At 57.7% G+C, this 53,038-nt stretch carries 64 protein-coding genes (2 of these 64 only partly in view); 36 read left to right on the top strand and 28 right to left on the bottom strand.

Annotated features, from left to right (window positions below; translation table 11 throughout):
- The 3 genes from betB to AC2FI9_RS03355 all read left to right on the top strand — a co-directional run.
- A protein-coding gene (gene betB, locus AC2FI9_RS03365) for a betaine-aldehyde dehydrogenase (protein ID WP_496765607.1) crosses the window boundary here: on the top strand, positions 1 to 183 show its 3' portion. It extends 1,272 nt beyond the left edge of the window; the window shows 183 of its 1,455 coding nt (coding positions 1,273-1,455); its start codon lies beyond the left edge, outside the window; the stop codon is at positions 181 to 183.
- Between the two features lie 129 nt (positions 184 to 312).
- Complete coding sequence (locus tag AC2FI9_RS03360; protein WP_496765602.1) at positions 313 to 2,757, top strand: GcvT family protein; 2,445 nt, start codon at positions 313 to 315, stop codon at positions 2,755 to 2,757.
- Positions 2,754 to 4,097 (top strand): MmgE/PrpD family protein, encoded by a 1,344-nt coding sequence (locus AC2FI9_RS03355; RefSeq protein WP_496765600.1) that lies wholly within the window; start codon positions 2,754 to 2,756, stop codon positions 4,095 to 4,097. Before AC2FI9_RS03360 ends, AC2FI9_RS03355 begins: the two co-directional genes overlap by 4 nt.
- Positions 4,098 to 4,184: 87 nt before the next feature.
- Here the strand turns inward: AC2FI9_RS03355 and AC2FI9_RS03350 are convergent, their stop codons facing one another.
- The 5 genes from AC2FI9_RS03350 to AC2FI9_RS03330 are packed head-to-tail and all read right to left on the bottom strand — an operon-like array spanning position 4,185 to position 8,776.
- The gene (locus tag AC2FI9_RS03350) at positions 4,185 to 6,323 is read right to left on the bottom strand and encodes a hypothetical protein (RefSeq protein ID WP_496765598.1); all 2,139 of its coding nucleotides are present in this window, start codon (positions 6,321 to 6,323) and stop codon (positions 4,185 to 4,187) included.
- The gene (gene motA, locus AC2FI9_RS03345) at positions 6,320 to 7,189 is read right to left on the bottom strand and encodes a flagellar motor stator protein MotA (protein WP_496765596.1); all 870 of its coding nucleotides are present in this window, start codon (positions 7,187 to 7,189) and stop codon (positions 6,320 to 6,322) included. Before motA ends, AC2FI9_RS03350 begins: the two co-directional genes overlap by 4 nt.
- A 46-nt stretch (positions 7,190 to 7,235) precedes the next feature.
- The gene (locus AC2FI9_RS03340; RefSeq protein WP_496765591.1) at positions 7,236 to 7,811 is read right to left on the bottom strand and encodes a MotE family protein; all 576 of its coding nucleotides are present in this window, start codon (positions 7,809 to 7,811) and stop codon (positions 7,236 to 7,238) included.
- Positions 7,808 to 8,269, bottom strand: coding sequence for a hypothetical protein (locus tag AC2FI9_RS03335; RefSeq protein ID WP_496765586.1), 462 nt, complete (start codon positions 8,267 to 8,269; stop codon positions 7,808 to 7,810). Before AC2FI9_RS03335 ends, AC2FI9_RS03340 begins: the two co-directional genes overlap by 4 nt.
- A 9-nt stretch (positions 8,270 to 8,278) precedes the next feature.
- On the bottom strand, positions 8,279 to 8,776 hold the full coding sequence (locus tag AC2FI9_RS03330; RefSeq protein WP_496765584.1) for a flagellar basal body-associated FliL family protein: 498 nt from the start codon (positions 8,774 to 8,776) through the stop codon (positions 8,279 to 8,281).
- 119 nt (positions 8,777 to 8,895) lie between these two features.
- On the opposite strand from AC2FI9_RS03330, the gene fliF reads away from it, so the two are divergent.
- Genes fliF through fliP form a run of 4 tightly spaced genes read left to right on the top strand, consistent with a single transcriptional unit; the run spans position 8,896 to position 12,092 of the window.
- On the top strand, positions 8,896 to 10,485 hold the full coding sequence (gene fliF, locus AC2FI9_RS03325) for a flagellar basal-body MS-ring/collar protein FliF (protein ID WP_496765582.1): 1,590 nt from the start codon (positions 8,896 to 8,898) through the stop codon (positions 10,483 to 10,485).
- Entirely contained in the window at positions 10,485 to 11,081 is a 597-nt protein-coding gene (locus AC2FI9_RS03320) for a FliH/SctL family protein (protein WP_496765579.1), read from the top strand. Before fliF ends, AC2FI9_RS03320 begins: the two co-directional genes overlap by 1 nt.
- The gene (locus tag AC2FI9_RS03315) at positions 11,074 to 11,361 is read left to right on the top strand and encodes a FliM/FliN family flagellar motor switch protein (protein ID WP_496765577.1); all 288 of its coding nucleotides are present in this window, start codon (positions 11,074 to 11,076) and stop codon (positions 11,359 to 11,361) included. The genes AC2FI9_RS03320 and AC2FI9_RS03315 overlap by 8 nt, the downstream gene beginning before the upstream one ends.
- Positions 11,361 to 12,092, top strand: a complete 732-nt coding sequence (gene fliP / locus AC2FI9_RS03310; RefSeq protein WP_496765573.1) for a flagellar type III secretion system pore protein FliP — start codon at positions 11,361 to 11,363, stop codon at positions 12,090 to 12,092. Before AC2FI9_RS03315 ends, fliP begins: the two co-directional genes overlap by 1 nt.
- Before the next feature lie 5 nt (positions 12,093 to 12,097).
- Here the strand turns inward: fliP and AC2FI9_RS03305 are convergent, their stop codons facing one another.
- Positions 12,098 to 13,540: a sensor histidine kinase gene (locus tag AC2FI9_RS03305; protein WP_496765570.1), complete on the bottom strand. Its 1,443-nt coding sequence runs from the start codon at positions 13,538 to 13,540 to the stop codon at positions 12,098 to 12,100.
- Positions 13,537 to 14,268 carry a response regulator transcription factor gene (locus tag AC2FI9_RS03300; protein WP_496739520.1) on the bottom strand — a complete coding sequence of 244 codons (732 nt, stop codon included), beginning with the start codon at positions 14,266 to 14,268 and terminating at the stop codon, positions 13,537 to 13,539. Before AC2FI9_RS03300 ends, AC2FI9_RS03305 begins: the two co-directional genes overlap by 4 nt.
- A 217-nt stretch (positions 14,269 to 14,485) precedes the next feature.
- On the opposite strand from AC2FI9_RS03300, the gene AC2FI9_RS03295 reads away from it, so the two are divergent.
- Genes AC2FI9_RS03295 through AC2FI9_RS03280 form a run of 4 tightly spaced genes read left to right on the top strand, consistent with a single transcriptional unit; the run spans position 14,486 to position 18,653 of the window.
- Positions 14,486 to 15,730, top strand: coding sequence for an ABC transporter substrate-binding protein (locus AC2FI9_RS03295; RefSeq protein ID WP_496765567.1), 1,245 nt, complete (start codon positions 14,486 to 14,488; stop codon positions 15,728 to 15,730).
- A 57-nt stretch (positions 15,731 to 15,787) separates the two neighbouring features.
- Positions 15,788 to 16,660 carry a carbohydrate ABC transporter permease gene (locus AC2FI9_RS03290; protein WP_496765563.1) on the top strand — a complete coding sequence of 291 codons (873 nt, stop codon included), beginning with the start codon at positions 15,788 to 15,790 and terminating at the stop codon, positions 16,658 to 16,660.
- On the top strand, positions 16,653 to 17,552 hold the full coding sequence (locus AC2FI9_RS03285) for a carbohydrate ABC transporter permease (protein ID WP_058279072.1): 900 nt from the start codon (positions 16,653 to 16,655) through the stop codon (positions 17,550 to 17,552). The genes AC2FI9_RS03290 and AC2FI9_RS03285 overlap by 8 nt, the downstream gene beginning before the upstream one ends.
- A gap of 3 nt (positions 17,553 to 17,555) precedes the next feature.
- On the top strand, positions 17,556 to 18,653 hold the full coding sequence (locus AC2FI9_RS03280; RefSeq protein WP_282119608.1) for an ABC transporter ATP-binding protein: 1,098 nt from the start codon (positions 17,556 to 17,558) through the stop codon (positions 18,651 to 18,653).
- Positions 18,654 to 18,724: 71 nt separating this feature from the next.
- Here AC2FI9_RS03280 and AC2FI9_RS03275 read toward each other — a convergent pair whose 3' ends face one another.
- Positions 18,725 to 19,324 (bottom strand): MlaC/ttg2D family ABC transporter substrate-binding protein, encoded by a 600-nt coding sequence (locus tag AC2FI9_RS03275; RefSeq protein ID WP_496726405.1) that lies wholly within the window; start codon positions 19,322 to 19,324, stop codon positions 18,725 to 18,727.
- Positions 19,314 to 20,141 carry an MlaA family lipoprotein gene (locus AC2FI9_RS03270; RefSeq protein ID WP_082649379.1) on the bottom strand — a complete coding sequence of 276 codons (828 nt, stop codon included), beginning with the start codon at positions 20,139 to 20,141 and terminating at the stop codon, positions 19,314 to 19,316. Before AC2FI9_RS03270 ends, AC2FI9_RS03275 begins: the two co-directional genes overlap by 11 nt.
- Before the next feature lie 291 nt (positions 20,142 to 20,432).
- On the opposite strand from AC2FI9_RS03270, the gene AC2FI9_RS03265 reads away from it, so the two are divergent.
- The 4 genes from AC2FI9_RS03265 to AC2FI9_RS03250 are packed head-to-tail and all read left to right on the top strand — an operon-like array spanning position 20,433 to position 23,175.
- Positions 20,433 to 20,888 (top strand): RidA family protein, encoded by a 456-nt coding sequence (locus AC2FI9_RS03265; protein WP_058275010.1) that lies wholly within the window; start codon positions 20,433 to 20,435, stop codon positions 20,886 to 20,888.
- Positions 20,885 to 21,652 carry a glycerophosphodiester phosphodiesterase family protein gene (locus AC2FI9_RS03260; RefSeq protein ID WP_496735031.1) on the top strand — a complete coding sequence of 256 codons (768 nt, stop codon included), beginning with the start codon at positions 20,885 to 20,887 and terminating at the stop codon, positions 21,650 to 21,652. Before AC2FI9_RS03265 ends, AC2FI9_RS03260 begins: the two co-directional genes overlap by 4 nt.
- Before the next feature lie 45 nt (positions 21,653 to 21,697).
- Positions 21,698 to 22,885, top strand: a complete 1,188-nt coding sequence (locus AC2FI9_RS03255; protein ID WP_496765560.1) for a GNAT family N-acetyltransferase — start codon at positions 21,698 to 21,700, stop codon at positions 22,883 to 22,885.
- Positions 22,882 to 23,175: a 4a-hydroxytetrahydrobiopterin dehydratase gene (locus AC2FI9_RS03250; protein ID WP_170411625.1), complete on the top strand. Its 294-nt coding sequence runs from the start codon at positions 22,882 to 22,884 to the stop codon at positions 23,173 to 23,175. The genes AC2FI9_RS03255 and AC2FI9_RS03250 overlap by 4 nt, the downstream gene beginning before the upstream one ends.
- Here the strand turns inward: AC2FI9_RS03250 and AC2FI9_RS03245 are convergent.
- From AC2FI9_RS03245 to AC2FI9_RS03230, 4 genes are all read right to left on the bottom strand, one after another.
- Positions 23,172 to 23,480 carry a hypothetical protein gene (locus AC2FI9_RS03245; RefSeq protein WP_496765558.1) on the bottom strand — a complete coding sequence of 103 codons (309 nt, stop codon included), beginning with the start codon at positions 23,478 to 23,480 and terminating at the stop codon, positions 23,172 to 23,174. The genes AC2FI9_RS03250 and AC2FI9_RS03245 overlap by 4 nt on opposite strands.
- A gap of 33 nt (positions 23,481 to 23,513) precedes the next feature.
- Positions 23,514 to 23,861 carry an EF-hand domain-containing protein gene (locus AC2FI9_RS03240; protein WP_496765556.1) on the bottom strand — a complete coding sequence of 116 codons (348 nt, stop codon included), beginning with the start codon at positions 23,859 to 23,861 and terminating at the stop codon, positions 23,514 to 23,516.
- A gap of 13 nt (positions 23,862 to 23,874) precedes the next feature.
- Positions 23,875 to 24,120 carry a glycine zipper 2TM domain-containing protein gene (locus tag AC2FI9_RS03235; protein ID WP_496721120.1) on the bottom strand — a complete coding sequence of 82 codons (246 nt, stop codon included), beginning with the start codon at positions 24,118 to 24,120 and terminating at the stop codon, positions 23,875 to 23,877.
- A gap of 104 nt (positions 24,121 to 24,224) precedes the next feature.
- Positions 24,225 to 24,710: a peroxiredoxin gene (locus tag AC2FI9_RS03230; RefSeq protein WP_058279067.1), complete on the bottom strand. Its 486-nt coding sequence runs from the start codon at positions 24,708 to 24,710 to the stop codon at positions 24,225 to 24,227.
- 99 nt (positions 24,711 to 24,809) lie between these two features.
- Between AC2FI9_RS03230 and AC2FI9_RS03225 the strand changes: the two genes are divergently transcribed.
- The 4 genes from AC2FI9_RS03225 to AC2FI9_RS03210 are packed head-to-tail and all read left to right on the top strand — an operon-like array spanning position 24,810 to position 27,415.
- On the top strand, positions 24,810 to 26,021 hold the full coding sequence (locus tag AC2FI9_RS03225; protein WP_496765553.1) for an NAD(P)/FAD-dependent oxidoreductase: 1,212 nt from the start codon (positions 24,810 to 24,812) through the stop codon (positions 26,019 to 26,021).
- Positions 26,018 to 26,575, top strand: coding sequence for a 16S rRNA (guanine(966)-N(2))-methyltransferase RsmD (rsmD, locus tag AC2FI9_RS03220; protein ID WP_496765551.1), 558 nt, complete (start codon positions 26,018 to 26,020; stop codon positions 26,573 to 26,575). The genes AC2FI9_RS03225 and rsmD overlap by 4 nt, the downstream gene beginning before the upstream one ends.
- Position 26,576: 1 nt before the next feature.
- Positions 26,577 to 27,212: an HAD family hydrolase gene (locus AC2FI9_RS03215; RefSeq protein WP_496765549.1), complete on the top strand. Its 636-nt coding sequence runs from the start codon at positions 26,577 to 26,579 to the stop codon at positions 27,210 to 27,212.
- Positions 27,213 to 27,235: 23 nt separating this feature from the next.
- Entirely contained in the window at positions 27,236 to 27,415 is a 180-nt protein-coding gene (locus AC2FI9_RS03210; RefSeq protein WP_109313628.1) for a hypothetical protein, read from the top strand.
- On the opposite strand, the gene map is transcribed toward AC2FI9_RS03210, so the two are convergent.
- Positions 27,403 to 28,215 carry a type I methionyl aminopeptidase gene (map, locus tag AC2FI9_RS03205; protein WP_058274999.1) on the bottom strand — a complete coding sequence of 271 codons (813 nt, stop codon included), beginning with the start codon at positions 28,213 to 28,215 and terminating at the stop codon, positions 27,403 to 27,405. The two genes, AC2FI9_RS03210 and map, sit on opposite strands and share 13 nt — an antisense overlap.
- 200 nt (positions 28,216 to 28,415) lie before the next feature.
- Between map and AC2FI9_RS03200 the strand changes: the two genes are divergently transcribed.
- The gene (locus tag AC2FI9_RS03200) at positions 28,416 to 29,231 is read left to right on the top strand and encodes a class I SAM-dependent methyltransferase (protein ID WP_496765540.1); all 816 of its coding nucleotides are present in this window, start codon (positions 28,416 to 28,418) and stop codon (positions 29,229 to 29,231) included.
- A gap of 26 nt (positions 29,232 to 29,257) precedes the next feature.
- Here the strand turns inward: AC2FI9_RS03200 and sfsA are convergent, their stop codons facing one another.
- Entirely contained in the window at positions 29,258 to 29,974 is a 717-nt protein-coding gene (sfsA, locus tag AC2FI9_RS03195; RefSeq protein ID WP_496765537.1) for a DNA/RNA nuclease SfsA, read from the bottom strand.
- 39 nt (positions 29,975 to 30,013) lie between these two features.
- Complete coding sequence (locus AC2FI9_RS03190; protein WP_496765535.1) at positions 30,014 to 30,769, bottom strand: SDR family NAD(P)-dependent oxidoreductase; 756 nt, start codon at positions 30,767 to 30,769, stop codon at positions 30,014 to 30,016.
- Between the two features lie 120 nt (positions 30,770 to 30,889).
- On the opposite strand from AC2FI9_RS03190, the gene AC2FI9_RS03185 reads away from it, so the two are divergent.
- The 5 genes from AC2FI9_RS03185 (at position 30,890) to AC2FI9_RS03165 (ending at position 34,418) form a co-directional block, all read left to right on the top strand.
- On the top strand, positions 30,890 to 31,432 hold the full coding sequence (locus AC2FI9_RS03185) for a TetR/AcrR family transcriptional regulator (RefSeq protein WP_496765521.1): 543 nt from the start codon (positions 30,890 to 30,892) through the stop codon (positions 31,430 to 31,432).
- Between the two features lie 70 nt (positions 31,433 to 31,502).
- Positions 31,503 to 32,225, top strand: coding sequence for a competence/damage-inducible protein A (locus tag AC2FI9_RS03180; protein WP_496765519.1), 723 nt, complete (start codon positions 31,503 to 31,505; stop codon positions 32,223 to 32,225).
- Positions 32,222 to 32,941 carry a GNAT family N-acetyltransferase gene (locus AC2FI9_RS03175; RefSeq protein WP_496765517.1) on the top strand — a complete coding sequence of 240 codons (720 nt, stop codon included), beginning with the start codon at positions 32,222 to 32,224 and terminating at the stop codon, positions 32,939 to 32,941. The genes AC2FI9_RS03180 and AC2FI9_RS03175 overlap by 4 nt, the downstream gene beginning before the upstream one ends.
- Before the next feature lie 5 nt (positions 32,942 to 32,946).
- Entirely contained in the window at positions 32,947 to 33,519 is a 573-nt protein-coding gene (locus AC2FI9_RS03170; RefSeq protein WP_496765515.1) for a peroxidase-related enzyme, read from the top strand.
- On the top strand, positions 33,516 to 34,418 hold the full coding sequence (locus AC2FI9_RS03165; protein ID WP_496765513.1) for an OmpA family protein: 903 nt from the start codon (positions 33,516 to 33,518) through the stop codon (positions 34,416 to 34,418). Before AC2FI9_RS03170 ends, AC2FI9_RS03165 begins: the two co-directional genes overlap by 4 nt.
- 82 nt (positions 34,419 to 34,500) lie before the next feature.
- On the opposite strand, the gene AC2FI9_RS03160 is transcribed toward AC2FI9_RS03165, so the two are convergent.
- Positions 34,501 to 35,406: a LysR family transcriptional regulator gene (locus tag AC2FI9_RS03160; RefSeq protein WP_496726385.1), complete on the bottom strand. Its 906-nt coding sequence runs from the start codon at positions 35,404 to 35,406 to the stop codon at positions 34,501 to 34,503.
- Between the two features lie 228 nt (positions 35,407 to 35,634).
- Here AC2FI9_RS03160 and AC2FI9_RS03155 point away from each other — a divergent pair, with 228 nt between their 5' ends.
- The gene (locus tag AC2FI9_RS03155; protein ID WP_496765511.1) at positions 35,635 to 36,075 is read left to right on the top strand and encodes a DUF4399 domain-containing protein; all 441 of its coding nucleotides are present in this window, start codon (positions 35,635 to 35,637) and stop codon (positions 36,073 to 36,075) included.
- A 26-nt stretch (positions 36,076 to 36,101) separates the two neighbouring features.
- On the opposite strand, the gene AC2FI9_RS03150 is transcribed toward AC2FI9_RS03155, so the two are convergent.
- Genes AC2FI9_RS03150 through AC2FI9_RS03140 form a run of 3 tightly spaced genes read right to left on the bottom strand, consistent with a single transcriptional unit; the run spans position 36,102 to position 38,850 of the window.
- The gene (locus AC2FI9_RS03150; protein WP_496739545.1) at positions 36,102 to 36,479 is read right to left on the bottom strand and encodes a hypothetical protein; all 378 of its coding nucleotides are present in this window, start codon (positions 36,477 to 36,479) and stop codon (positions 36,102 to 36,104) included.
- Positions 36,476 to 36,769, bottom strand: a complete 294-nt coding sequence (locus tag AC2FI9_RS03145; RefSeq protein WP_496765508.1) for a hypothetical protein — start codon at positions 36,767 to 36,769, stop codon at positions 36,476 to 36,478. The genes AC2FI9_RS03150 and AC2FI9_RS03145 overlap by 4 nt, the downstream gene beginning before the upstream one ends.
- Positions 36,770 to 36,822: 53 nt before the next feature.
- A complete protein-coding gene (locus tag AC2FI9_RS03140; RefSeq protein WP_496765507.1) occupies positions 36,823 to 38,850 on the bottom strand; it encodes a 2,4-dienoyl-CoA reductase FMN-binding domain-containing protein in 2,028 nt (675 codons plus the stop codon).
- A 138-nt stretch (positions 38,851 to 38,988) separates the two neighbouring features.
- Between AC2FI9_RS03140 and AC2FI9_RS03135 the strand changes: the two genes are divergently transcribed.
- The 5 genes from AC2FI9_RS03135 to AC2FI9_RS03115 all read left to right on the top strand — a co-directional run bounded on the left by AC2FI9_RS03135 (position 38,989) and on the right by AC2FI9_RS03115 (position 43,077).
- Positions 38,989 to 39,474 (top strand): RNA pyrophosphohydrolase, encoded by a 486-nt coding sequence (locus tag AC2FI9_RS03135; protein ID WP_496765505.1) that lies wholly within the window; start codon positions 38,989 to 38,991, stop codon positions 39,472 to 39,474.
- Between the two features lie 6 nt (positions 39,475 to 39,480).
- Positions 39,481 to 40,020, top strand: a complete 540-nt coding sequence (gene sigZ, locus AC2FI9_RS03130) for an RNA polymerase sigma factor SigZ (RefSeq protein WP_496765503.1) — start codon at positions 39,481 to 39,483, stop codon at positions 40,018 to 40,020.
- Between the two features lie 64 nt (positions 40,021 to 40,084).
- Positions 40,085 to 40,795: a glutathione S-transferase family protein gene (locus AC2FI9_RS03125; RefSeq protein ID WP_496765501.1), complete on the top strand. Its 711-nt coding sequence runs from the start codon at positions 40,085 to 40,087 to the stop codon at positions 40,793 to 40,795.
- Between the two features lie 72 nt (positions 40,796 to 40,867).
- Positions 40,868 to 42,241: a radical SAM protein gene (locus AC2FI9_RS03120; RefSeq protein WP_496765500.1), complete on the top strand. Its 1,374-nt coding sequence runs from the start codon at positions 40,868 to 40,870 to the stop codon at positions 42,239 to 42,241.
- A complete protein-coding gene (locus tag AC2FI9_RS03115) occupies positions 42,238 to 43,077 on the top strand; it encodes a DUF547 domain-containing protein (protein WP_496765498.1) in 840 nt (279 codons plus the stop codon). The genes AC2FI9_RS03120 and AC2FI9_RS03115 overlap by 4 nt, the downstream gene beginning before the upstream one ends.
- An 8-nt stretch (positions 43,078 to 43,085) precedes the next feature.
- On the opposite strand, the gene AC2FI9_RS03110 is transcribed toward AC2FI9_RS03115, so the two are convergent.
- Positions 43,086 to 44,075, bottom strand: a complete 990-nt coding sequence (locus AC2FI9_RS03110) for an adenosine kinase (protein ID WP_496765496.1) — start codon at positions 44,073 to 44,075, stop codon at positions 43,086 to 43,088.
- Complete coding sequence (nth, locus tag AC2FI9_RS03105) at positions 44,072 to 44,716, bottom strand: endonuclease III (protein WP_496765493.1); 645 nt, start codon at positions 44,714 to 44,716, stop codon at positions 44,072 to 44,074. The genes AC2FI9_RS03110 and nth overlap by 4 nt, the downstream gene beginning before the upstream one ends.
- A gap of 118 nt (positions 44,717 to 44,834) precedes the next feature.
- Here nth and AC2FI9_RS03100 point away from each other — a divergent pair, with 118 nt between their 5' ends.
- The 3 genes from AC2FI9_RS03100 (at position 44,835) to AC2FI9_RS03090 (ending at position 47,244) form a co-directional block, all read left to right on the top strand.
- On the top strand, positions 44,835 to 45,686 hold the full coding sequence (locus AC2FI9_RS03100) for a methylated-DNA--[protein]-cysteine S-methyltransferase (RefSeq protein WP_496765491.1): 852 nt from the start codon (positions 44,835 to 44,837) through the stop codon (positions 45,684 to 45,686).
- A 51-nt stretch (positions 45,687 to 45,737) separates the two neighbouring features.
- On the top strand, positions 45,738 to 46,631 hold the full coding sequence (locus AC2FI9_RS03095) for a cation diffusion facilitator family transporter (RefSeq protein WP_496739556.1): 894 nt from the start codon (positions 45,738 to 45,740) through the stop codon (positions 46,629 to 46,631).
- Between the two features lie 178 nt (positions 46,632 to 46,809).
- The gene (locus AC2FI9_RS03090; RefSeq protein ID WP_496765489.1) at positions 46,810 to 47,244 is read left to right on the top strand and encodes a glyoxalase superfamily protein; all 435 of its coding nucleotides are present in this window, start codon (positions 46,810 to 46,812) and stop codon (positions 47,242 to 47,244) included.
- 58 nt (positions 47,245 to 47,302) lie between these two features.
- On the opposite strand, the gene AC2FI9_RS03085 is transcribed toward AC2FI9_RS03090, so the two are convergent.
- On the bottom strand, positions 47,303 to 48,742 hold the full coding sequence (locus AC2FI9_RS03085; RefSeq protein WP_496765483.1) for an aldehyde dehydrogenase family protein: 1,440 nt from the start codon (positions 48,740 to 48,742) through the stop codon (positions 47,303 to 47,305).
- 206 nt (positions 48,743 to 48,948) lie between these two features.
- Here AC2FI9_RS03085 and AC2FI9_RS03080 point away from each other — a divergent pair, with 206 nt between their 5' ends.
- Complete coding sequence (locus AC2FI9_RS03080; RefSeq protein ID WP_058274981.1) at positions 48,949 to 49,599, top strand: peroxiredoxin; 651 nt, start codon at positions 48,949 to 48,951, stop codon at positions 49,597 to 49,599.
- A 56-nt stretch (positions 49,600 to 49,655) separates the two neighbouring features.
- On the opposite strand, the gene AC2FI9_RS03075 is transcribed toward AC2FI9_RS03080, so the two are convergent.
- The 4 genes from AC2FI9_RS03075 to AC2FI9_RS03060 all read right to left on the bottom strand — a co-directional run bounded on the left by AC2FI9_RS03075 (position 49,656) and on the right by AC2FI9_RS03060 (position 52,106).
- Positions 49,656 to 50,378, bottom strand: coding sequence for a glycosyltransferase family 25 protein (locus tag AC2FI9_RS03075; protein ID WP_496726370.1), 723 nt, complete (start codon positions 50,376 to 50,378; stop codon positions 49,656 to 49,658).
- A gap of 70 nt (positions 50,379 to 50,448) precedes the next feature.
- Positions 50,449 to 51,138, bottom strand: a complete 690-nt coding sequence (locus tag AC2FI9_RS03070; RefSeq protein WP_496765480.1) for an outer membrane protein — start codon at positions 51,136 to 51,138, stop codon at positions 50,449 to 50,451.
- A gap of 150 nt (positions 51,139 to 51,288) precedes the next feature.
- The gene (locus tag AC2FI9_RS03065) at positions 51,289 to 51,810 is read right to left on the bottom strand and encodes a helix-turn-helix transcriptional regulator (RefSeq protein WP_109313601.1); all 522 of its coding nucleotides are present in this window, start codon (positions 51,808 to 51,810) and stop codon (positions 51,289 to 51,291) included.
- Positions 51,811 to 51,833: 23 nt separating this feature from the next.
- A complete protein-coding gene (locus AC2FI9_RS03060) occupies positions 51,834 to 52,106 on the bottom strand; it encodes a PepSY domain-containing protein (protein ID WP_496765475.1) in 273 nt (90 codons plus the stop codon).
- A gap of 237 nt (positions 52,107 to 52,343) precedes the next feature.
- Between AC2FI9_RS03060 and AC2FI9_RS03055 the strand changes: the two genes are divergently transcribed.
- On the top strand, positions 52,344 to 52,979 hold the full coding sequence (locus tag AC2FI9_RS03055) for a DUF1326 domain-containing protein (protein ID WP_108860071.1): 636 nt from the start codon (positions 52,344 to 52,346) through the stop codon (positions 52,977 to 52,979).
- 30 nt (positions 52,980 to 53,009) lie between these two features.
- Here the strand turns inward: AC2FI9_RS03055 and AC2FI9_RS03050 are convergent, their stop codons facing one another.
- Positions 53,010 to 53,038, bottom strand: partial view of a PACE efflux transporter gene (locus AC2FI9_RS03050; protein ID WP_496765472.1) — the final stretch only. It continues 457 nt past the right edge of the window; the window shows 29 of its 486 coding nt (coding positions 458-486); its start codon lies off the right edge, out of view; it ends in the stop codon at positions 53,010 to 53,012.

Genomic DNA, 53,038 nt, shown 5'->3' with positions numbered 1-53,038 from the left:
GTGGCCGGGTTCGAGGCGGGCACCTGCTATATCAATACCTATAATCTGGCTCCGGTCGAGGCCCCGTTTGGTGGATCCAAAATGTCGGGTGTCGGGCGCGAAAACTCGAAACTGGCGATCAATCACTTCAGCGAGATGAAGACGGTCTATGTTTCGATGAACGACGTAGAAGCGCCTTACTAATCAAAACCGGCCATTCAAGCTCTGTTCCCGACATTTCGCGTCGGGAACAGAGCATAAGCCACATAAGACATGTGGCTGACTTCCTCCAAAGGGTGCCGTTTTTGGTTCCGTCGGTGGGAGATCAAGTTCATGAAAACGCATGCACAGGCCGTGGTCATCGGCGGAGGATTGGCTGGCTGTTCGATCCTGTACCATTTGGCAAAGCTTGGTTGGCGGGACGTTGTCCTGCTTGAACGGGATGAACTGACCAGCGGATCAACCTGGCACGCAGCGGCCAATATCCACGGGTTGCATGACAACAACAACATCACCCGCATCCAGCATTACACAATGAACCTGTATAAAGAGCTGGAGCAGGAAACCGGCCAGAGTTGCGGAGTGTTCCAGCCCGGTTCCCTCTATCTGGCGCAGACAGAAGAACGCGAGCACCAGTTGCGTTTGCAAGAGGCCAAGGCTCGATTCTATGGGCTGAATTTCCACGAGGTAAGCCGGGAGCAGGCGAAGGAACTGCACCCTCTGGCACAATTCGACGATATCCGCTGCATCATGTACGAACCTGACGGCGGAAACGTCGATCCCTCAGGCGTACCGCATGCTTATGCTGCGGGCGCGCGCGCGATGGGCGCGACGATTGAGCGGTTTTGCCCAGTATTAGGCACCGAACAACAGCCCGATGGGTCTTGGATCGTGCGCACGGAAAAGGGTGACATCCATACTCAGTGGGTGGTGAATGCCGCAGGGCTTTGGGGACGTGAAGTGGCGGCGCTGGCTGGACTGACGCTGCCGTTGCAGCCAACCGAACACCAGTATTTCGTAACCGAATCCATCGACGAAGTCGCCAATCTGGGCCGCCGCCTGCCCTCGATTGCGGATCGGGATGGCGAGTACTATTTCCGGCAGGAAGGCAACGGGCTGCTGATAGGTGCCTATGAGAAGGACATGAAGTTCTGGGCCGAAGACGGTACGCCGCTGGACTTCGCCCATGATCTGTTCCCCGACGATCTGGACCGGATTATGGAGAACGTGATCCGCGCCACCGAACGTGTGCCAGTTGCCGCCACCGCTGGGGTCAAACGGGTGATCAACGGACCGATGATCTGGTCTCCGGACTCCAGCGCCTTGTGGGGTCCGGTGCCTGAGTTGAAGAACTATTTCCTTTGCGGCGGTCTGATACCGGGCTTTTCTCAATCAGGCGGTCTGGGTCTGCTGGCGGCGCAATGGATGATCGAGGGAGAGCCTCAATACGACATGTTTGCCTGGGATCTGGCGCGGTTTGGCGACTGGGCGGACAAGAAATTTACCAAGGCCCGGGTTGAGGACCAGTATACCCACCGGTTCGCCATCCACTTCCCCAACGAGGAACGCAGCGCAGGCCGTCCGGCCCGCGTGCGCCCGGCCTATGAAATGCAAAAGGACATAGGCTGCGTCTTTGGTCTGAACTGCGGCTGGGAGCATCCGCTGTGGTTTGCCGATCAGCCCGACACGGAAGAAACGATCGGCTTTACCCGCCAGAACTGGTGGGACCCGGTGGGCCGCGAGGTAAAAATGCTGCGCGAGAGCGTCGGCGTGATCGACATCTCGAACTTCGCCAATTACGTCATCAAGGGGCCGGGCGCTTATGAGTGGCTGGACAAGCTGGTGGCCAACCGGGTGCCGACCGTGATCGGGCGGTCCTGCCTGACGCCGCTGATCTCGGTGCGCGGGGGTGTGGCCGGCGACTTTACCATCACCAAGGTGGCCGAGGACGAATACATGATGATCGGCTCGGGTATGGCCGAGCGCTATCATCAGCGTTTTTTCAACATGATCGACCTGCCCGAAGGCACCACGTTCGAGGCGGCGACGGACCGGATTGCGGGCTTCAACGTCGCAGGGCCCAAATCGCGTGACCTGCTGCAGCGGCTGACCAATGCGGATTTGACGAACGAGGCGTTCCGCTTCATGCGCTCGGCTACGATCGAGGTTGCCGGCGTCACCTGCCTTGCGATCCGTGTCAGCTTTACCGGTGATTTGGGGTGGGAGTTACACTGCGCAGAAGAGGACCAGATCAGGCTCTACTCAGCACTGCTTGTGGCTGCGAAGGAGTGCGACGGTGGTCCGGTGGGCGGCCGCGCGTTGGGGTCACTGCGGATCGAGAAGGGTTATGGCTCCTGGGGCCGCGAGTATTCTCAGGAATACTGGCCGCAGGAGGTCGGGCTGGCAGGTCTGATCAAGCTGGATAAGGACTTCCTGCACAAGGACGCCTACCTGGCCGTCAAGGATAACGCCCCGCGCGAGGTTCTGTCGATTTTTGAGGTCGAGGTGACGAATGCTGACGCGTCCGGTGGCGAACCTATTTTTACACCAGATGGCGCACCGGTCGGACGTGTGACCTCAGGGGCCTATGGCTATTCAGTCGGCAAATCCCTGGCCATCGGTTATGCAAATCCGGCAGTCGTACAGCCGGGGGATATGGTGGAAATCTTCATCCTCGGCAAACCGCATAAAGCCAGAGTTTTCGCCGAACCGCCCTTTGATCCATCGGGTCTCCGGCTGCGCGATGTCCAACCCAAGGTGATGGAGGCAGCCAAATGACCGGCACGCTTGATCGGGTCACGGATTTTGCCCTGAACCTTTCAGCGCACGAGATGCCTGACAGCGCGAAAGAGGCCGCTGCCCTGATGATGCTCGACACAATGGGCATCCTGATCGCCTCCGGCCCGATGGAGGCCGGCGTGATCGCGCGCGATACTGCCGCGCTACTCTACGCAAGCACTGATGCGGCATTCAGCGTTCCGATGATGTTTGATGGCCGCCCCGTCAGCATGGCGGGCGCTGCCTACGCAGCAGCCACACAAACCGACAATTTGGACGGGCATGACGGCTACAACCCGACTAAGGGGCATATCGGTGTCGTCGTCCTGCCTGCGTTGGTTTCACTTGGTGCGCCTTGCCCTGACTTGTCCGGCCCCGAAGCCCTGGCTGCCGTCGTCACAGGATATGAAATTGCGGGACGTGCGGGGCTGTCGCTGCACGCATCGGTCAGCGATTATCACACGTCCGGCGCGTGGAACGCACTGGGTGTGGTGGCCATGGCCGCGCGCATGCGCGGGTACACGCCAGAGCAATTTCGACAAGCGTTGGGAATAGCAGAATACCACGGACCTCGAAGTCAGATGATGCGCGAGATTGCAAATCCGACGATGCTGCATGACGGATCGGGTTGGGGCGCGATGGTTGGCATATCATCTGCGATCCTGGCTGAACGTGGTTTCAAGGGCGCCCCGGCCATCACAATCGAAGATGCTGATGTTGCGTCGTTTTGGGATGATTTGGGTCAGTTCTGGCAGGTCGAACACCAATACGTAAAACCTTATCCGATTTGTCGCTGGGCTCATGCGGCAATTGATGGCGTTCGGGCTGTGATGATGGAGAATGACCTAGCCCACGACCAGATCCGATCCATCCATATCAACAGTTTTCAAGAAGCGGCCTGCCTGTATGGCGGGATGCCTGATACCACGTCTCAGGCCCAATATTCTCTGCCTTTTGCTGTGGCGGTTCAGGCGATCCATGGCCGGATAGGGGTCGAACATATCTCGGGTGCGGGTCTGTCTGATCCGGCGGTGGCAGAGTTGGTGTCGCGTATTCACGTTCTGGAAGATGCGCGCCACAGTGCACGCTTCCCGCAGGGGCGGTGGGCCGATGTCACCTTGAAATCGACCGATGGGCTTGTGTTCGAATCCGGCGACACTCACGCGCGCGGAGGGCCGGAGGCCCCGCTCAGCAGCGGAGATGTGATCGCCAAGTACACCGAGTTTGCCGCGCCAATTGTCGGTTCAGACCGCGCGGACGCGATCCGCGCGGCCATATTGGGTTGGGTCGAGCCTACATCCAGATTGTCGGACCTGATGCCGTTGGTCTTTGATCCGTAAAAGCGGCCGATGCGGGCTGCGGGCCGACGCTCAGCGGGCACCTATTGAAAGACAAACCGTGAATGCAGGTGGCGGCGACCTGATCCGCTATTGGTCCACCTTCGCAAGCAAATCCAGAATGTGCTGGCGTGTTTTTGCGCTGTCATCCAACAAGCCCTTCGCGTCAGCTAAAGGTTTATCCTGCATTCGTGTTGGCGGAACGGACAGGAGCTGCGTTGTTTGCTGAACTGCGAGGAACTTTGTGTCGCGTTCGGGCTCGACCGTTTCCGGATGATCGGCCAACCAAAAGAACCGATCGGCTTTTTCGTCTGCACCCACAGCCCGCAAAAGCTGACCAGCTGCCACGTAATCGTCCGTCATCTGCAATGCTTGCCCTCGCAAAAGCTGGGCCGCGTCTGATGGATCGTCGGCCAGCTCCAACATCGCTTGATGTGGTCGGCGTTGCAGTAAGGCAGCGCGCGCGCGTAACCGTGCCCTTTCTGCGCGTCGGACCTTGTCCTGTGGCCGGCTGGCCAACTCCAGCGCCGCGTCCGCAAAACCAAGGGTGACCAAACGCTCGGCCATCGCCACGCTTGTATCTGTGACTAGCGCCAGTTTCTGCTCGGGTGTCAGGGTAACGACCCGTCTAAGGAATGTCGCGTCGTCGGCGCGTTCGGTCAGGATTTGGGCGACGCGGTTCAACGTTTCGATGGCATTGGCCTGTGTATCTTGGGCGCTCAGCAGATCCATCGCCATGTCGAACTCATGGCTTAAGCTTAACGCAACGATCTGTGTTTGCAGCATGCGCGGCCCGATTTCAGACCGGCGAAACTCCACGACGTAAGAGGCCGCAAGATCAAGTTCTTGCGGAGATATTGCCCCACGTTCCGACCATCGCTTGTCGACCAGTCGCGTAAGCGCAATCGGTGCCTCCAACTCTGCACTCGACGCGGCGATGATCTCGTTCAACAGAGCTTCTGACTTCGGGCCGTCGCCTTCGGCAGCCGCGACCTTGGCCTTGGCTTGGGACGTATCGGCGCTGTCCTCAGTCGCAACGCGGTCGACCGCGCGCAACACGCGCCTTGCTGGTTCAAGTTTCCCAGCATCTGTCAGAATTTCCGCCAATGTCGGCCCAACATGACGGCGCAGATGGGCGGGCAAGCGCGCAAAAGACTGTTCGATCGATTGCAAATGGGCCTCTTCCTGCAGCACTCCTTCGATCAAAAGAGCCCAAAGCGCGGCGTCGCTTTCACACCGCTGAAGACTGGTAAACGGGTTCGGATGGGACGGCTGTGCGCCATCAAGGTACCGGGCTATGGCGGCAACCCGATCTGTTTCCGGCGCATGCCGCCCAAGCAATTCAAGCGTCCGAAGAGCCTCTGCGCCGAACCCGAAATTGGCGTATAGCTGCGCCAGCTTCAGCGTTTCATCTTCGTCGAGATGATCGAATTCTTTGAACAAGGCGGCGCGCAACGAAGCCACCTGTTCCGGAAAGGGAGTTGCCCCAGACCAACGGTCAAACCCAAGCTCAGCGCTTGAGATGCAGGGTGGGCGTTGTTCAAGCTGCGGCAGGGATGGCCCTAAAAGTTCATTCAAGCCGTCCAGAACGGATGTCACATGAATATTCGCATTAAGATCTGAGGGGCTAAAGGGATCGTTCTTGGGGACCGACAGCCTTGGTCCGACTGGAGCAAGCCTCAAATCAACGACTTCCCGGTCAGAACCGCGCAGTAGCAGGGTAGAGAGCTGTTCTTCAAATCGTTTTGCGTTCAGGCTTAGCAGTGGCAATTCGAGACTCTGCAGATTTTGCGCAACCAACGGGTCTTTCTCTTTGGACGCTTTGGGCAAAACAGGCGACGGTATATCAGTGCTGATTGTGGGTGGCGCCGAGCCTGGTGCAATATCCACCACGATCATCGTGCCCTTGAACAGAAAGGCATTGGCAACACAGTCGCAGCCAAATTGCATATCAAGTGCCGCGCCCGGTTCGAACTGAGAGATCGCGGCCAAGCGGTTTTGCGTCAAACGCTGGAAAACGGCTGCTGTGTCGAAGTTTACCTTTTCCAGTTGGACACTCAGACGCGCACCATTTTTCTTGTGCGACAGCATCCATTTAGTGCCCGGTGGAACCTGTGCGACCAGTCGCGTATACCCATCATGTTCGCCCGAGCGTACCTGCACATTTTGTGCTTGAACCTGCGCTGCCGCGGCGGTTAGCGCCAAAGCAAGAAAAACTGTCCGGATCATGCCGCTGCCTGTTTGAGTTCCTTCAACGCATCTTCCAGCTCAGAAAATCCGGGTCGGTTATGTGTCGGCGTGTTCTGGCGGCCAACTTCAATGCACATGGCTGCGTTATGGTTGTGCAGGTTGGCGACCAGAACCTCTTTGATCAGCTGATAAAAATGGTTGTCCTCTTCGACCACCGCTTTCAGCTTGCCCGCGAACGGGCCAACCAGCCCATAGGCCAGAAACACGCCCAGGAATGTCCCGACCAAAGCGCCACCGATCAGTTTACCCAGCACTTCGGGTGGTTGGTCAATGGACCCCATCGTCTTGATTACGCCCAAAACGGCGGCCACGATCCCAAGTGCGGGCAAACCATCGGCGACGGTTTGCAGCGCGTGGCTGGAATGCATGGCGTGGTGAAAATTGGTCTCCATCCGTTTTTCCAGCACTTCTTCAACTTGATGTGGATCGTCGTAATTCATCGACGCGGATCGCATGGTGTCGCAGATCAGATCGACAGCTTCCTTGTCCTTTTGAATCTTCGGATAGGCCGAGAACAGGGTTGAGTTCCCAGGGTCTTCGATGTGCTGTTCCACTTCGACCGGATTGGCCTTGGCGATGCGGATCAGAGAAAACAAAAGGCACAGCAGATCGCGGTAGTCTTCGGGTTTCCATTTCGGGCCTTTAAAAACTTTACCCATGTCCTTGATCGTATCTTTGACCGCGCTCAAGTCGTTGCTGATCATGAATGCGCCAACGGCCGCGCCGCCGATCATCATCATCTCGAAAGGGAGCGATTTCATAATGATCGTCATCTTGCCCCCGGCGGCAAGATATCCGCCAAACACCATGGCGAAAATGACGACGATTCCGATGATTCCGATCATGGGCGGTCTCCTGCAATGTCAGATGCGGGGGTAAAGTACATGTGCGCTACTCCTGCGGAGCCGCAGCATTGCGACCGGCCATGATCACACTGATCGTATAGGCGGCTTCGGGGCTGAGACCGGCCAGAACACCTGCTGCTGCGTCAGGTGGCATCCGCGACAGAAAGCCAGCCGCAAAGCCGGGGTCCATGGTTTCGAACAGGGCGGCTGCGTCCTTGGGCTTCATGCTCTGATACACATCCGTCAGGCGCGTCAGATCGGTCTCGGCGGCTTTTTCGGCGAAGGCCAGTGTCTGTCGCAGCGACTCTTCGGCCTCCTGCAAGGCAGCCAGGCGCGTTTCAATCGCCTGATCCGCGATATCGAGCGCCTTTTCCTTGTCTTCCAAAGCGGCCTCTCGTTTTTTGAGTGCGTCTTCGCGGCGTAGCAATTCAGTCAACAATTCTTGCGCACCGGGCTGTTCGGGTTGGCTGCCCCTCGCCAGCGATGGGGCGAGATCGGATCCTTTAGCCAGCGCGGGGCCGGCCTCGAATCCTATTCTGATCGCGGCGGAACCGATCATAAGCATCGCGATCACCGCAAGAACGCCGCCTTTGGGGCGATTTTCCGCCCGCTTCCGCCTCATGTCGCGGCCTCGCTGCGGCTGTGACGCAGGAACATCAACCTACCTGGACGTTTGACCTGAGTCTCGGCTGGCGCGTCTTCTTCAATAACGGGCACTGAGGTGGTTTGGGACTGTTCTTCTGAAACAACCGGCTCAGGTTCTGGTGTAGGGATCTCGGTCGCCTCATCATCGTCCGGCACTACGTCATGCATCGAGGCCATCATCAGCTCAAGCCGCTGCGCCACTGTTTCGGCGCGCTCGGTTAAATCCTTCAGCGCGACGCCAGATTGATCCGAGGCGTCGCGCGCTGAATCCAGTGACCGTTTCAACTCTTCCGCTTGGGATGACAGCACGCTCACGGCACCACCGACGCCTCTTTCAAGGTCGGTAAAGCGTTTCAACCGTCTGGACAGGACGAAACAATAAAGACCCGCACCCAAGGCACCTGCCACCAGCAAAATATCTGCAATCAGCTCCAACTTCGCCTCCTAGTTCAGTACGAATTCCATGACGAGAACATCGCGCACACGGCCTTCACCGACGACGATTTCGACACGCCGTAACAGATGTCCTCGGATGCGCATAAGCGCGAGCGAATCCTCAAGATCCGTTACCTCAATCGCGCGTAGATATCCGTTCAGCACGTCCATGATTCGCGGTTTCATCTTTTCCACATCCGCCATGTACGGCGCGTTCACCTCGAGCTGGGCGTGAAACTTCAGATGTCGCGAATCGCTGGCGTTTACCGACACGACGACTGGGGCAAGGTCAACGAATCCAACCTTTGGCAGAGCCTTGGCAGGCTTGCTTTTCTCTGTTTCCTCGGCGTTTTGTACAACGGGTCTTCCACCTATTGGCAACAGGCCGGTGGTGGTCAGGAAATACCCGCCCGCAGCACCGGCTATCGCCAGAATCGCGCCTATTATCATTCCCTTTTTCCCAGATTTTTCCTGGACTTCTGCCTGTTCTGCAGTCGCGTCGGTCATGACGTCCTCATTCCTACAATCTGCAATCGTCATAACCCGACAGGGACTAACCGATTGTTAAGGGCAATCGTCCAAACAAGGGATGCGTCGCACAGAATGTCGGCGAGTCGGAGGTGATCGTGCAGCAGATCGGAACTGTCTGGGCAAATTTGGACAGGCGTAAACAAATCATTGTCGCGGGCGCAGTCGTGCTGGTGTTTTTGGGGATCCTTGCGATGTCGCGTCTGGTGACAACGTCGTCGATGACCCTGCTTTACGCCGGATTAGAAAGCGGCGCTGCGGGGGATATCGTCCGTTCATTGGATCAGCGCGGGGTGCAGTATGAGATTCGCGGTGGCTCAATCTATGTGCCGGGATCACAACGGGATGAATTGCGCTTGACGCTGGCCAGCGAAGGCCTGCCTGCAACGGGAAACCGGGGCTACGAGCTGCTGGATTCGCTCAGCGGGTTTGGCACAACATCGCAGATGTTTGACGCCGCATATTGGCGCGCCAAGGAAGGTGAATTGGCCCGAACCATTGTAGGCAGCCCCCATATCAGTCAGGCGCGCGTGCATATTGCCAATGGATCAGCCAATCCGTTCCAGCGCAGTGTTGCACCAACCGCATCGGTCTATCTGGTCGCATCAGGCACGGACATCACGTCGGATCAGGCAAAGGCGATCCGGTTCCTGGTGTCGTCCGCAGTCAGCGGACTGGCGCCCGAGAACGTCACCGTCATCGATTCGAATGGCGCAGTGATCGGGGCACAGGACAACCCGGTGTCCGCAGATACCGCTGACGATAAATCGCGCCAGCTGCGCGAGCGGGTTCTGCGTCTGGTCGAAGCCCGGGTCGGAGCTGGAAATGCTGTCGTCGAGGTGAGTGTCGATACGGTGACCAAGACAGAATCAATCCGCGAACGGCGTTTTGATCCCAATGGCCGTGTGGCCATCAGCACCGATGTCGAAGAGCGTTCGGACAGTGCTCGCAACCAATCCGGGGATGTGACGGTTGCGTCAAACCTGCCCGATGGCGATGGCGCGGGCGGGGACGAATCCAATTCGAACGCAACCCAGACCCGAGAACGGGTCAACTACGAGGTTTCCGAAACCGAGCTTGAGGTTCACAACGGTCCCGGCGCGATCAAGCGACTGACGGTGGCTGTTCTGGTAAACGGAACGCGATCCGTGGACGCAAACGGCAGTGAAACATTCACGCCGATGCCGCAGGCCGAGATGGATGCACTGCAAGAGCTTGTGGCCTCGGCAGTGGGCTACGATGCCGAGCGGGGCGACGTTATTACGCTGAAATCGCTGGATCTTCCGGTGGTGGAGCCGCAGGGCAGTTTGGCAACCGCCTCGCTGTGGCAGAAATTTCATATTGACGCGATGTCGCTAATTCAAATGGCAGTGCTGGCGCTGGTTTCGTTGGTGCTTGGTATGTTTGTCATCCGCCCCATTTTGACGCAGCCGGCGACCGTTCCGGCGCTGTTGTCCGCAGGTACGGCTCAGGAACCTGACGCATACCTGACCGGCGAAATTGCGACGGAAGAGGGCGGGCAATTCACCACCTTGCCAGGGCAGGCGCCCACAGGGAACGTTCCGGCGCTTGCGACCGATGCCGGGGCGGACCCCGTGGATCGGCTCAGGGCGATGATCGGCGACAAACAGGAAGAAACAGTCGAAATCCTGCGCAGTTGGCTGGAAGAAGGTGAGGAGCGTGTGTGATGTCGATTGCCCATCTTCTTGAGGATTTCACTTTACAGGCCGGCGGTGGACAGCTGCACGTACTAGATGAGGACGCGTTAGAGGAACAAAGGCTGGCCTCGTTCGAGCAAGGCTATAGCGCCGGCTGGGAAGACGCGGTCCAGGCGCAAGAGCAGAGCCGGGGGCAGGTTTCGGCCGAATTGGCCAAATCGCTCGAAGATATGTCTTTTACCTATCATGAAGCGGTTAACCGGATGGCCCTGTCGCTGGAACCAATGTTTCAGAGCCTGACACAGCTGGTTTTGCCTGAAATGCTGGACCGAGGGTTTGCCGTTCGGCTTGTCGAGCAGCTCACCGATATAGCGCGCGGGCGGATCGGACAGCCCATGCAAATCTTCGTACCCTCAGGTCGTGTGAACGAGGTGGAAGACCTGATCCCCGCTGAGCTGTCATCACCTGTGCAGGTGATCGAAGACCCGTCGCTTGAAGCGGGGCAAGCGCGGCTCAAGGTCGGGGTTTCCCAGCGCGAGGTGGATTGCAGCGGTTTGCTTGCTGCAATCGATCAAGCCTTTCAGGCGTATGTTTTTCAGGCAAAAGAGGCAGTGACCAATGAGTGATCCGCAAACCCCGAAATCCGAGAAGCCCAACCCGTTTGAGGCCGTTCCGATTGAAGTCACCGTATCGGTTGGCCGGGCGCGCCCTTTGATCCGTGATCTGCTGAACATGGGGGAAAACGCCGTGCTGATGCTGGACAAACGCATTGAGGATCCGGTTGACCTGTATGTCGGCGACCAGCTTGTCGCACGCGGTCTGCTAGAGGAGATGGAGGGCGAGCACGCCGGTCAGCTGGCCGTGCGACTTACTGAAATCGCGGATCTGCAAAACGGGATCGGCTGATGCGCCGATTTCTAATTCTGGCGGTCGCGTTTGCGGTTTTGACCCCGTCTTTGACCACGGCGCAGGAGTTGTCTGTCTCGCTGGGCGAGGGGGGTTCGATATCTGCGCGAACGATTCAGTTGATCCTATTGATCACCGTGCTCAGCCTGGCTCCGGGATTGGCGATCATGATCACATGTTTTCCGTTCCTGATAACCGTTTTGGCGATCTTGCGTCAGGGTATCGGGTTGCAGCAATCTCCTCCCAATATGTTGATTGTCAGTCTGGCGCTGTTTCTGACTTATTTCATTATGGAGCCGGTCTTTTCCGAAGCCTGGACAACAGGAATTCAGCCGTTGGTCGATGAAACGATGGAGGTCGAGCCTGCATTAGAGCGTGCATTACAGCCGTTTCGCGGTTTCATGGCTGCGCGATTGGACCCCGATACGTTTCACGCCATGGCTGCCCTGCGCCCCGGTGGTGATGCCACAACGCTGTCGCCCGACGCGCCGCTGTCCATCCTGATGCCGTCTTTCATGCTGTCTGAAATTGCGCGCGCTTTTCAGATCGGGTTTCTGGTCTTTCTGCCACTTCTGATCATCGACCTTGTGGTTGCGGCGGTGCTGATGTCGATGGGGATGATGATGGTGCCGCCAGCCACAGTGTCCTTGCCGTTCAAACTGGCGTTTTTTGTCATCGCCGACGGGTGGTCCCTGATCGCCAGCGCGCTTGTGCGCAGCTATACCACCTAGTTTTTTTACTGCCGGGCGATTTGCAGACAGGCGCGCAGGCCACAGTCGCCGGCCTCAAAGCGCATTTCTCCGCCATGCTGTTCGGCCACGGTGGCGGCAATTGTTAGGCCCAAACCATAGCCGTCAGAAGATCCGGTGTTGGACCCACGACGAAATGGGGCCATCAGGTTTTCGATGTCCTCCACGGACAGATCGGTGCCCTTATCTTCGACCGTGATCGTCGCGGTGGTCGCATCGGTCGCCAACTGCACTTCGGCGTGTCGACCATATTTCAACGCGTTGTCGATCAAATTGGTCAGCGCACGCCTAAGCGATATGGGCCGCGCCATGACCAGGACGCGGCGTGTTTCGGTCAGCTGCCCGTGTCCGCGCCGGGACATGAAAACCGATGTAACCCCATCGACCGCGACGGGGTCGATCTTTTTTAGTGTCACGGGTAGGTCCATATCCTGATAATCGGCGACCAGAGCCTCGACCAAAGAGGTCAGAGAAATCTGGCGCGGTTCCTCAACATCCAGTTCGGATCGCGTATAGGTCAGGACACTTTCGATCATGCCCGTCATCTGATCCACATCCGCCTCGAGCTTTTCGCGTAGTTCATCGTCGGGGATCAGAGCGGCACGCAGGCGCACGCGGGTCGCAGGGGTACCCAGATCGTGGCTGACGCCGGACAAAACCGTTGCCCGCTTTTCAAGCTGCGCGCGCTCGGCCTCAAGATGGGCGTTCACCGCCGAGACGATATCGCGCAGTTCATCCGGGCCATCCGCCTCATAGCTTTCCGGCCCACCAAGGCGCTGCCTTTCGCGCAACGCGCGGGCAAATCGGGTGAAGGTATCTGAGACGTTACTGACTGCGGATAAGATGATCGCCATTGCGACGATCCCCATAAGAACTGCGGGCAGACGTAAATCCATTGGGGCCGCCTGACAGCCCCAGATCTGGGTCCCGTCGACCTGATGCCAGGCCTCGCGTCCAAATTTCGCGATCAGGATCGGCTCACTGCAATATGTCGCCAGCAACCGGGTCAGGTTCCCCATCTTTTCAGGCCCGGTTTGATCATTGCCTGAAACAATGTCCGACACCGGATAAACCAACCGGTTGGACAGAATCGCCACGGTTAATTCACGCCCGCTGAGCGGCGAGGAGCTGTCGGTTAGGATCGAAAGGTTGGTGACGAAACGGCGGTTTGAAAACCCGGGCAACCGCTGAAATTCACCATTTTCGGCAAGAGCAGTATCCTGGGGCGGCAAGGGCGTTATCGACAACCCCTCGGAGGGGGCCATGCCTGTTCGCAACTCTTCGTAGACGGTGAACCCTGCTACAAAGGATTGCAGCAGGTAGTCGTTCCAGGCGCGCGCCGAAGCGAACCATAACCCTGCAGACAGCAAACCGGCAGCAAAGGCTGAAAGGGTCCAAAGCCACCCCAGATTGCGCAGGCGCAGCGTCATTCTTCGACCGAAATGTCGGCGGCAAAGATATACCCGACCCCGCGTTCCGTACGCAGCATTTGCGGATCTTTAGGGTTGGTCTCGATCTTGGATCGCAGGCGACCGACCAGCATGTCGATGGCGCGGCCCTGCGCTTCGGACTTGTCACTGTCCCCTGTTACATCCAGCGCTGCGACGATTTCATCGCGGGTCAGCGGTATGTGCGGGTTGGCCAAAAGCACCTTGAGCAGGGCGGTTTCCCTTTGTGACAACGCGACCAAATAGCCTTCGGGCGAATGTAAATCATCACGCTTGCCATCATAGACCCAGCCGTCAAATCGGAAAGTGCGCGTTCGGCGTCGATAGGCCAGCGAAGACGAGCGCCGAGCGCGTTGCATCACTGCCCGGACGCGGGCAAGCATCAGTTGCGGGTTGAACGGCTTGGCAATGTAGTCGTCTGCGCCAACTTCGTATCCGGCCATACGCTGATGGTCGGCAGACAGGGCCGAGACCAGAATGATTGGCACATCCTGTTCGCGCCGCAGCCGCGCACAGATGTCGATGCCGTTTTCGTCGCCCAGCATGACATCCAGCAGGATCAGGTCTATCCGCCCGTTGGACAGGTGCGCTCGAATTTCCTGTTCAGAACTGGCGGGCAGCGCGATGAAGCCGTTTTGCTGCAGTAACTGCGTCATCATCGACCGCATCTCTGGGTCGTCATCCACCACCAGAAGCCGCGGAATGCTCACTCTGTCTTTCCTCCCGATCTTTTCCCTCTGTCGTTGTCCATTGTAACGAATGGAAACAGATTCAATGCCAACGTAACACGCTGTAACAGAAGTGGTGAAAATTTGGGCCGTTTCCGTGCTTTACTATGAATTCCGCTTTGCCAGACGGCGATCAGACCACAGTAATAGCGCCATCGCTGCTTTGGCAGTCACTGAGTTCTCAGGGAGGAGACAAAAAATGAAGCGTTTTGCATTTGCCACCGTTTCGACTTTGGCCGTTGTGGCCGGATCGTCCGTTGTGGCCGAGCCGCAGGCGGAAGTACTGCACTGGTGGACCTCGGGTGGTGAGGCCAAGTCGGTTGCCGTTCTGCAGGAAGAATTCGCCTCGAACGGCGGTACCTGGACCGACATGCCCGTTGCGGGTGGCGGTGGTGATGCGGCAATGACCGCGCTGCGCGCCCGCGTTCTGTCCGGTAACGCGCCGACCGCAGTCCAGCTGAAAGGCCCTGCCATTCAGGAATGGTACGAAGAAGGCGTTCTGGCCGACATTTCGAACGTGGCCGAGGCAGAAGGCTGGGCGGATGTCCTGCCTGCGTCGATCGCGGGCCATATGATGTGCGAAGGCACTTGGTGCGCTGCACCCGTGAACGTGCACCGCATCGACTGGATCTGGGCGAATGCCGATGTTCTGGCAGCAAACGGAATCGAAATGCCCACCACATGGGATGAGTTCAACGCAGCGGCCGAAAAACTGCAGGAAGCTGGTGTGATCCCGCTGGCCCACGGTGGTCAGGCCTGGCAGGACGCGACCGTGTTTGAGGCGGTCGTCATGGGTATTGGTGGACCAGAATTCTACCAGAAAGCCCTGGTCGATCTCGACCCCGAAGCATTGACGTCGGACACAATGGTACAGGTCTTTGACCAGATGCGTACCATGCGTGGATATGTTGACGAAAACTTCTCGGGTCGCGACTGGAACCTGGCCACCGCCATGGTGATGAATGGCGAGGCCGCTTTCCAGATCATGGGTGACTGGGCCAAAGGTGAATTCCTGGCCGCTGGTAAGAAGCCCGGCGAAGATTTCCTGTGTGCCTCGACCCCCGGTGACGGATATCTGTACAACGTCGACAGCTTTGCCATGTTCGAAGTTGAAGGTGACGACAACCGCGCCGGCCAGGAACTGCTGGCCAAACTGATCGTCGCACCGAACTTCCAGGAAGTGTTCAACCTGAACAAGGGTTCGATCCCTGCACGGACTGACGTAGCGCTGGATGCCTTTGATATCTGCGCGAAAATCTCGGCAGAAGACATGGGTACGACCTCGGCAGGTGGTTCGCTGCTGCCGTCTTACGCCCATGGCATGGCGCTGCGCGGGTCGCAGTCTGGTGCGATCACGGATGTTGTGACCGCGCATTTCAACTCGGATATGTCCTCGGCTGACGCGGTTCAGCAACTGGCGGACGCAGTGGCCAACAGCTACTGATCCAAAACGCTCTGCCCCCTATACTGAGGGGCAGAGCACTTTTCCCCGGAGGAAAAAATGTCCGAATGGCTGGAAAACCACCTGCCCAAGGTGGTGCTGGCACCGTCGTTCATCGCCGTATTGATTTTTGTCTACGGATTTATCGGATGGACCGCATGGGTGTCGCTGACCCGATCGAAACTACTGCCGAAATACGAGATCCATGGCTTCATTCAGTATGAACGCCTGTTCGATTCCCCTCGCTGGGATACGGCAATCAACAACCTGTATATCTTTGGCGCGCTGTTCATCGTGATCGCGATGGTGCTGGGCCTGCTACTGGCCATCCTGTTGGATCAGAAGATCCGCGTCGAAGGGGTCATTCGCACCATCTACCTGTACCCGATGGCACTGTCGATGATCGTGACCGGCACCGCATGGAAGTGGATCCTGAACCCAGGTCTGGGCATTGAATCCATGGTGCAGGGCTGGGGCTTTCCGAATTTTGAATTCGATTGGCTGGTGAACCCCGATTACGCCATCTACACGATCGTGATTGCCGCGATCTGGCAGAGCTCGGGCTTTGTTATGGCGCTGTTTCTGGCCGGGCTTCGTTCGGTGGATGGTGAAATCATCAAAGCCGCACAGGTCGATGGTGTCCCCACATGGCGCATCTATACGGCGATCATAATACCGTCGATGGCACCGATCTTCCTGTCTGCCTTCATCGTGCTGGCCCACCTTGCGATCAAGAGCTTTGACCTTGTCATCGCGCTGACAGGTGGCGGTCCGGGATACGCGACTGATCTGCCAGCCACATACATGTATGCCATGGCGTTTTCGCGCGGCGATATCGGTCAGGCGGCGTCTTCCGCAATGATCATGATGCTGGTCGTCTTTGCCATCGTGGTTCCATATCTTTATTCAGAGCTGAGGGCGAAAAATGACTGATCTGTCGATGCCCCAAACCCAAACTCGCTCGCAGAGCGCCACTGGCAAGATTGCCCTTCGTTGGCTGCTTTACGTCCTGCTGGGCCTGTTCGCGCTGTATTACCTGATGCCGCTGTTCGTGATGTTGACGACATCGCTGAAAAGCCTTGAGGAAATCCGCACCGGGTCCCTGATCTCACTACCGCGCGAAGTCAGCTTTGATGCTTGGAAAACCGCATGGTCCGGGGCTTGTACCGGTATCCAGTGTGAAGGTCTGCGGCCTTACTTCTGGAACTCGGTCCTGATCGCTGTGCCTGCGGTGTTTTTGTCCACCCTGATTGGTGCGCTGAACGGCTATGTCGTGGCGCAGTGGCGGTTCAAAGGCGCGAACATCATCTTCTCGCTGATGCTGTTTGGCTGCTTTATTCCGTTTCAGGTTGTTCTGCTGCCAATGGCGCGGCTGCTGGGCATGATGGGGATCGCCGGAACCATTCCGGGCCTGATCTTTGTCCACGTGATCTATGGCCTTGGCTTCACTACGCTGTTCTTCCGCAACTACTATGTCACCATTCCGGCCGAGCTGACCAAAGCCGCTCGGGTCGATGGGGCAGGCTTTCTGCGGATTTTCTGGTCGATCTTCCTGCCGCTGTCGCTGCCCATCATCGTGGTGACAGTGATCTGGCAGTTCACGCAGATCTGGAATGACTTCCTGTTCGGCGTGTCGTTCAGCCAGGCGGGCACGCAGCCCGTGACTGTGGCGCTCAACAACATCGTAAACTCCACCACCGGCGTCAAAGAGTACAACGTCGACATGGCCGCCGCGATCATCGCGGGGCTGCCGACGCTGCTCGTCTATGTCGTTGCCGGTAAGTATTTCATCCGCGGCCTGACCGCTGGCTCTGTGAAGGGATAACCCATGGCTCCCATCCTTGATATCAACAAACTCTACAAGAATTACGGCGCAACCGAAATTCTGAAGGACATCAACATCTCGATCGAACCGGGTGATTTCCTGGTGCTGGTCGGCCCCTCGGGCTGCGGTAAATCCACCTTGCTGAACTGCATTGCGGGGTTGGAGGAAATCACCGACGGGACACTGGCGATTGGCGGCAAAGACATGACCCATGTCAGCCCCAAGGACCGCGACATCGCGATGGTGTTCCAATCCTACGCTCTGTATCCGACTATGAGCGTCGCCAAGAACATCACCTTCGGCATGAAGGTGCGCGGGGTCGATCAGGCAACGCAGGAGGCCAAGCTGAACGATGTGGCCTCACTGTTGCAAATCGAGCCGCTGCTGAACCGTCGTCCCAGCCAGCTATCCGGTGGTCAGCGTCAGCGTGTGGCGATGGGCCGGGCGCTGGTGCGCGATCCCAAGCTGTTCCTGTTTGATGAACCGCTGTCGAACCTCGATGCCAAGCTTCGGGTTGAGATGCGGACCGAGATCAAGAAGCTGCACCAGACATTGGACGCTTCCATCGTCTACGTGACCCACGATCAGATTGAGGCGATGACACTGGCCACCAAGATCGTGGTCTTGAAGGGCGGGATCGTGCAGCAGATCGGCAGCCCGGCCGAAATTTATAACAACCCGGCCAATCTGTTTGTCGCTGATTTCATGGGCTCGCCGGCGATGAATCTGATCCCTGCGCAGGTCACAAAAAAAGGATCGGGTACACAAATCGTCATCTCGCGCGATGCCGGGGAAACTCTGGTTCTGAACGATGCGCGCGATCTGGCGTTGCCCGAGGATGTGATCCTCGGTTTGCGCCCCGAGGATATTGCCGAGGCCGGTTTCCGTGCCGGTGATGGCGTGCAGGAAGCGGCGTGCATGGTCGATATGGTCGAACCCGCAGGGGCCGATACCTATGTTGTCTCAGAACTGGGCGGCAAGCAGGTGACCGCAAGGCTGCACGCGGAAACCAGTGCTCAGGCGGGCAAGATGCTGAACCTGGCCTTCGATATGAGCAAAGTATCTTACTTCGCCAAGGAAACCGGCGAGCGCCTGAATTGAACTAAGAAACGCCGCGCGAACCCTATCGCGCGGCGTTTTTCTTATACTTAACCGGGTTGGCTGACCTTGGTTTAGCCCATGTCCTTGATCAAACGGTTCAGGTCGCCGCCACGGGCGTCCAGCATAGCGCCAACCTCGGTTCGTTCGGTCAGCAGCATATTCACCCCTTCGATGAACATGTTGAAGAACTTGTCGCGGCCTGATTTGTCCGAAACCAGGAATGTCACCTCGAACGGGGACGAGCCCTGCAGCTTAACCGAGGTGCGTACCTCGTAACCGGCCTTGATTTTCCGGGCTTTCCGGACGGTGACTTGCCCACCAATGAATTCGCGGAAACGTCGACCATACTTGTTCGAGATATAGCCCTGAAACGCTTTGGTGAACTGCTTCAACTGCGACGGGCTGGCCGAACGGGCGTCCGCCCCCAGCACATAACGTGCCATGATCGGCACATCGGCATATTGCACAAAGACCTTTTCGAAATCGCGGATCATCGCCTTTTCGGATTTGCCCGAGGCGATAATGCGGTTGATGTCATCCACGACACTGACGACCAGAGCCTTGGCGCTGGCTTCAGTCTGGGCAAAGGCGGAAAAAGGCAGGGCGGTCAGTGCCAGGCCAGCAAGGCCTGTGGCGACAAAACCGCGCCGGTTCATATGGTTACTCGGCATAGGGGTCCTCATAGGGGTCCTCGTATGGGTCTAGGTAGGGATCTCTGACAGGGTCGGTCCCATTGTCTGCATAAGGGTCGTCGTAAAGACCCAGATAGGTTTCTTCGTCGTCTCTCGCCAGTTCGAAGCGGCGATTTTGTAGGTAAATGGTCCGCGCTTGTGCATAACTGTCGGCGCTTTCATATAGGATCGAGTCGACCGTGTCTGAAAAACGCCCCCGATCACCCATCCGGCGCACGACCTCGGCATAGACACCGATATTGTCGACCGGACGGACCGGAGAGAAGTTGATCGGGTTCGAGAACAGGTTGACGATAACGCCAATCGAGTCCCGCTGCGTTGACGGGCCATAGAGCGGCAGCTCGACATAGGCGCCCTCGCCAAAACCCCAGACGTGCAGCGTTTCACCGAAATCGGTATCCACAGGCGGAAGGTTCAGCTCGTCGGCGGGGGCTGACAACCCCAGACCACCAACGGTCGTGTTGATCACAAACTGCAGCAATGCGTTGCCCGACTGCTTGAGGTTGCCTTGCAGCAGGTAGTCCACGGCTTGGCCCGGCATCGTCAGGTTTTCGGCAAAATGGTTGAAACTGGTCACCATCGGGTCGGGCACGATCTTTACGTACCCTTTCGAGGCGGGACGAAACAGAAACCGGTCGACGCCAAGGTTGAACTTGTGGATGCCCCGGTTGTTGCGTTCATACGGATCAAATGCTTCACCCTGCTGAACACCCTCCGGAGGGCGTGTGGTGCAGGCGCTGAGAACTGCCAATACGGACACAACGATTAGGGGTTTTAGGCTGATTCTGCTCAACACGATCTTTGCCACTCCAAAACGTTCGGACAGTCCGTGCCCGAACACTTAATCAATACTCTTTTTGGCCGTTGTGCCCGGCCTACCCAAAGTCACATAGGCGTTTCGCCACCAATATGAAACAGATAGCGTTTAACCTGCCGAATAGGTCAACGTAAAGTGACACAGGTTCAACAGTTCAGAATAAGAAAAGTTACGCCCACAACCGGTGCAGGTCACATCGCCGTTTTCGCACTTTTCGATCCTTGCCTTCCCGGTTAGCTTCGCCCCGACTCAAATTTGGGAGGAGACCTCATGAGCATCGCGGCGAAACTGGAAAGCTTGGGTGTCAACCTACCGGACGCTCCTGCGCCGGCGGCCAACTACGTGCCCTTCGTGCGCGTGGGCAATATCGTCTATGTCTCGGGGCAGATCTCGAAGGCGGATGATCTGATCACTGGCAAGCTGGGCGACAACATGGAAGTCGAAGCAGGCGCTGCTGCGGCCAAGGTATGTGCGATCAACCTTCTGGCCCAGGTCAAAGCGGCCTGCGGTGGCGATATCGAAAAGTTGGTGCGCGTCATCAAGCTGACCGGGTTTGTGAACTCGACGGCAGATTTTACCGCGCAGCCGCAAGTCATCAACGGTGCGTCAGACTTTCTGGTCGAAGCGCTGGGTGATGCAGGTCGCCATTCGCGTTCGGCCGTCAGTGCGGCGGCACTGCCCTTGGGCGTCGCGGTTGAGATCGAAGGTATCTTCGAAGTTCAATGACGCCCGCGCTGCCTGACGTATTCCTTCAAGTCCCGTTGGCGCATCGTGCGCTGCACGACAAACAGGACAACCGCCCGGAAAACAGCCGGGCGGCCATCCGGGCTGCGGTCGACGCCGGTTATGGGATCGAGATTGATCTGCAACGGACCTCGGACAACCGCGCCATGGTGTTTCATGACTATGACATGACCCGCCTGACCGGACAGCCCGGCCCGATCCAACTGATCACGTCGGTTCAGGCATCAGGCACCACGCTGTTGCACGCGGACGATGGTATCCCGACGCTGGATGAGGTGCTGCAAATCGTGTCAGGCAAAGTACCGCTGCTGATCGAATTCAAGGATCAGGACGGCGCGATGGGTACATCCGTGGGCCCGTTGGAACAAGACGCGGTGCGTGCATTGTCAGGTTACGATGGGCCGGTGGCGTTGATGTCGTTCAACCCCAACTCGGTCGCTGAACTGGCGCGGCTGGCACCGCATCTGCCGCGTGGCATCGTGACGGGATCGTACCAGCCCAAGGTCGAACTTTTACCTCAGAGCGTTTGTGACCACCTGCGCGACATTCCGGATTTCGACCGTGTCGAGGCCAGTTTCATCAGCCATGAGGTCGAAGACCTTGACCGCCCCCGCGTGGCTGAACTGAAGGCACGCGGTGTACCGGTCCTGTGCTGGACGGTGCGGTCGCCTGAACAAGAGGCAGAGGCCCGCGAAGTTGCGGACAATGTGACCTTCGAAGGGTATCTGGCTGTACAACCGGGTTGAACCAGCCCTGCGACGTCACAGATAAAGATCAGAGGCGGAGGGCAAATGGATCAGGCACAGATCGAGGTTCGGGTGCTGGGCTCACTGTCGCAGATATCTGCGGCGGAATGGGATAGCTGTGCCTGTCCCGAGGTTGCCGATGGCGGCCGTCCGCTTGATCCGTTCACTACCCACCGGTTTCTGCTGGCACTTGAACACAGCGGCTCGGTTGGGCGCGGAACGGGCTGGCAACCGCAATATCTGACGGCCTATCTGGATGGGATGCTGATCGCGGCGGCCCCGATGTATGCCAAATCCCACAGTCAGGGCGAATACATCTTCGACCACAACTGGGCTCATGCCTATGAAGGTGCCGGGGGTCGTTATTATCCCAAGCTGCAGATCGCCGTGCCGTTCACACCCGCAACAGGTCGGCGTTTTCTGGTGCGCCCCGGCTATGAATCGGTTGGCATGTCTGCGCTGGTGCAGGGGTCGGTGCAATTGGCTGCGGACAATCAGGTGTCTTCAGTCCACGCGACGTTCTGCACCGATGCCGAGGCGCTGGCTGGCGAACAGATGGGGCTTATGCTGCGTCAGTCGCAGCAGTTTCACTGGCTGAATGACGAATACCAAGATTTCGACGGATTTCTTGCGGCATTATCGTCGCGCAAGCGCAAGAACATTCGCAAAGAACGCGCGCAGGCCATCGATTTTGGCGGCGAAATCCGCACTCTGACAGGGGATGATCTGCGCCCCGAACACTGGGATGCCTTCTGGCAGTTTTATCAGGACACCGGGTCCCGTAAATGGGGCGTGCCTTATCTGACTCGCCAATTCTTTGATATTGCACATGAAACTATGGCGGGCGACATGGCCTTGGTGCTGGCTGAACGGGACGGATACCCTATCGCCGGGGCTTTGAATTTCATCGGCCGCGAAACGCTTTTTGGGCGGTATTGGGGCTGCACTGAACATCACGCCTGCCTGCATTTCGAACTGTGCTATTATAGGGCGATCGACTTTGCCATTGCGGAAGGTCTGGCGCGGGTCGAAGCAGGCGCGCAGGGTGAACATAAGCTGGCGCGCGGTTACTTGCCCACGCGCACGCATAGCTTGCATTGGGTCAACGACCCGGGCTTTGCCGATGCGATCAAGAAATATCTGGACGCCGAGGCCCACGCAGTGGGAGAAGAGATCGAGATTCTGACGGATTATGGTCCGTTCAGAAAATCGAATCCGGAGGAACAGCAATGACGGAACTATTGTCGACCGAAACTCGCGGCCCTCTTCTTGATCCGCTGTTCGACAACGGCTGGACCATGGTCACCGACCGGGATGCTATCACCAAGACCTTCATTTTCGAGGATTTTGTCCACGCCTTTGGCTGGATGACCCAGGTGGCGATCTTTGCCGAGAAGTGGAACCACCACCCTGAATGGTCAAACGTGTACCGCACGGTTGAGGTCGTCCTGTCCACACATGATGTCGGTGGGTTATCGTCGCTGGACGCCAAATTGGCGCGAAAAATGGACAGCCTCGTTTAACGGTCTCCTCTGGATCCCATGCCGCCGGCCAGAGAAGCTATTTCACCCAGACGACGGAAATCGGCGGGTGTGACCGTGCCGTTGCTGACGTCGATATCTCGTGGAATACCGGCTGTCCGATTCCCAACCGAACGAACGCTGCGCGCCGCCGGATTGATGTCCAAACAACGCGTATCATAGCACGTCAGGCCCGAAGTGCTGATCTGGATCTGGGGCTGTCCGTTTGGTCCGGTCACCACGGGGGCCTGCGGCGCATCACAGGCGGCAAGAAACCCCAGAATGCCGAGGGCTATCCACTTTTTCATACCACGCTCCTATCGTTCAGCCCGGTCGTGCGATCAATCCAACTGGCCGTTTCCGTCCTGATCGGCGGCCAGGAAATCATCGCCCATCTGCTGGTCATACTCTGATCGTGAAATAAAGCTGTCGTTGTTGCGGTCAACGTTTTGAAACCGCTTTATGTCCAGAAACGGCTTGGCTTCTTCCAGACCCAGCGTTCCGTTCTTGTCTTCGTCCATGGCCTGAAAAGCATAATCCGAAAAAGCGTTGAACTCGTCCTTGGACAGGAAGCCATCGTTGTTGGAATCAATGGCGTTCAGTTCCTTTTCGTGCAGTTCAGCCACTGTTTCCGCCAAGGTTGCACTGGCCATCAGAATGAACGCTGTCGTCAAAATCGCTGTTTTCATCATCATTCTCTCCTCAGCACGCGTAACGCTGGCCCGAGACACCGCCCGCGACGGCCCCTGCCGCAGTCAGGATGTCCTTGCCGGACCCACCGCCGAATTGATTGCCAATCGCCCCGCCGATCAGTGCACCGCCCAATGTGCCGCCGAGGCAGGCGATCTCATGCTGTCGTGCTTGCTGCTGTTGAGGTGTCGGGGCCGGGCCACACGCTGCCAGCGCGCCTGCAGCACCCAGAATGACTGTGATGACTTTGAGCTTCATCAAAAAAACTCCCTGAATGAATGGGGCAAGTATCGACCCATCAGGAAGTTGCATCAAGTGAAATAGGGTTAACGTGGCCCCGGCTGTACCGGGGCCCGAGTGACCTAGATGGCCTCAAGCAGACCTTCGCCCGCGGAAATCTCGCAGGCACCTGGGTTTTCTTCAAGATTCAATGCAACGACTTTGCCATCTTCGACCAACATCGCATAGCGCTTTGAGCGCGCAAGCAGGCCGACGGGCGGGGCGTCGAAATCCATGCCAATGGCCTTGGTGAATTCGGATGCGGCGTCGGCCAGCATGGTCAGGCCTGCACCTGTCGCGCCAGTGGCTTCGCCCCATGCGCTCATTACAAAGGGGTCGTTGACCGAGACGCAGATGATTTCGTCCACGCCCTTGGCGTCGAACTGTTCCTTGGTGCGCATAAAGCTGGGCACATGGGCCGAGTGGCAGGTCGGCGTGAATGCGCCGGGCACAGCAAAGATCACAACTTTGCGGCCTTTGGTCTTGTCTGAAATCCGAACCTCTTCGGGCCCTTCTGCCCCCATTTGAGTCAACGTTGCGTCGGGAAGCGTATCACCGGTTGAAATCATCTTGTTCCTCCTGTCGATTGGATTTGCAGAGTCGGCCTCAGCCGCAATATAGGTGAGCCAGAGAATGAAACCACGGGAATTTGACAGGGCAGGACGAAGATGAGCCATATTGTTGTGATCGGAGCCGGGCAGGCGGGATCATCTCTTGTTGCAAGACTGCGCAAGGACGGGTTTGAAGGCGATATCACGCTGATCGGTGCCGAGCAGCATCTGCCCTATCAGCGCCCCCCACTGTCCAAAGCTTATCTGCTGGGTGAGATGGAGCTTGAACGCCTGTTCCTACGCCCTGAAAGTTTCTACGCCGAAAACAACATCACCCTGCGTCTGGGTAAACGCGTGACCGCGATCGACCCCAAGGCCAAGACCGTGACCCTGGGCGATGAGGTGATTTCTTATGACGAACTGGCCCTGACCACTGGTTCCGACCCGCGTTACCTGCCTGCTGCCATTGGCGGTGATCTCGAAGGCGTCCATGTCGTGCGCGACCTGACCCATATCGACGAGATGGAGCCCCGCGTGAAAGAGGGCGCCCGCGCCCTGATCGTTGGTGGTGGCTATATCGGGCTTGAAGCGGCCGCCGTCTGCGCCAAGCGTGGAGTCAAGGTTACTCTGGTTGAGATGGCAGAACGGATTTTGCAACGTGTCGCGGCACCGGAAACCAGCGATTACTTCCGTGCTCTGCATTCCGAATACGGTGCTGACATCCGTGAAGGCGTCGGGCTGGATCGTCTGGTCGGCGAAGACGGCAAGGTTACCGGGGCCGTCCTGACCGATGGCACCAAGCTTGAAGTTGATTTCGTCGTGGTTGGCGTGGGCATCGCACCCTCGACCCAATTGGCCGAGATGGCCGGGTTGGAACTGGACAACGGCATCAAAACGGATGCTCATGGCCGCACCTCTGATCCGGCTATCTGGGCGGCAGGCGATTGCGCGTCGTTCCCGCATTTCGGTGGTCGTATTCGGCTGGAAAGCGTACCGAATGCCATCGATCAGGCCGAGATTGTTGCTCAGAACATGCTGGGTGCCGCCAAAGACTATGTGGCGACGCCGTGGTTCTGGTCGGACCAGTATGACGTCAAACTACAGATCGCAGGTCTGAACACCGGCTATGACCGCGTGGTGACCCGCAAGGGCGACGGGCAGACGGTGTCCTTCTGGTATTACAAAGGCGATCAGCTGATTGCGGTAGATGCCATGAACGACCCGCGCGCTTACATGGTCGGCAAACGCCTGATCGATGCAGGCAAAACGGCCGACCCGGCGGTCGTGGCCGACCCAGACGCGGACTTGAAACCGTTGCTCAAAGCGTGAGGATCATCGCCGGAGAGTTCCGAGGTCGCGCCTTGGCCTCGGTCGGCAAAGGCGATGCCGGGGCGCATCTGCGTCCCACCACTGACCGCGTGCGTGAAAGCCTGTTCAATGTGCTGAGCCATCAGATCGACTTTGATGGGCTGCGTGTTCTGGACCTTTTTGCCGGCACCGGAGCACTGGGGCTTGAGGCGCTGTCGCGCGGCGCGGCGCATGTGACTTTCGTTGATGACGGGCGTGTGGCGCAGGGACTGATCCGTAAGAACATTGATCTGACCCACAGCAAGGATCGTACCGATCTGATCCGCCGCGACGCGACACGGTTGGGTGACAATCCGGGCGCGCCTTGTGATCTGATTTTTCTCGATCCGCCTTACGGCAAAAGCCTGGGACAAAAGGCGCTTGCGACGGTCACTCAAGGGGGGTGGCTGGCAAAAGACGCCTTGATCGTCTGGGAAGAAAACGCCCCCATTGAGGCGCCAGAAGGGTTTGACCTGCACAATACGCGTAAATACGGCGACACGCATATTTCGCTGATGTGGCGGGCAGAGGTCTGACATGCACGATCTGGTCATTTTCGATTGCGATGGTGTGCTGGTCGATAGTGAGGTTCTGTCCAACCAGGTTTTGATCGACAGCTTTGCGAGATATGGGCTGAACCTGTCTTTGGCGGAATGCATGGCGCTTTTCGTAGGCGGTACGATGACCGGTGTCCGCGAAAAGGCCCGGGCGCTGGGCGCGGACCTGCCGAATAATTGGATCGAACAAATCTATTCGGAAACCTATGAGGTTTTGCGTGCCGGTACACCTTTGGTTGCGGGTGTTCCCGAGCTGTTGGCGCAGTTGGATTCATTAGGTATTCCGTATTGCGTCGCCTCGAATGGCCGCCCGGAAAAGATGCAGATCACCCTGAGCCAGAACGGGTTGTGGGACAGGTTCCGGGATGTGATGTTTTCGGCGCATGTTCTGGGGGTGGGTAAACCCGACCCTGCTTTGTTCATTGCAGCAGCGCAGCATTTCGGTGCCAAGTCCCCCGTCGTCATCGAAGACAGCGAAAACGGCGTCACCGCTGCCAAGCGCGCCGACATGCGGTGCCTGGGGTATGCGGCCCATGACGACGGTGCGCGGTTGGTTGCACTAGGTGCCGAGGTCTTTGACGACATGGCCCAAGTGCCAAAGCTTTTGGGCTTATAAATCAATTATGCTAGGATTGGCGGATGGACCGCACCGCCACTTCTCTGTTCTGGACCCATTCACAGGCCGCTGAATCCCACACTGGACCCGCGCCCAAGCCTTTGCGCGCGCCTGTGTTCATCCACGACGCGATTACGCCGTGGGGAACGGAAACATTGCTGCTGAAACTGCTGCGCGAGCAGGCCGCCGATCAGGACGAATAGGTCGGATGGAACTTGTTGCCCGGTGACAGGGTAAAGATATCGACGCCATCAGCCGTCACACCCACAGAGTGTTCGAACTGCGCTGACAGTGACTTGTCGCGGGTCACCGCAGTCCAGTCATCGGCAAGTGTTTTCGTCTCAGGACGGCCAAGGTTCACCATCGGTTCGATGGTGAAGAACATGCCCTCTTCCAGAACCGCGCCAGTGCCCGGACGGCCATAGTGCAGCACGTTTGGCGGCGCGTGGAACACTCGGCCCAGGCCGTGACCACAGAAATCGCGCACGACGCTCATCCGATGCGCCTCGACATATGCCTGAATCGCGTGGCCGATATCACCGAAGGTGTTGCCGGGCTTGACCGCCTCGATGCCTTTGAACAGGGCATCATGTGTCACTTGGACCAGACGCTCAGCCTTGCGGGGCAGTTTGCCCGCAACATACATGCGCGAAGTATCGCCGAACCAGCCGTCTACGATGACCGTAACGTCGATGTTCAGAATGTCGCCATCCTTCAGCTTCTTGTCACCGGGAATGCCATGGCAGACCACGTGATTCACGCTGATACAGCTGGCATGCTGATAGCCCTTGTAGCCAATTGTTGCCGATGTCGCGCCTGCATCCTCGACCATCTGCGTGATCATGCCATCAATCGCGCCAGTGGTCTGGCCCGGAAAGACATGTTCTGCAATATCGTCGAGTATCCGCGCGGCCAAAGCCCCTGCCGCATGCATGCCGGCAAAGTCACCCTGTTCGTAAATGCGGATGCCGTCCTTGGTCAGGCGGCCACGATGTTCTTTCATCGACGCTAAGCTCCAAATGTTGCGCGCAGCCTGCCTTTTACGCTGCTTGTGCAGAAAGTTCCAGAGGGTGCGCGTTTGCGGGTGTTAGATGGCGCGGAATGCCCTCGGATCAAGGCTGCAAAGTCTGTCAAATTCGCTCAAAATCATAATTTCAGATAGAATGTTGTTTTTTCGCAGTGAGATCGTTTTGGAGGATCGAAATGTCCAGCAATTCTGCCAATTTTATCGGTGAAATTCCACACCATTACGATCAGGGTCTGGGACCGAACATTTTCGTAGACTATGCCGACAGGTTAACCGGGCTGTGTGGCGGTCTTGAAACGGGTCGCGTTCTGGAGCTTGCCGCAGGAACGGGAATTGTCAGCCGTAAGCTGCGCGACGCGTTAAACCCGTCTGTTTCACTGACGGTTACGGACCTTAATCCGCCCATGTTGGAGATTGCAAAAGCCAAGCTCGCCGGCAGTGAGAATGTCGAGTTTGCCCAAGCGAACGCAATGGAACTGCCCTTCGAAGACAATAGTTTTGACCTGATCGTTTGCCAGTTTGGCGTGATGTTCTTTCCGGACAAAACTGCGTCATATCGCGAAGTCGCCCGTGTTCTGAAGCCGGGTGGCCGTTACGTGTTCAATGTCTGGAGTGATATGTCCGAAAACCCGTTTTCCGAGACAGCCCACAAAGCGGCGATGACGTTCTTTCCCGAAAACCCACCGGGATTCTACAAGGTCCCGTTCCACTATGGCGACCCCGACATCGTACACGCAGACCTTGCGGCCGCAGGTTGGGGGACCGTTACGCACGAAACCATCAGGTTGAACAAACCAATCGCCGACCTTGAGAAATTTGCGACAGCCCTGGTGTATGGAAATCCGTTGATTGACGAAATCAGAGCGCGCGGAGGTGTCGATCCGGATGCGGTTGTGGCCGAAATGCTGTCGGCGCTGCGGTCCAGATTTGAGGCCAGTGATATGGTGATGCCCCTTTCAGCAACCCAGTTCGAATGCCGAAACAAGGGGTGAACCGGACCTGACGAGGGCAAGTGATATTATCCGGGCAGGTTAAAGTCCCCGAACCGTGTGGTATCCACCCAAACACCGTCGGGCGAAATTTGCGTACCATACACCAATCGCTCGACACCCTTCGCCTGTGCCGTCTCAAATGCCGCCGCATAGGCCGCGTCTATATCCGCCGCCAAACCAAACCGGTCGCAATCGGTGCGTTGCACCAGATACAACATGATCGCGCGATGTCCTTGGGTCACCATAGCCGTCAGCTCTCCTAGATGTTTGGTACCGCGTGCGGTGACGCTGTCGGGGAACTCTGCCAAACATGGTTCACGGGACAAGGTCACGCTTTTGACCTCGACATAGGCGTTGGGCAGGCCAGGTTGCGTCAGCAGAAAATCAATACGGCTGTTTTCGCCGTACTTCACCTCGGGACGGACGGTTTCATAGGCGGCAAGCTCAGGTATTTCACCGGCTTCAAGGGACGCGCGCAGGGCTTTGTTGGGCACCGAGGTGTCAACACCGGTAAAATGCCCGTTCTCATGATCGACCAGACGCCAGCCGTATTTCAGTTTTTTCTTCGGGTCATCGTTGGGTTCCAACCAGATCTTCTCGCCGGGTTCCGCCAGCCCCATCATTGACCCCGGATTGGCGCAATGGGCGGTTACTTCACGCCCGTCCTCCAACTGGCAATCGGCCAGAAAGCGTTTGTAGCGGCGGATCAGGCGGGCGGGGATCAATGGGGTGGCAAACTTCATGCCACCCGGCTTAACGCGCGCCCGCCCGTATGGGAAGTGTCAGACGAGGCCTGCCATTACGCCACCATCCACATCCCAGACTGCCCCGGTGACCCAACCTGCATCATCGGACAGAAGATGGGTGACGGTATGCGCCACATCCTCGGGCCGACCGACGCGGCCGATCGGGTGGAAAGCGTCGAAAGCATCGGTCAAAGTCGCCTCGATCTGGTCCGGTGCGATGAAGGCGCCATAGATGGGGGTCACCACCACCGCCGGAGAAACCGCATTCACTCGGATCTTATGTTCCGCCAGCTCCATTGCCAGATGCTGCGTCAGGGAATGAAGTCCGGCTTTGGCCATCGAATAGGCCGAGGACGGTGTGGCGCGAACTGCCTGTTTTGCCCACATAGAGCCTATGTTGACGATATTGCCACCTCCGTTGGCTTTCATGTTTTCGACCACGGCCTGTGTGATGAAAAAGGTCGCGCGGTTCAGGTCCAGATAGCTGTCGTAATCCTCGGCCGTGTGTTCCATGAACGGTTTTGGCGCGAATGTCCCGGCTGCATTCACCAATCCTTGAATGTGACGCGTGTCCGATTTGATCTGGTTGATCAGCCTTTCGACGTCTGCCGCATCGAGCAGGTTCGCGCGGTATATGTCCGCGGCGCCGCCAAGTTCCGCTTTCGCCGCGTCCAGCTTGCCAGCGGATGACCCGACAAGGGTCACGTGCCCGCCGCTTGCTATGATTTGGCGCGCTGTGGCCAGACCCATTCCGCTGGATCCGCCGACGATAAGTGTTGTTGTCAGAGTCATGATCAGATTTCCTATCTACTGATAGGTAGATATATTGAGCTTGGAAACTGAAATACAACCCCCTATCTAGTGGTAGGTTATTTTTAGATAGATGTGCAGATGCCCAAAACGGAAAAACCCTTGTCAGAAACTGCCAGCCGTATTTTGGATGTGGCCGAGCGTATGGCGCGACAAGGCGGGTATTATGCCTTCAGTTTTCGCGACATCGCGTCTGAAATCGGCATCAAATCGGCCAGCATTCACTACCATTTCCCCACCAAGGAAGCTTTGGGCGAGGCGCTGGTTACCCGTTACACTGATCGGTTCCTGGGGGCGTTGGGGCGGTTGGACGAAGCCACGCCTTTGGAATCTCTGGAACAATATGTGGCGGCATATCGACAAGCATTGATCGAACAGGACCTGATGTGCCTGTGCGGTATGTTTGGTGCTGAAATCGCAAGGTTGCCAGACCCGGTCGCCAGACGGACTCGCGAGTTTTTCGAGCGCAATCTCGTATGGCTGGAAACGGTTTTCCGGGCCGCAGGGGCCGCGAATCCCGAAGCCCGAGCAGGGGAAACGATTGCCCGCCTGGAAGGGGCGATGATTCTGGCGCGGTCGATGAACGATATGGACCTGTTCCAAAGCGTCACTGCGAATTTGCCTGCCCAAGCGCTGCGGGACTGACAAACGGGCCTTGCGAGGTTCAGCAGGAACGATATCTTGCGGCCTGTGCCATATCAGGAAAGGACAGGTCATGCCGAACCCAACCGCAGCAATGCTTGTGATCGGGGATGAAATCCTGTCGGGACGCACCCGGGATGCGAACATGCATTATCTAGCGCAGGAACTGACAAAGCAGGGCATTGACCTTAAAGAGGTCCGGATGGTCAGCGATGACGCCACTGCTATCGAACAAGCCGTTCGAGCGCTGTCTGAGCAGGTTGATCATGTGTTCACCAGCGGCGGAATAGGCCCGACCCATGACGACATCACCGCAGATTGTATCGCCCGGGCTTTTGGTGCGTCGATCGACGTGCGCGCTGACGCCCGAGCGCTGTTAGAGCGGCACTATGAGAATTCGGGGTTGGAACTGAACGCCGCGCGCCTGCGTATGGCGCGTATTCCCGATGGGGCGACATTGATCGATAATCCTGTTTCGACCGCGCCAGGCTTCACGCTTGGGAATGTGCATGTGATGGCGGGTATTCCCACAATCTTTCAGGCCATGGTCGCCAGCGTTCTGCCCAAGCTGACCGGCGGCGATCCCTTGTTGTCGCAAACGCTGCGGATCAACCGGGGTGAAGGTGATATCGCCTCGATCCTCTCGGCTTTGGCTGAGGATTACCCTGATCTCGCCATCGGCAGCTATCCGTTTCAGGTAAATGGTGTATTCGGCTCTAACGTGGTGGTTCGGGGCACGAATGGGTCGCAGGTCGATGCGGCCACGACCCGGTTGGCAAAAGAGCTGGAGCTTTGAGCCCGAACTGGGCCGACGTTGTCGACGGCACATGGCCGGCGGCTCGGTTCGAAACAATTGGCCCTTTTCGCCTGCGGCAGGGGTTGGGTGGTGGCTCGCGCGTTTCCGCGGCCAGCGCTCTGGCATCTGCGATCGACGCGGATATCAAAGCCGCTGAAGGGGCGATGCGCGCGATGGGGCAGCGACCCATATTCTGCCTGCGACCGGGCGACGAAGGGTTGGATCAGCAGCTTGCGGATCAGGGCTATGACATTCTTGATCCCGTCAACATCTACCAATGCCCGGTCGAGGACCTGACCGATACGCCCATCCCTCGGGTCACCGCCTTTACCATCTGGAGTCCGCTGGCGATCATGAACGAGATCTGGGCGCAGGGCGGGATCGGACCAGAACGGCTGGCCATCATGGACCGCGCCGAGGGGCCGAAAACGGGGATATTCCTACGTCATTCCGATCACCCGGCGGGGACCGGATTTGTCGCCATTCACGACGACGTCGCCATGGTTCATGCGCTGGAAATCTTACCGGCCTATCGCCGTCAGGGCTTGGGAAAGTGGGCCATGCGCGCAGCTGCAATCTGGGCACAGAAGAACGGCGCAAAAACGCTAAGTGTGATCTGCACCAAAGCTAATAACGGGGCAAATGGTCTCTACCATGCGCTCGGGATGGAGATCACCGGAGAATACCACTACCGTCAGCTTGTCCAAGGAGAGTGACCAACGTGACCGATCAAACCCTGCCCACCGCGCTGGACCTGCCGATGGTGGACCCGCTGCCGCCTGAGACGCAGAAGTACTTTGATATATGTGTCGAAAAACTGGGCTTTGTGCCCAATGTGCTGAAGGCATACGCGTTCGATATCGACAAGCTGAATGCGTTTACGGCGAACTACAACGATCTGATGCTGGGCGACAGCGGATTGTCAAAACTGGAACGCGAAATGATTGCGGTGGTCGTGTCCGCGATCAACAAGTGCTTTTACTGTTTGGTGGCCCACGGCGCGGCCGTCCGACAATTGTCGGGCAATCCGCAACTGGGCGAGATGCTGGTTATGAACTACCGCGTGGCCCCACTGGACAACCGCCAACGCGCCATGCTGGATTTTGCTGCCAAGATGACGACCGCCAGTACCGAGATCGAAGAACCTGATCGTCAACGTCTGCGCGATGTTGGGTTCAGCGACCGGGACATTTGGGACATTGCCAATGTGACCGGCTTTTTCAACATGTCGAACCGAGTGGCCAGCGCAACTGCGATGGCCCCGAACGACGAATACCACGCGCAGGCCCGATGATCCGAACTGCTGCCCTACTCCTGATGGTCATGGCCGGTCAGGGTCTTGCGCAGAACCTGACGTTGCCCTCCGGCGCGCGGCTGGTCAGCGAGCGGACCAGTGAATTGGACAGCTATGAGCTGCCAATCGGGCCCTTTGCGGATGGGGCGGTACCGGCGCGAGAAGTCGAAGGAAAAGTCGAGCGGTTTACCTGGCGGTTGCAATCCGGCTCCAGCACGACGCTGCAATTGCTGGCCCCGTTGCGTGACCAGATCGCAGCGCAAGGGTACGAAATATTGCTTGAGTGCCAGGCCAAAACGTGTGGTGGGTTCGACTTCCGTTTTGGCACCGAAGTTGTGCCCACACCAGACATGTACGTGGCTATTCAGGACTATCGTTTTTTGTCTGCCATCCGAGGGGGAAATGTGGTCAGCCTGCTGGTCAGCCGCAATCCGCCTGACGGGTATGTGCAGATGATCCGGGTCACCCCGGTGGGTGCAGAGGCGTCACCACCGCTTGTGATCGACGAACCGGTCACGTCGCCCGGTGATTTGTTAGCCAGTCTGGAACAAAACGGGCATACAATATTGGAAGACCTGCATTTCCGCACCGGAGAGATGACGTTGGGCGAGGGGCCTTTTTCCTCGCTTGAATTGGTAGCGGAGTTTCTGGCCAAAAACCCAAGTACCCGGCTGGCACTTGTGGGCCACACGGATGACACCGGTGCGCTGGATGCCAACATCTCGGTCAGTACCGGCAGGGCTCAGGCTGTACGCGCCCGATTGATCGAGGCGCATGGGGTCGCGGCAGACCGGGTCGAGGCGCGCGGGATCGGCTATCTTGCCCCGCTCACTTCCAATGCCACGCCGGAAGGCCGGGATCTGAATCGCCGGGTTGAGGCGGTTTTGCTGGTCAACTGAACCCTGCAGTCCTGTTCACATCATGGCCGATAAAAAAAGGCCCACGCAGCAGGCGCGGGCCGTACAGTTTACCGAGGTTAATTCACCAATCCATCGGGCCTTTTTCGTGAAAGGCATCGACGAGAAAATCTATGAATGCCCGAACCTTGGGCTGAGTAAAGCGTCCGGGCGGGTAAACGGCGTAGACGCCCTGAACCTCGTCCGGAAGCGACGGCATAGCGTCCAGTACAGCACCGGATTTCAGCGCATCTGCGTACAGATAGCTGGGCAAATATGCGATCCCCAGACCAGAGATGGCGGCGTTCAACAGGGATTGCCCATCGTTCACGCTCAGCCACCCTGCGGTGCGAACCTGTCTTTTTTCACCCGAAGGCGCGGTCAGCTTCCATACATTGCCAGAGGACTGGCTGGAGTAATGCAGTAGCTTGTGTTCATTCAGTTCGTCAATTTTCTGCGGCCGGCCGAATTTCTCGACATAGCTGGGTGCTGCGACCATCCGCTTGACGGTTTCAGTCAGTTTGCGTGCGCGCAGGGTGCTGTCTTCCAGCTCACCAATCCGGACGGCTACATCGAACCCTTCAGAAATCAGCTCGACGTAGCGGTTGTTCAGCACCATGTTCACAGTGATATCAGGATAGGCCGCCAGAAAATCCGACAGAACCGGAGACAGGTGATTGACGCCGAAATCTGTTGCAACGCTGATCCGAAGCAGACCCGAGGGGGCGGATTGCATCGAAGTCACAAGCGCATCAGCTTCGCCCGCGTCATTCAGAACACGCCGTGCGCGGTCATAATATGCCAGGCCAATTTCGGTCGGCGACACGCGCCGGGTCGTGCGGTTCAGCAGCCGTGCGCCCAGACGGGCCTCGAGGCTCGAAACATGCTTTGATACGGCCGATTTGGAGATGCCCATTTTCTTGGCCGCATCGGTGAAGCCACCTTGGTCCACCACATTGGCAAAGGCTTCCATTTCGGTCAGTCGGTCCATTCTCGTTCCCCAAGTCTTAGTCCTTTGAGCCAACCTGACGTCCAATCTGGGCGGAAACAGGGCGGACATGGGATAATATCAGGGTTTCAAATCGGATCGTTTGCATATGGGAAACGCGGAAACGATGGTTTCCGAGATGGCCACAATGCCTGTAAGCCAAGGGTTTTGGGTGATTTCGGCCGGATATGCTAGGATGACAATGGCAAATTTGTGACCACGGAGGAGATCATGAAAGCCATTTATACCGTCGCAGTCATATGTCTGTCCGCGACCTTCGCATGGGCTGGTGGCGAGACGCCGTCGAACCCGGACGCACGGGTCTATTTTGTAAACCTGTCAGATGGCGACACGGTTTCATCGCCGGTGACCGTGGTCTTTGGGTTAAGCGGGATGGGCGTGGCCCCCGCCGGAACCGAGGCGGAAAACACCGGGCACCACCATTTGCTGATCGACCGCCCGCCGATTGGTGAGGGTGAGGACGGTGCGGATGAGCTCGCCTATGGTCTGCCTTCAGACGACAATCATTTGCATTTCGGTGGTGGTCAGACTGAAGTGACGCTGGAGCTCGCGTCGGGTGATCACACGCTGCAACTGGTTCTGGGGGATGCAGGGCATGTTCCGCACGCAACCCCGATTGTGTCCCAGGTGATCAGGATTTCGGTCGAGTAATCGAGGTGCCTTCACGGCACAGGAGGCTATGCCACGTCAGGCAATAGGAAAATACGGCGCGCCAGCGCCGAATTTAGCCGTTCTTGTGGATACCATTGGCTGAGGGCTGTCTTGGCCATCAAATCGGGGTTTTCCGCAATGAACGCCTCGAAAGCGCTGGTTTTCGAACTGGCAAGACGCTCTGCGATCAGGCTCATGAACGCGTAGGTGATCGTCAGGTTGAACTTATCCGGGGTGCCAGCCTTGGCTGCAAGTGTTCGGATTCCTTTGGCGTAGATCGCTGCAGCATCGATGAAATCATACTTGCGCAGCAGATCGTAGGCGACCTGTACATGTTCGGCATGTCCGAATGTCGTGTTGTCGATGGCATGTGCTTCAAAGGCGTTGGAGATGTCGGTGCTCATTCTCCGTCCTCCTTGAAGCGGTGGCTGTCATTGGCTGTCCAGTCGAGGTCGTAGACACTTTTGAGTTGTTTGATCTTCTCCAGCGATTCCTCGGAAAACGCTGGCTTGTTCTCAAAGCTATGCAGGGCAATCCCCTCGATCAGATCGCCAAGGGTCATGTCCAGCGACTCTGCCAGCCCCTTGAGGACTTTCAGCAGGCGCTTTTCGATTCGAATTCCCGTCTGGGTGCGCTCTATTTTCTGACTCATTGCGTACATATGTATATTGATAACAAGAGAGTCAAGCGGCACAAAAAAGCCGCCTCTTTCGAGACGGCTTCCTTCAGTTCAATTGAGGTGTTGCTTTAGAACGTTGCCGCCAGTCGCGTACCTTGATTGATCGCCCGTTTGGCGTCCAGCTCTGCCGCCACATCGGCTCCGCCGATCACGTGCGGAGTGATGCCGCGTTCGATCAGCGCATCTGCGAGGCTGCGCTCGGACACCTGACCGGAACACAGAACGATTGTGTCCGCCGCGATCACGGTCGGATCAGCACGTTCTTCGCCAAAGCTGACATGCAGGCCGTCCTCATCGATACGCTCGTAGTTCACGCCGCCCACAAAGTTGACGTCCTTCATCTTGAGCGTAGCGCGGTGAATCCACCCGGTTGTCTTGCCCAGACCCTTGCCATGTGCTTGCTTCTTACGCTGCAGCAAGGTGACATCACGCGCAGGTGCCGCAGGCTGAGGGCCTTCTGGTGCCAGGCCCGAGCGATGCTCGGCCGGATCGGTCACGCCCCACTCCTTCATCCAAGCGGGCAGGTCTGTGGTGATGCTGTGGCCGTCTTCCAACAGGAACTCGGATACATCAAACCCGATGCCGCCTGCGCCGATTACGGCGACAGACTTGCCGACCGCGGTCTTCTCGCGCAGCACGTCGATATAGGTGATGACATTGTCCCGATCCTGGCCCGGGATTTTCGGATCGCGCGGAATGACACCAGTAGCGATAACCACTTCGTCAAAGTCGGTCAGGTCGTCAGCGCTGACTTCGCGGTTCAGCTCTACCTTCACACCCAGATCGGTCATCATGGTGTGGTACCAATCGACTAGTCCCCAGAACTCTTCTTTGCCCGGAACCTGCTTGGCCATGTTCAATTGGCCGCCAACCTCCGAGGCGCGATCGAACAGGGTTACGTCGTGTCCGCGCTGCGCTGCAGTCATCGCGGTGGATAATCCCGCGGGGCCGGCGCCGACAATGGCAATCGTCTTTGGCGCTTCAGCTGTGGTGATTTCCAATTCGGTCTCATGGCAGGCGCGTGGGTTCACAAGGCACGAGGTCAGCTTGCCGCTGAAGGTGTGGTCCAGACAGGCCTGGTTGCAGGCGATGCACGGCGCAATCTGTGCTGCGTTACCTGCAATTGCCTTGTTGACGAAATCCGCATCGGCGAGCATCGGACGGGCCAGAGACACCATGTCGGCGCAACCCGTCGACAGGACCTCTTCGGCGACCTCGGGTGTGTTGATCCGGTTCGAGGTGATGACCGGAATCGAAACCTTGCCCATCAGCTTTTTTGTCACCCAGGCAAAGGCCGCGCGCGGAACGCTGGTGGCAATGGTCGGAATGCGTGCTTCGTGCCAGCCGATGCCGGTGTTGATGATCGTGGCACCGGCCTCTTCGATACGCTGGGCCAGTTCAACGACCTCTTCATGGGTCGAGCCATTGGGGATCAGGTCAATCATCGACAGGCGATAGATGATGATGAAATCGGTGCCCACGGCCTCGCGCGTGCGGCGAACGACCTCGATCGGCAGGCGCATGCGGTTCTCATAGGACCCGCCCCAACGGTCGGTGCGCTTGTTGGTGTGTGTCACAATGAACTGGTTGAGGAAATATCCCTCGGACCCCATGATCTCGACCCCGTCATAACCCGCTTTCCGGGCCAGAACGGCAGCGTTCACGATGTCGCTGATCTGTTTCTCGATACCTTCCTCGTCCAGCTCATTCGGCGGGAAGGGCGAGATCGGGGATTTCACCGGGCTGGGGGCCACACATTTCGGACCATAGGCATAGCGACCCGCATGTAGGATCTGCATCGCGATCTTGCCGCCCGCCTCATGAACGCGTTGGGTCACGATAGAGTGGTTCGCGACCTCTTTGTCATTGGTCATCATTGACGCGCCGGGCAGCACCGATCCTTCAAAGTTCGGGCCAATCCCGCCTGTCACCATCAATGCGACACCGCCACGGGCGCGGTCGGCATAGAATTCGGCCACACGGTTCCAGTCGCCGGTTTCCTCAAGCCCTGTGTGCATCGACCCCATCAGGACGCGGTTCTTCAAAGTCGTAAAGCCCAGATCCAGCGGGGCCAGCATATTTGGGTACGCAGTCATGACGAACTCTCCCTCCCGATTTGTCGACGCTAGATTGACCTTCGCGTCAACGTTGTCACGCGAAACCTAACGTCACACCCTTTGCTGGCGCCTTGGGGCTTGATACAGACGTCTCAAAGCACATTCACGAGGCTGCACATGACCCCCGAAGAGATCGCCAAACTGCCCTATCGCCCTTGCGTGGGGCTTATGCTGATGAATGCCGAGGGCAGGATTTTCGTCGGTCAGCGCAATGACCGCCACAAGGATGCATGGCAAATGCCTCAGGGCGGCGTGGACAAGGGCGAAGATCCACGGGATGCAGCCCTGCGTGAGCTGTGGGAGGAAACCGGCGTAACTTCGGACTTGGTCGAGATCGTGGCTGAGACGGACGGCTGGCTGCCTTATGATCTGCCACACGACATCGTGCCGAAAATCTGGAAAGGCCGTTATCGCGGGCAGGAACAGAAATGGTTCTTTCTGCGGTTCACCGGCCGCGACGATCAGATCGACATCCAGACCAAGCATCCGGAATTCACCCGATGGAAATGGCAGGAGCCAGGCAAGCTGATCGACGAGATCGTACCGTTCAAACGTGAGGTTTACCAGCAGGTGGTTGCCGCCTTTGCGGATCACCTGTCATAAAACAGCATGCGCATTGAAGACATCTGGCCCAAGTACCGCGCACGCCTGAAGGCGTTTCTGCATTCGCGTGTGTCCAACGCGGCAGATGTGGAAGACCTGTTGCAAGAGATCTCGGTCAAGGTCTTTACCGGTCTGCCCAACCTGAAAGACCCTGCCAAACTGCAACCGTGGTTGTTTCAAACGGCCGACCGCACGATAATCGACCATTACCGAAAATCAGGCCGTTCCGAGGCGCACCCGGATGATCTTTGGTATCACCGGGATGATCCGGAAACGCGTCAGGACCTTGAGGGGTGCGTCGAACCTTTCATTCGCGGATTGCCGCAGGAAACCGCGGACATGCTGATGGCAATCGACATCAATGGCGTGTCCCAACAGGATTACGCACAGGCGCAAGGACTGGCGTATTCAACGCTCAAATCCCGGGTTCAAAAAGGCCGGGCAGAGCTGCGAAAAGCGTTCGAGGATTGCTGCAATATCTCGATGGATGTGCGGGGTAATATCTCGGACGTTCAGGAAAAACAGAAAACCTGCAAAAAATGTTGATCCGATCGTCGTCTTTTTGATGCGGGCTTCGTCTGACAGATGAAACCAGCAAAAGGAAAGACAAATGATCCGTATCATCAGTTTCAAAATCTGCCCCTTCGTTCAGCGCGTCACTGCGCTGTTGGAAGCCAAGCAGGTGCCCTATCAGATCGACCATATCAGCCTCAGCGACAAGCCGGACTGGTTTCTGGAATTGTCGCCGACAGGTCAGGTGCCAGTTCTGGTGACCGAAGGCGGTACCGCACTGTTCGAGTCGGACGCTATTGCCGAATACCTCGACGAAGTGACCGCCCCGCTGCAGCCCAACCTGACATCTGAACAGCGCGCCCTGAACCGCGCGTGGAGCTATCAGGCCAGCAAGCATTATCTGGTTCAGTGCAGTGCGATGCAAAGCGCGGATCAGGCGATCTTTGCGGATCGGACGACCAAGTTGAACGCCTCGTTCGCGAAAGCCGAGAAGCAGCTTAGCGGTGGCCCATTCTTTGCGGGCGAGGCGCTGGGCAATGTCGATATGGCTTGGTTACCGTTGCTTCACCGGGCTGCAATCGTGGCCGATCACAGCGGGCACGATATGCTGGCTGACTATCCTAAGGTGAAGGCGTGGCAGCAGGCTCTTCTGGCAACAGGCATTCCTGAGAAAACCGTGTCTGATGACTTTGTCACCCGGTTCACTGATTTCTATCTCGCAGAGCGGACGTGGTTGGGGCGGGGTGCGAACCTGAACGAAGCGCCTGCAACCGCTCAGGTGAAACAATCCGGCGGGTGCTGCGGGTGATTCACTCACTAAGCCGCACGTTGGCGTGAGGGGGCGTGGCCGCATCTGATCGACCTGTCTAGCTTGACGGGTATGAAGGACACGGCCCCAACTCTCTCTTCTGTAAAACCCGCCGGACGCAAGTTTACCGGCACCGACCGTCGCGCGCCTTTGCGCGGCGGTCTGCAAGGGTGCGGGGAATATGGCGCAGGGCAGACGGCGGGCCGGTTCTACCCCATCGCCTGCGTCGCGCTTGAGGTCACCCAACGTTGCAATCTGGATTGCACACTGTGTTACCTCTCGGACCGAGCCGAGATGACCTATGACCCACCGCTGTCGGTTCTGTTTGCGCGTCTTGCCACGATCCACAGCCATTATGGCCCCGGTGTCTCGGTTCAACTGACGGGGGGTGATCCGACACTGCGCAAGGTAGAAGACCTTGAGGCACTGTGCCGCGAAATTCGCCGCCTGGGCATGCGGTCGTGCCTGATGACCAACGGCATTCGCGCCAGCCGGGCGTTTCTGACGCGGCTTGCGGCGGCGGGGTTGGATGACGTGGCCTTTCACGTCGACATGACGCAGGAGCGCAAGGGGTTTAACAGCGAGACTGAGTTAAATGTGGTGCGCCGCGCCTATATCCGCCACACGCGCGGACTGGGCTTGCGGGTATTGTTCAACACGACGGTCTTCGGCGGCAATATTGCTGAAATGTCTGCGCTGGCACGATTCATGCGAGACCGTCCCGAGGTGGCTTTTGTGTCCTTCCAGATGCAAGCCGATACCGGGCGCGGGGTCTTGCGCGAACGTCCCGACGCGATCACGCAGGACAGTGTAATGCGTGCCGTCGAGGTCGGATATGAAACGCCCCTGCATTTTGACACGGCCGCCGTGGGCCATGCAAAATGCAATCGCTACGCAAGTGTTGTGACTGCCGGCGGGCGTGCGGTTTCGGTTCTGTCCGCCAAACGCCTGACGCAGAAGGTGATCGCCGCGCTAAGCCGCGTCGATCAGTCGGCAGACGGCCATATCGACACCCGCGACAGCATCTGGCGCATGGTGAGGCGCAACCCGCTGTTGGCGCTGCGGGCCGGGCTACATCTGTTGGGTTGTGTGCTGCGGTTGGGTCGAGGGTTGTTGCAGGGTCCCGTCCGTCGGCAGTCAGTGTTTATCCACAATTTTATGGCCGCCGATGCGCTCGAAGAAGACCGCTGTGCCTCTTGCGTCTTTATGGTCGCAACCGCGAACGGGCCGTTGTCCATGTGTGTTCACAACGCGCAGCGTGACATGCATCTGGCCGCGCCAGAACGGGTTGACGGGCCGTCTGGACCAAGCTGGTGGAATGCCGCCGTTCCCCGCCTGTCGGGTGGACCCGATCTGCCGGATCTGAGCGATCCCGGGCTGGCCCCGCTCAAGCGGCTCAAGGGGCAGTTGCGGGCCACGCGCCGGAACCAAAAGGACGTATCATGAGAAAACTTCTGATCCTGCTGTTGCTTCCGGTTTTGACCGCATGCGCAAGTGTCGAGCGTCTAGCCTTGCCCGCCGCGGAGGCATTGCCAGGGCAGACCCTGACCAGATTTGCGTCCCCACCGGGCGAAAAGGTCGATCACCGCGATTGGACAGCTTTCCTGCACCGCTATGTCGTGACCGACGGGCAGGGCGTGAACCGGGTAACTTATGGGCAGGTGACACAGGCAGACAGGGCGCGCCTGGACGAATATCTGGTCGATCTGCAAGCCATTGACTCTGCGCGGCTGACACGTGATCAGCAACTGGCGTATTGGATCAACCTGTACAATGCGTTGACGGTGGATGTGGTTCTTGAAAACTATCTCGTTTCTTCGATCCGCGACATCAAGAACGGACGATTTTCGATTGGGCCGTGGAATCAACCTCTGGCGCAGGTGGCCGGGCAGGAGTTGACCCTCAATGACATCGAACACCGCATTATCCGGCCCACATTCGGCGAACCGCGCATCCACTATGCGCTGAACTGTGCCGCTGTAGGTTGCCCCAACCTGATGGACCGCGCCTGGCAGGCCGAGACGTTAGAGCGCGATTTTGCCGCCGCCGAGCACGCCTATATCAACGACCCACGTGGCGTGCAGTTTGACCAACGCGGCGGATTGATCCTGTCAAAGATCTTTATCTGGTTCCGTGTGGATTTCGGACCAAACGAAAAATCTGTGCTGGCCTATATCGCGACAGCAGCGGAACCCGAGCTGCGCGCCCGTCTTCAGCAGACGCCGCGTGTCAAAGCGTATCAGTATGACTGGGCTTTGAACGACGCGGCGGCTGGATCTTAATCAGCGGATTACAGCAACCCTTCGGCGCGCAGCAGTTCCTGCATGTTCGCCTCGGGTCGCGGGCCGATATGGCTGATGACCTCGCGGGCGCAGATATTGCCGATCTTGGCGCAGGTTTCGTGATCGCGGCCTGTCGCCATGCCAAACAGGAAGCCGGCGGCAAACTGATCGCCCGCACCGGTTGCGTCCACGGGCACGACTTTCTCGACCGGTACGTCGACGCGTTGCCCGTCGCTTAGAACAGTCACGCCGTCGCCGGAGCGGGTGCATACAACAAGCGGGCAGATCGCGGCGGTCTTGGCCAGCGCCTCTTCCAGATCGTCAGTTTCGAACAGGGATTTGATCTCGGCCTCGTTGCCAATGACGAAATCAAGTTCGTTTTCGATCAGCAGCAAGAAATCAACACGATGGCGTTCCACGCAGAAGGGGTCCGAAATGGCGATACCCGCCTTGCCGCCACCCTTGTGGCACGCGCGCGCGGCCTCAAGAAACGCGGCCTTGCCCTTTTCCTTGTCGAACAAATAGCCCTCAAGGAACATGATCTGGCTGTTCCCGGCTACGGCATCTGACACGTCTTGCGACGACAGCTCTGAGGAAATCCCCAGATAGGTGTTCATCGACCGCTCACCGTCGGGCGAGACAAAGATCATCGAGCGCGACGTTGGCAGTTCGCCGCCCGGAACCGGAGGGTTCACGAAATCAACGCCGTCCTCGTTCATCGCATCCGCATAGAACCGGCCCAGAGCGTCATCATGAACCCGCCCGATAAACGCTGAATCCAACCCCAGCGCACCTGCGCCAGCGATCGTGTTGGCAACCGAACCACCCGGCGTCTGAACCCGGCCTTCCATCGAGGCATAGAGGACTTCGCCACGCTCCTGCTCGATCAGTTGCATGATGCCTTTTTCGATGCCCATCAGCTCCAGGAAACTGTCGTCGGCTTGGGAAATCACGTCCACAACAGCGTTTCCGATGCCGGTCAGTTGGTAGGTTTTCATAAGTTCTTGTCCTCAAATTCGCAGAGATCGCGGATGATGCAGGTGCCGCACATGGGTTTGCGCGCCTTGCAGTGATAGCGGCCATGCAGGATTAGCCAGTGATGCGCATGCAGCTGAAAGTCGGTTGGGATATTGTCTTCGATGGCGCGTTCGACGGCGTCCACATTCTTACCGGGGCAAATGCCGGTGCGATTTCCAACACGGAAGATATGCGTGTCCACCGCCTGTGCCGGATAACGCCACCACATGTTCAACACAACATTGGCGGTCTTGCGGCCCACACCCGGCAGCGATTGCAGGGCTGCGCGGGAATTGGGAACCTCGCCGCCATAATCGTCGACCAGAATACGGCTGAGTTTAATGACGTTCTTCGCCTTTTGCCGAAACAGGCCAATGGTCTTGATGTGTTCAATCAGACCTTCTTCGCCCAGATCCAACATCTTTTGCGGTGTGTCGGCGATCTCGAACAACGCGCGGGTGGCTTTGTTCACACCGACATCGGTCGCTTGTGCAGACAGGGCCACGGCCACCACCAGAGTATAAACGTTGACATGCTCAAGCTCGCCCTTGGGTTCGGGGTCGGCTTCCTGAAAGCGCGTAAAGATCTCGCGGATCCGGTGATATCCGAGTTGTTTTGCCATCCGCGTCTTAATGCCGTTCGGGGCGAGTCGATACAAGTCCAAAGCCAATGCGCAAGTTCCGGGTCGCGAGGGCGTAACCTGCGCGCTATGGTTTGATCAAGAATATGAGGTAATAGCCATGAACGTCCAGACACCGGAAAGCGGATACCACTACAACGTCATGCGCCGCGCGATCGACCTGATTGATCAGGGCGGCGAGGGCCTGAGCCTGGAAGAGCTAGCTCGCCAGATGGATATGAGCCCGGCGCATTTCCAGCGCCTGTTCTCGCGTTGGACCGGGGTGTCGCCGAAACGCTACCAGCAATATCTGACGCTGGGCCATGCCAAGGCATTGTTGCGGGAACGGTTCACCACGTTGGAAACCGCGCATAACGTCGGCCTGTCCGGCAGTGGCCGTCTGCACGATTTGTTCCTGAAATGGGAATCCATGAGTCCCGGCGAATACGCGCGCAGGGGCATCGGGCTGACCATCTATTGGGGCTGGTTCGAATGCCCCTTTGGCCCGGCACTGGTCATGGGAACCGACAAGGGCATTTGCGGCATGGCTTTTGGTGCTGAAACCGGTGAAGAGGCCGCGATGGAGGATATGATCTCACGCTGGCCCAAGGCCAAGTTCATAGAAGATCCGATGCACCTGCGCCCTTGGGTTCTAAGCGCCTTTGGCGCAGCAAGCGACCGGCTGGAACCTACGCCGCTGTACCTTATTGGTTCGCCCCTGCAAATCAAGGTTTGGGAGGCGCTGATGCACATCCCGTCAGGCCAGGTCACCACCTATTCCGAGATCGCGCAGCGTGTGGGATCGCCACAAGCAGTGCGCGCCGTGGGTACTGCGGTTGGCCGCAACCCGGTCAGCTGGCTGATCCCGTGCCACCGGGCGCTACGCAAATCCGGTGGGCTGGGTGGCTATCACTGGGGCTTGCCGGTCAAACGCGCAATGCTGGCATTCGAGGCCGCTCAGGCCGACGCATAGTCACGTCAAAAACAAACTTTGCGCTGCTGCATCCTGTGATAGTGAGATTCTATGAAGCAGGACAGCAGGCAGATCACACAGACATTCGCGGCGTGGGCCATTCCGGTTTCAGTGGCGGTCTTGCTGCTGAAACTGCTGGCCTGGTGGGTAACGGGTTCGGTCGCCCTGCTCTCGGACGCCTTGGAATCAGTGGTGAATGTAGCGGCAGCTCTGCTTGCATTTTTTGCGGTGCGGATATCTGGCATGCCGCCAGACAAGAAACACCCGTTTGGGCATAAGAAAGCCGAGTACTTGTCGGCCGTGGCCGAAGGGACGCTGATTGTTCTGGCCGCACTGCTGATCATTCGTGAAGCTGTTTTCGCATTACCTGATCCGCATCTGGCCGGGGAACCGTTCCTGGGCATTGCCATAAATGTGGGCGCGACGTGCCTGAATGGTATCTGGGCGTTTCTGCTGTTGCGGGTTGGGCGACGAGAATCCTCGCCAGCGTTAGAGGCAAGCGGAAAGCACATTTTGACCGATCTTATGACCTCGGTCGGTGTTGTTGTCGGATTGCTGATTGCGATGGCGACAGGTTGGTTGATCCTTGATCCAATTATCGCGATTCTGGTGGCCGTCAATATTCTGTGGGAGGGGTGGAAGGTTATCCGCAGCTCGGTCGACGGGTTGATGGATGCTTCGCTGATCGACGGAGAATTGACGTCTGTCCGCGAAACAATCGAAGCCAATTTAGGCCCGGCGCTTGAGTATCATGATCTGCGCGGTCGCAGGTCAGCCAACATGATTTTCGTTGAGTTTCACCTTGTCGTCGACGGTGCCATGTCGGTCGCGGCCGCGCATGACATCTGCGACGATATCGAGGCGGCCCTGAACAGGAAGTTTCCGGGGTCAGTCTTTGTCATCCATCTGGAACCGGACAGCGAGTTGAAAAGTGCCAGCGCCTGATTGACAGATACACTCGCCGGTGCCAAAGGTTTCCTTCAGGTTTGGGTCCCCTGCCGTTCGCTGCCATTTGGCATTGGTGAAACCCGGTTGATGAACATCTGTTGCCCTTTTCTGGCGCGCGGATGGTAATGCGAACTCCGTCCTGACTTGGCGCCCGTTTAAGGAAACGAGGCAAGAAATGACACGTTCAAACAGTATTGCTCCACTTGAGGAGCTAAAAGCGCAGGCAAAACGACTGCGCGACAGGCTGCGCGGAGCGGGGGTTACGCTCTCGCATAGTGAATCGCTGGAATTGCTGGCGCATCAACATGGGGTGCGCGATTGGAATACGTTGCACGCAATGGCCGGAAATCGCATGCATTTGCGTGTTGGTGATCGCGTTGAAGGGTTCTATCTGGGGCAGCCGTTCAGGGCGGAGATCCGTGGTATGACCCTGTTGGGTGACGGGTCGCATCGGCGCGTTACCTTACACTTTGACACCCCCGTGGATGTCGTTCAATTCGACAGCTTCTCGGCCTATCGGCAACGCGTAACCGGTGAGATTGGCTGGGATGGCCGATCCACACGACATACCTCGGACGGCCAACCGCAACTGATCGTGCGACCCACGTAAAGAAAAGGGCGCGGCGGGTAACCACCGCCGCGCCCTTTTGTTAAGTTCTGGTCTGGCGTCACTCTGCCGCCCAGCCACCGACGGCTTTGACCTCAAGGAAGTCCTCCAACCCCCACAAGCCGCCTTCGCGCCCGTTGCCGGACTGTTTCATGCCGCCAAACGGTGATCCTGCACTGCGCGACTGGCCATTCATTTCGACCATGCCGGACCGCAGTACCCGCGCCATTCGATTTGCTCGCGCGCCGTCTTGTGTCTGAACGTAATTGGTCAGGCCGTATGGCGTGTCGTTGGCAATCTCGACCGCCTCTTCTTCGGTGTCGAAGGGGATCATGGTCAGGACGGGGCCAAAGATCTCTTCGCGCGCGATGTTCATCTGGTTATTGGCGTCGGCAAAGACGGTTGGACGTACATAATAGCCCTTGTTCAGCCCCTCGGGCCGACCGGTGCCGCCTGCTACCAGCCGGGCGCCTTCATCGATGCCCTTCTGGATCAGGTCCTGGATTTTGTTCCACTGCACCTCGTTCACGACGGGGCCGATATGGCGGCCTTCTTCCTGCGCGCTGCCCACGGAAACCATGCTGGCCACTTCAGCCGCCGTTTCCACGGCCTGATCGTAGATCGGGCGCTGCACCAGCATGCGGCTGGGCGCATTACAGCTTTGGCCGGTGTTGTTCATCATGTGCAGAACACCACGTTTGACGGCCTTTTCATCGGCATCGGCAAAGACCACGTTTGCACCCTTGCCGCCCAGCTCCAGATGTACCTTCTTCAAGGTGTCTGCAGCACTTTTTGAGATCGCTGTGCCTGCGCGGGTCGAGCCGGTAAAGCTGACCATATCCACATCCGGATGCGCCGACAGCTGGGAACCAACGCCCACGCCATCACCGTTCACCAGATTGAACACACCGGCGGGGAAGCCGGCCTCATCCATCATCTCGGCAAAGATCATCGCGTTCAGCGGGCTTTGTTCGGAGGGTTTCAGAACCATGGTGCAGCCTGCAATCGCCGCCGCGCCAACCTTGAGTGTGACTTGGTTCATCGGCCAGTTCCATGGCGTGATCAGGGCGGCCACGCCGACCGCCTCATAAATAATCCTGTCATTGGGCGCGTGATCGCCCAGCGGGCGGTCGAATTGGAACGCTTTGGCTGCGCGCACAAAGTTTGCAAGGTGATACATGCCCGCACCGGATTGCTGGGTGCGTGCCATGTCGATTGGCGCGCCCATCTCAAGCGACATCGCCTGTGCCAAATCCTCGGACCGGGATTGGTAAATCTCGATCAGTTTCTCGACCAGCGCGATGCGATCTTCGACCGGTGTGGCCATCCAGCCGGGCAGGGCGGCCTTTGCGGCAGCAACTGCGGCGTCGGTATCAGCTTGCGCGCCCAGTGAGATCACCGCGCAGGGTTCCTCGGTCGAGGGGTTGATCACCTCGAAATCATTCGCTGCAGATGGGGCGACCCATGTTCCGTCAATGTAGAAATTGCGTTTCTCGATCATCACGTATCCTCCTGATCCTGTGGCCCGGATGGCGGGAATTTGCGCCACTCTGGCACCGGCATATCGGTGTGGCAAGGCACAATTTGATCAAATTAATTTCCTCAAAAATGAATACCCTTTCAAGCAGCTAATGGTTTAACAATGGCGCAGAGTTATTAGGTTTCCAGCAACCGACTCGGTTTGTTTCACAAAAAAGGAGATGCCCCATGGGTTTGCGCATCAATGACACCGTTCCGAATTTCACTGCAGAGACGGATCAGGGCACTGTTCAGTTCCATGACTGGATCGGTGACAGCTGGGCGATCCTGTTCTCACACCCCAAGGATTTCACGCCGGTCTGCACTACCGAGTTCTCGGCCGTTGCGCAGCTGAACGACGAATGGGCAGCCCGCAACACCAAGGTGATGGGCGTCTCAGTCGATGGCGTCGAGGACCACAAGAAGTGGAAGAAGGACATCGAGGCGTATGGCAACGCCAACCCCGGTTTTCCGATCATCGCTGATGACGGTTTGGCCGTGTCCAAGGCGTTCGACATGCTGCCCGCCGAGGCGTACCTGCCCGATGGCCGCACGCCTGCCGACAGTGCAACCGTGCGTTCGGTGTTCATCATCGGCCCTGACAAACAGTTGAAACTGTCGATGACCTACCCGATGACCGTGGGCCGAAATTTTGCCGAAATCCTGCGCGCGCTGGATGGTCTGCAGATGAGCGCCAAGGGCGTGGCCACCCCCGCGAACTGGGTGCCGGGCGAAGACGTGATCATCCCGCCGGCCGTTTCGAATGATGAGGCAAAAGAAAAGTTCGGTGAGTTTGAAACCATCTTTCCGTATCTGCGTAAAACCAAAGCGCCCAGCTAAAGTAGCTCGGGCAGGGCGATAAGCTCTGCCCGATTCCAATCCGCCTTCAAGGGTGACTAAGCTGCGTATCGTTGAGGGTGCTGATACAGTTTCCGACGGTAGGCAGCGCGTTTGAACTCACGCGTTAGCTTGTCGGCCAGCGGCGGGCTTGCCTGTATGGTCGAACCGCCGATTTCTTGTGCGACTTCCTGATTGCCGCTTCCTTGCAAGGAAAGGATCGGCTGCCCAGTCACCCAGTGCATTTGCAGGAACGTGTCGACCGGTCGGTCAATCTGGTCGGTTACGGCAAGCAACCGCTCAGCCGCACGCCGCCCGACCACCTGGCAGACGCATTGCAAGCCAATGACTTTTGGCAGGATCAGACGCAATCCATTTTGCTTTATAAGCGTTCGTGCCGCATCCTCGCGTTGTTTCACGGGAATTCGGATATAGTGATCCGGGGTTGCAAGCGGATCCAACATCTCTAACGCATAGGCCATACGACACGGATCTATGCGCAAATCATCCTCGGTAATGATAGCGCGGTCGATCTTTTCATCAACGAGCTTGCGCCAGATTCGCCGATGGCTCGCGAAAATTCCGATCTCCGCAGGGCGTAGCGGAAAAGGGTATCTGGGGCGATACAAATCGCCCGGAAACAATTGTACATCCGCGATCTGAGCGGGGTCCTTCCCATTGACGGCCTCGAACAGTTCCGCATCGGGCAGACTGGCACACAGCCTTTCGGCATTGGGTCGCCGCGCTGTGCTTGCTGTCATATGGATGACAAAAGTCCTCATGCCACAGTGCATAGAACACGATAACGAAAGGGGGAAGAGAAACCCGAAAGAAACACTTCCCCGTGATCCATCAGAAACCGTAACGCAGTCCGACATTGACGCTGAAGGCGTCGATATCATCCTCGACCGTACCCGTAGACGCACCGTTTGGTGCCAAACGTGCCGAGGATACGTCGAATACGCGGGCATATCGGGTGTCCAGGGTCAGAGAGGTATTTGGGCTGATCTCATAGGCTACACCGGCAATAATTTGCGCAGCAAAGGTGGTGTCGGTGTCGTTAAGTTTAACGCCCGGCCCGTAGACAAAGTCCAGATCAGAATAGGTGGCACCCAGACCCAGACCGACATAGGGCGTGAAGGCCCCTGCCTGTTTGAAATCGACCAGCACATTGGCGAACAGCGATGTCTGCGACACGTCACCCGAAATGTTGCCTTCTGCGCCGGGTCCGTTGCCTGAAAAATTGACGCCATCCACGTCGTTGTCGCGGTAGGACAGCTCCAGCTCGATCCGGGCGCCAAACTGATCGTTCGACCACTGCGGGATCTCTTTGCCGACCGCGATGCCCAGCCCATAGCCGCCATCGAAATCGGTATCCACCGACTGCGACGATCCATTGATTGTGCCGCTAAAGTCGCTGTCCTGCAGCTGGCTGTACCCGGCAAAGCCCTGAAGATAGAGATCATCCGACAGGCTCTGCGCGGCCAGCGCGGACGCGCTGATCGTCAAAGCTGTCGAGGCGAGAAGAAGACGCGTAACCATGACCATGTCCTTTGTTCCACATTTGTTATGGCGCACATGTGGGCAGTAGAGGCAGGAATGAAAGGCAACAGCCCTTCACTTCAATTCACAGGATATTGGGCGTGTGTGAGTGAATAAGATCAGTACCGAGCTAACACTTTGATTCACGGTCTATGTGGTCGAATTCGACCTTTCAGAACTGTTTGTAAGCAAAGGTTCGGAAAGCAACTCATCGATGAAGTAGCTCAGCAATTGCACGCGTCCCGTAACTCCTGCCTTGCGATACACCGCCGCGCATTGCGCTTTGACCGTGCCTTCCTTGGTTTGCCGCAATGTCGCGATGTCCGCGATTGACAGACCCTTGATAGAAAGCAGGGCAACGTCGCGCTCAGCATCACTCAGGTTCCACTCAGTGAATTGAGAGGCAATGAGTTGAGCAAACGCGCCCTGCGCGACGCTCAGCTGTCGCTGCATGTCGCGCACACGCCTGTTCTGGGACCGGATCAATGCAATCGTCGCGGCAAGACCGCCGATCAATGCCAGGGCCAGAACCAGTTCGAAACTATGCAGGTGGCGAAAGCCCGCGCTTTCCCCGCCGGTCCAGTCCAGCATCGCGTCCGTCACGAAAAAGGCGGCGCAGACGGCCTGCACCACCAGAAGGAGCCAAAGCAATGACGTTTGTGAAAGCTTCATGAGGCTCCTGTGATTTTATCCGATCAATCGTCGTCCCCTTCGAGTTCGATGGCAGTTACCATGCCGTCCGTCTCGGACAGGACGAGTTCAGTTTCCACGCCATCCTTGATGAGTTCAACCTCGATCTCGCCATCTTCGAATTCGATCTCTTCGATTTCGTATCCCTGCGCCTCCAGGGCCGTGCGGATATCGGACTCGGTGGTGCCCAGTTTGTCGCCCAGCCCGACATTGGCCAGTGCAAGAACCGGCGCTGTTGCAATCAATCCGGTCAGTGTCAGCAGTTTCAAGGTTTCCATTTTGCATCTCCTTTTTGCGTTGTGGCGATGTTGTGAAACTGGGAACAGGGCGCGTGCGCTGCGATTGGCTTTTGGTTGAAACGCAAGGAATTGGACCAAAGTTTATCCCGGTAAAATGCGGTTTCAGGCCGCCTGGTTCTGCATTTGCCCGAATTGTGTTAGGTTTAGACCGGGGGAGTTCTACAGGCATATAACCAAGACGTCGGGCGTTCAGACTGTGTAAAACAGGAGAAGACGATGGCATTCACAGATTGGTACGTTGAAGGCGATGCATTCGGGAACTGCAATTGCGGCTATGCCTGCCCTTGCCAATTCGAAGAATTACCAACCCACGGAAATTGCCGCGGCTTTGAGGTGCTTGAGGTTTCCAAAGGACATTTTGGCGACACCGACCTTGCGGGCACAAAAGCTGCGCTGATCTATGCCTGGCCTGGCCCGATCTTTGAGGGCGGCGGCCAGATGCAGGTGATCATCGACCCAAGCGCCTCGGACGCGCAACGGGCCGCATTGGAAAAGGTCTTTCACGGTGAAGAGACCGAGGAAATGGCAACCCACTGGCATGTCTTCCGCACGATGTGCGACACCGTTCACGAGACCCTGTATGTGCCGATTGATTTTGAGATGGACATGGATGGGCGCACCGCCAAAGTCTCAATCGGTGAGGTGCTGAGCTCAACCGGCCGTCCCATCGAGGCCCCACATGGTGGTGGCCCGCATCGTGTACGGATCGACATTCCCGGTGGTATAGAATTCACCCTGGCCGAGATTGGCAGTGCATCGACCAAGGCAGATGCGGCGATCAAACTGGATTTGAACGACAGTTATGGGCAGTGGCATGTGATGAAACACGGGCCGTCTGGCGTGGCGCACTGACGTTCTGGGTATTTGACTTGTCAGCAAGGATCAGGCTGCAGCGGCTTCACCAGTCAGAT

It is taken from the genome of Ruegeria sp. CDSA246, assembly GCF_059611225.1.
Note: the sequence above shows the minus strand (reverse complement) of the source record. Positions and strands in the feature narration are given on the sequence as shown.

Coding starts and splice junctions, on each gene's coding strand:
- AC2FI9_RS03200 (WP_496765540.1), top strand. CDS start 28,416: ATGTCCAGCAATTCTGCCAATTTTATCGGTGAAATTCCACACCATTAC.
- AC2FI9_RS03245 (WP_496765558.1), bottom strand. CDS start 23,480: ATGAAAAAGTGGATAGCCCTCGGCATTCTGGGGTTTCTTGCCGCCTGT.
- AC2FI9_RS03165 (WP_496765513.1), top strand. CDS start 33,516: ATGATCCGAACTGCTGCCCTACTCCTGATGGTCATGGCCGGTCAGGGT.
- AC2FI9_RS03110 (WP_496765496.1), bottom strand. CDS start 44,075: ATGAAAACCTACCAACTGACCGGCATCGGAAACGCTGTTGTGGACGTG.
- fliP (WP_496765573.1), top strand. CDS start 11,361: ATGCGCCGATTTCTAATTCTGGCGGTCGCGTTTGCGGTTTTGACCCCG.
- AC2FI9_RS03155 (WP_496765511.1), top strand. CDS start 35,635: ATGAAAGCCATTTATACCGTCGCAGTCATATGTCTGTCCGCGACCTTC.
- AC2FI9_RS03260 (WP_496735031.1), top strand. CDS start 20,885: ATGACGCCCGCGCTGCCTGACGTATTCCTTCAAGTCCCGTTGGCGCAT.
- AC2FI9_RS03225 (WP_496765553.1), top strand. CDS start 24,810: ATGAGCCATATTGTTGTGATCGGAGCCGGGCAGGCGGGATCATCTCTT.
- AC2FI9_RS03210 (WP_109313628.1), top strand. CDS start 27,236: ATGGACCGCACCGCCACTTCTCTGTTCTGGACCCATTCACAGGCCGCT.
- sigZ (WP_496765503.1), top strand. CDS start 39,481: ATGCGCATTGAAGACATCTGGCCCAAGTACCGCGCACGCCTGAAGGCG.
- AC2FI9_RS03275 (WP_496726405.1), bottom strand. CDS start 19,324: ATGCCGAGTAACCATATGAACCGGCGCGGTTTTGTCGCCACAGGCCTT.
- AC2FI9_RS03070 (WP_496765480.1), bottom strand. CDS start 51,138: ATGGTTACGCGTCTTCTTCTCGCCTCGACAGCTTTGACGATCAGCGCG.
- AC2FI9_RS03160 (WP_496726385.1), bottom strand. CDS start 35,406: ATGGACCGACTGACCGAAATGGAAGCCTTTGCCAATGTGGTGGACCAA.
- AC2FI9_RS03055 (WP_108860071.1), top strand. CDS start 52,344: ATGGCATTCACAGATTGGTACGTTGAAGGCGATGCATTCGGGAACTGC.
- AC2FI9_RS03085 (WP_496765483.1), bottom strand. CDS start 48,742: ATGATCGAGAAACGCAATTTCTACATTGACGGAACATGGGTCGCCCCA.
- AC2FI9_RS03250 (WP_170411625.1), top strand. CDS start 22,882: ATGACGGAACTATTGTCGACCGAAACTCGCGGCCCTCTTCTTGATCCG.
- AC2FI9_RS03075 (WP_496726370.1), bottom strand. CDS start 50,378: ATGAGGACTTTTGTCATCCATATGACAGCAAGCACAGCGCGGCGACCC.
- AC2FI9_RS03090 (WP_496765489.1), top strand. CDS start 46,810: ATGACACGTTCAAACAGTATTGCTCCACTTGAGGAGCTAAAAGCGCAG.
- AC2FI9_RS03180 (WP_496765519.1), top strand. CDS start 31,503: ATGCCGAACCCAACCGCAGCAATGCTTGTGATCGGGGATGAAATCCTG.
- AC2FI9_RS03080 (WP_058274981.1), top strand. CDS start 48,949: ATGGGTTTGCGCATCAATGACACCGTTCCGAATTTCACTGCAGAGACG.
- AC2FI9_RS03140 (WP_496765507.1), bottom strand. CDS start 38,850: ATGACTGCGTACCCAAATATGCTGGCCCCGCTGGATCTGGGCTTTACG.
- AC2FI9_RS03060 (WP_496765475.1), bottom strand. CDS start 52,106: ATGGAAACCTTGAAACTGCTGACACTGACCGGATTGATTGCAACAGCG.
- motA (WP_496765596.1), bottom strand. CDS start 7,189: ATGATCGGAATCATCGGAATCGTCGTCATTTTCGCCATGGTGTTTGGC.
- AC2FI9_RS03135 (WP_496765505.1), top strand. CDS start 38,989: ATGACCCCCGAAGAGATCGCCAAACTGCCCTATCGCCCTTGCGTGGGG.
- AC2FI9_RS03265 (WP_058275010.1), top strand. CDS start 20,433: ATGAGCATCGCGGCGAAACTGGAAAGCTTGGGTGTCAACCTACCGGAC.
- AC2FI9_RS03125 (WP_496765501.1), top strand. CDS start 40,085: ATGATCCGTATCATCAGTTTCAAAATCTGCCCCTTCGTTCAGCGCGTC.
- AC2FI9_RS03065 (WP_109313601.1), bottom strand. CDS start 51,810: ATGAAGCTTTCACAAACGTCATTGCTTTGGCTCCTTCTGGTGGTGCAG.
- AC2FI9_RS03290 (WP_496765563.1), top strand. CDS start 15,788: ATGTCCGAATGGCTGGAAAACCACCTGCCCAAGGTGGTGCTGGCACCG.
- AC2FI9_RS03100 (WP_496765491.1), top strand. CDS start 44,835: ATGAACGTCCAGACACCGGAAAGCGGATACCACTACAACGTCATGCGC.
- nth (WP_496765493.1), bottom strand. CDS start 44,716: ATGGCAAAACAACTCGGATATCACCGGATCCGCGAGATCTTTACGCGC.
- AC2FI9_RS03315 (WP_496765577.1), top strand. CDS start 11,074: ATGAGTGATCCGCAAACCCCGAAATCCGAGAAGCCCAACCCGTTTGAG.
- AC2FI9_RS03235 (WP_496721120.1), bottom strand. CDS start 24,120: ATGAAGCTCAAAGTCATCACAGTCATTCTGGGTGCTGCAGGCGCGCTG.
- AC2FI9_RS03150 (WP_496739545.1), bottom strand. CDS start 36,479: ATGAGCACCGACATCTCCAACGCCTTTGAAGCACATGCCATCGACAAC.
- AC2FI9_RS03330 (WP_496765584.1), bottom strand. CDS start 8,776: ATGACCGACGCGACTGCAGAACAGGCAGAAGTCCAGGAAAAATCTGGG.
- AC2FI9_RS03340 (WP_496765591.1), bottom strand. CDS start 7,811: ATGAGGCGGAAGCGGGCGGAAAATCGCCCCAAAGGCGGCGTTCTTGCG.
- AC2FI9_RS03120 (WP_496765500.1), top strand. CDS start 40,868: ATGAAGGACACGGCCCCAACTCTCTCTTCTGTAAAACCCGCCGGACGC.
- AC2FI9_RS03350 (WP_496765598.1), bottom strand. CDS start 6,323: ATGATCCGGACAGTTTTTCTTGCTTTGGCGCTAACCGCCGCGGCAGCG.
- AC2FI9_RS03305 (WP_496765570.1), bottom strand. CDS start 13,540: ATGACGCTGCGCCTGCGCAATCTGGGGTGGCTTTGGACCCTTTCAGCC.
- AC2FI9_RS03285 (WP_058279072.1), top strand. CDS start 16,653: ATGACTGATCTGTCGATGCCCCAAACCCAAACTCGCTCGCAGAGCGCC.
- AC2FI9_RS03095 (WP_496739556.1), top strand. CDS start 45,738: ATGAAGCAGGACAGCAGGCAGATCACACAGACATTCGCGGCGTGGGCC.
- AC2FI9_RS03320 (WP_496765579.1), top strand. CDS start 10,485: ATGTCGATTGCCCATCTTCTTGAGGATTTCACTTTACAGGCCGGCGGT.
- AC2FI9_RS03230 (WP_058279067.1), bottom strand. CDS start 24,710: ATGATTTCAACCGGTGATACGCTTCCCGACGCAACGTTGACTCAAATG.
- AC2FI9_RS03360 (WP_496765602.1), top strand. CDS start 313: ATGAAAACGCATGCACAGGCCGTGGTCATCGGCGGAGGATTGGCTGGC.
- AC2FI9_RS03295 (WP_496765567.1), top strand. CDS start 14,486: ATGAAGCGTTTTGCATTTGCCACCGTTTCGACTTTGGCCGTTGTGGCC.
- sfsA (WP_496765537.1), bottom strand. CDS start 29,974: ATGAAGTTTGCCACCCCATTGATCCCCGCCCGCCTGATCCGCCGCTAC.
- map (WP_058274999.1), bottom strand. CDS start 28,215: ATGAAAGAACATCGTGGCCGCCTGACCAAGGACGGCATCCGCATTTAC.
- AC2FI9_RS03355 (WP_496765600.1), top strand. CDS start 2,754: ATGACCGGCACGCTTGATCGGGTCACGGATTTTGCCCTGAACCTTTCA.
- AC2FI9_RS03115 (WP_496765498.1), top strand. CDS start 42,238: ATGAGAAAACTTCTGATCCTGCTGTTGCTTCCGGTTTTGACCGCATGC.
- AC2FI9_RS03240 (WP_496765556.1), bottom strand. CDS start 23,861: ATGAAAACAGCGATTTTGACGACAGCGTTCATTCTGATGGCCAGTGCA.
- AC2FI9_RS03215 (WP_496765549.1), top strand. CDS start 26,577: ATGCACGATCTGGTCATTTTCGATTGCGATGGTGTGCTGGTCGATAGT.
- AC2FI9_RS03190 (WP_496765535.1), bottom strand. CDS start 30,769: ATGACTCTGACAACAACACTTATCGTCGGCGGATCCAGCGGAATGGGT.
- AC2FI9_RS03280 (WP_282119608.1), top strand. CDS start 17,556: ATGGCTCCCATCCTTGATATCAACAAACTCTACAAGAATTACGGCGCA.
- AC2FI9_RS03255 (WP_496765560.1), top strand. CDS start 21,698: ATGGATCAGGCACAGATCGAGGTTCGGGTGCTGGGCTCACTGTCGCAG.